The following is a 57671-nucleotide window of genomic DNA, read 5'->3' on the forward strand; positions in this document are numbered from 1 at the left end:
TAAGCGAAAGCGCCGATTTATTATTTCATTATTTGATTCTATTGCAGGCAAAAGGATATCAGTTAAATGATGTCGTTGACGTTTTAAAGAAACGTCAGAAATAATTTAAAATTGTGAAAAAATATTTACTAAATTATGTTAAAATAAAATTTATTTTTTGATATTTACGTAAATATTTTAAGCCATGGATATAGAGACATTCAGAAAGCGTTTTGTAAATCATTCTGATGAGGATTTAATTTTAATGCTTACAAAAAACGCCAGCAAATACAATCCTGATGCGCTAACTGTTGCAAAGGAAATTTTAATTGCCAGAAATATTGATATTGAAACCATTCTTAAAAATGAGAATGAAAACAATGAGAATTTAGGGGAGGAAGAGTTAGAAAGAAGATATATTGAAGAGCTTTCTCCTTTAGAACAAATTGAATATCTATCTTCAAAAAGGCTTGAATTTGAAGAAAATATCGAGGATTTAATTGAAGACAAAAATAAGGATTTGACAGACGCGGAACTTCTTTTAAGCTTTGAAGAAATTCTGGATCAAATTCTTAAAAATGGGAATTTCGGTGATTTGACTGATAATTATTCTAAAGAGAATTATTTTATCATCAGCAATATAATTGAGCAGCGAAGTGTTGAAATTCCAATGTCAATTCTGAAAAAAATTGACCGCATAAACGACATCTCAAGAAAAGATTTTTCTAAAAAGTTTACTCGAAATATCATTATTGGTCTAATACTTTTAACTGCTGGTTTGGTGTGTTCAATTGGAACCGGTGGCGGAATTATTTTTTACGGAGCAGTTTTGTCTGGCTTAGGATTAGTAATAAACGGATTTGCTGGCAAAAGAAATTTGAGACGAGGAGCACAAATTGGGCTTGAGTCTTATGGGTAATAATAACTAATTTTTTTCGTAATTAAACCGTTGAAAAACCAATAAATAACGCAACATCCGATTAAACGCATTAACAATTAAACGATTCAACAGTTAAACTAATTTACAAACTCAAAAACCGCAAATTCCTGTGGTTGATGAAACCCAAATTTCAGACTCTTATAGGGTTGTAAAGCAAGATACTCAGTAGTATTTCCATAATCGATTCTAAAAAGATTTCCTTTCCATTTTGTGCCAATTTTTGGTTTTATGAAATTGCCGTTTTCAATTTTTTCCAAGCTTGAAAACGGAATTTTAATCTCTGTACAAAATCCATTTTCGCTGATTTTGCTGGCAGTTTCAAGTCCGGCAATATCAAAAAGCATTGAAGTTTTCCAGCCTCCACATTCTGCAGAAATACATTTTAAAAGCATATCGTAATAGGCGGAATAAGCATTTACGCCAACTTCAATGTAATTTTTTCCATCACCGTCGGCATCGATGAAAATTTCTACTAAATCATCAGTATTAAAAATTTGAGAATCTTGTTTTTGAGGTTTTCCAATAATTTTAGAATCGGCAGAACGATAAGCGATATAGAGATTTTCGTCATTCCAAGAAAGTGAAACAAAAGTATCTTGAGTTGCTTTTTCGCCTGAATTATGAATTACAAAAGGACCCAAAAAAGGAGTTTTCCAATCAGACAAATCTCCGTCAATCGCCACTTTATCAGCTGTTTTATGTATTGCTATATTTTGGGAACGTATTGTACTTGAATAAGCGAATAAAAAAAATGAAAACACAGCAACAAATCTCATATTAAAAGTCTAAAAATTAGAAAGCACTAAAATAGAGAACAATAATCAATTTGTGGTCATTTTTTTTCTAACAGAAATCATAAAATTTTAAAATAATTAATCTGAATGTTTACATTTGTTACAGATTAAACAGGTTTAATTACCTTATTTATTACAAATTTATAAATAATGAGAAAATACTTAGGTGGCGCTTTTATCGCCTTTTTAGTTGGTTTCAGCACAAATGCTCAAGGACTTTTAAACAAGTCAGAAACTGTTTTTACGCATCAGGACACTTTGCGAGGCAGCATTACAAATGAAAGAGCTTGGTGGGATTTAAAATACTATCATTTAGATGTAAAGGTAAATCCGTCAGAAAAAACAATTACGGGTTCAAATACGGTTCGTTACACTGTTTTGACAGAAAACAACAGAATGCAAATTGATTTGCAGGAACCTATGCAGATTTATAAAGTAACTCAAAATGGGTTACCATTAAAGTTTGAAAGAGATGGAAATGCCTTCTTTATTACGTTAGCAGAAAAACAAAAAGTTGGAGATTCAAAAGAAATTATAATCTCATTTGGAGGAAAGCCTAAAGAAGCCGTAAGACCACCATGGGACGGCGGAATTACGTGGAAAAAAGATAAAAACGGAAAAGATTTCATTGCTTCATCTTGTCAAGGTCTTGGTGCGAGCGTTTGGTGGCCGTGCAAAGATCATATGTATGATGAAGTTGAAAACATGATGATTAGCGTAAATGTTCCTGGAGATTTAACTGATGTTTCGAACGGAAGACTGAAAAGCGTTAAAAAGGAAAAAGACGGGACAAAAACTTTTAATTGGTATGTTTCAAACCCAATCAACAATTATGGTGTGAACATCAATATTGGTGATTATGTGAATTTTTCTGAGAAATACAAAGGAGAAAAAGGCGATTTAGATTGTAATTATTATGTTTTGAGAGATAATTTGGCTTTAGCCAAAGAACAATTTAAAGATGCTCCAAGAATGTTGAAAGCATTTGAAAACTGGTTTGGACCTTATCCTTGGTACGAAGACAGTTATAAATTAGTCGAAGCGCCTTATTTAGGAATGGAACACCAAAGTTCTGTAACTTATGGAAACGGCTATAAAAATGGCTATTTAGGTCGTGATTTGAGTGGAACTGGCTGGGGGTTAAAATTTGATTTTATCATTATTCACGAATCTGGACATGAGTGGTTTGCGAACAATATCACATACAAAGATATTGCTGATATGTGGGTTCACGAAAGTTTTACAAACTATTCTGAAAGCCTTTTTCTCGAATATTATTACGGAAAAGATGCAGCTGCTGAATATATCATTGGATGCAGAAAAAACATTAAAAATGACACGCCAATTATTGGTCATTATGATGTAAATAACGAAGGATCAGGAGATATGTATCCAAAAGGTGCAAATATGCTTCATATGATTCGTCAAGTGATTAATGATGATGCAAAATGGAAATCGATTTTGAGAGGTTTAAATAAAACTTTTTATCACCAAACGGTTACAGGAAAACAGATTCAGGATTATATCAACGAACAATCTGGAATTAATTTCAACAGGGTTTTTGCACAATATTTGACCACAAATCAAATTCCGGTTTTTGAATATATGTTTAAAAATGGTACTTTTGGATACCACTGGACAAACTGTGTTGCCAAATTTGATATGCCAGTTAGAGTAAAATTAAATGGCGTTGAAATGTGGTTGAAGCCTACAACTGAATGGCAATCTGTAAAAACTGAAAACGAAGACAGAAAATTAGAAGTAGATAAAGATTTTTATGTAACGTCTTCGAATATAGTTGAATAAGTTTTTTTAAAGATTTTAATCATATGCTTAAAGTAAACCCGACAGGTTTTTAAAACCTGTCGGGCTTGTTGTTTGTGTATAGTATGTCATTTCGACCGGAGGGAGAAATCACACTAGTATTTCCGCAAGGATATCGCCAATCTTTGTGGAGTTTCGAGTGTGATTTCTCCCTTCGGTCGAAATGACAAAAAAAGCGTAAAAGATTAAATCTTTTACGCTTTTTTTTATTGGAATTTAAAACCTTTACCTGCTATTCAACTTAGCTTTTTCCTTAATAATATCAGCAATTTTGCGATTCTCGATTTTGCTTTCAAGCCAAGAAATAATATCTAAATAAAGGAAAGCTCTTTTTTCGTAAGTGTTTTTTTCAAGTTCTACAAAACGAGCATGCATTTTTTTGAATTCCTTTTTGATATCCGTTGGATAGAAGTTGTTTAAGTTTCTTAGGAATTTTATAATTTCTTTCTGAACTTCATGCAAATCGTTCATTTTCAGCAAGAACTTGTACGTGTTTTTCAGATGATTTTCTAAATAGTAATCTTTTCCTAATTCATAATGAGCAATTAAAGATAAAAGTCGGGCGAAACACATTAAATCTTCGCGCATGCTTAAGTTTTTGTTATTGATGATTTTATCCAAATAAAAAATACATTCGTTGTACTTTTCATTTCCAAAATAAATCGAAGCAATTTTATAGAAAAACAACATTTCGTGATGTTCGTCAAGATGTTCGCTATGTAATTTCAGTCTTTCTAAAATTTCCGGAATCAAATATTCGCTTTCTTCAAAAGTGCCTTCCAGAATATGAAGATTCAGCTTATTATTGTAAACATATAAAAATGATAGCGATGCAATGTTATCGTTAACCGGAAATTTATCATCTGCAATAGTCTCTTCTAAAAGCGTTAAATATTTTTTGAAATTAGACGTATATTTCAGCATATAAAGCGATTCTAGAAAATAATGATTTCCTTTTAAGAAAAACACCGGATTCAAATAAATCATATTCGGATTATCATAAAAGAGCGTAACCCATTTATACGCATATTTATAACTTGCCAAGAAGTCTTGAACCAAGAAACTGCGCCATAAATTAGCATTGTAAAACCAATATTTCTCTCTAAAACCAAACTTGCTTTCGTCTAGTTTTGCAATATGTCGGTTGAAATAATCGTCAATATATTTATATTCTTCATCGCTTTTTACGTAACCCGTTTTCAACATGATTCCGTATAATTGAAGCGATAAATTAGATAATTTGCTTGAAATTGTATTTCGATAATTCAATTCCTTTGCCTGAATAACTAATTCGTCAGCGCGACCTTGAATACTTCGGGTAATATATTGCGATTCGATCAGTTTTTCGAATTCTACAATCTCATACGCCATATATTTTTCGTCATTTTCTAAAGCTTGCTGTTTTGTCTTGTCCAGAATTTTTAAACTCTGTTTGTACAAGCCTTTATTATAAAGAATAACAGCAAAATCAATTTGTTCACGCAATTGATAGCGAATATTCTGGCTCGGAATATTTAGGCGAATGCTTACCAAAATTTGCTTGTACAAGTATGATTTTAAGTTAGATAGCTGTACTTTTTTGATGCTTCCGCTTTTCAGAATCAGCTTTTCATCATACGTTTCAGATTTGTCTAGAATATTAAACAATTCGATAAATTTTGTATTCGAACTGGTTTCTAAACGACTCGCAAAAATTTTAAATTGTCTTTTTTCAGATTTGGAAAGCGATTTTATCAGAACAAATAAGAAATCTTTTTGATGGTTAGCCATTGTAAAAAATAATAATATAACTTATTGATTATTAAGAGTTTAACTGAGTATAAATTGTTTTATGAACAGTATAATTTCATTAAAATGAATTTGGTACTGCATAAGTACAATATATATTTGTTATCACAATGTGAAATTACATTAAATAAATGAATATGAATAGAGAGAAAGTTCAAATTTTTGACACCACTTTGCGCGATGGTGAACAAGTTCCAGGATGTAAGTTAGATACTAACCAAAAATTAGTTATCGCAGAACGACTAGACAAAATGGGAGTTGATATTATCGAAGCAGGATTTCCTGTGTCAAGTCCGGGCGATTTTTTATCGGTCTCTGAGATTTGTAAAATTGTAGAAAATGCAACCGTCTGCGGATTAACGAGAGCCGTAAAAAATGACATTGATGTTGCTGCAGCTGCCTTAAAGCATGCGAAGAAACCTAGAATCCATACCGGAATCGGAACTTCAGAATCTCATATCCTCCATAAATTACAAACTACTCCAGAAGATATCATCGCTAGAGCGAAATTTGCTGTAGCTCATGCAAAATCATATGTAGAAGATGTTGAATTCTATGCTGAAGATGCAGGAAGAACTGATAATGCTTTCTTAGCAAAAGTTTGTGAAGAAGTTATCAAATCTGGTGCAACGGTATTAAATATTCCGGATACAACTGGATATTGCCTTCCTGAAGAATACGGAGCAAAAATTAAATACTTAAAAGAAAACGTAAAAGGAATCGAAAACGTAATCCTTTCATGTCACTGTCATAACGATTTAGGAATGGCAACTGCAAATTCAATTGCAGGTGCTATAAATGGAGCAAGACAAATCGAATGTACTATTAATGGTATTGGAGAAAGAGCTGGAAATACGGCACTTGAAGAAGTGGTGATGATTTTCAAACAACATCCATATTTAAATTTAGATACAAATATCAATACTAGAGAATTAAACGAAATGAGCCGTTTAGTTTCTGAAAGTATGGGAATGATTGTACAGCCAAATAAAGCTATCGTAGGAGCAAATGCTTTTGCACACAGTTCTGGAATTCACCAAGATGGTGTAATCAAAAACAGAGCAACTTACGAAATTATGGATCCATTAGATGTTGGAGTTAATGAATCTTCAATCATTTTAACTGCGAGAAGTGGTAGAGCAGCTTTAGCATACAGAGCTAAAAAAGTAGGTTACGAGCTTACAAAAGTACAATTAGATATTGTATACATTGAGTTTTTGAAATTCGCTGATATTAAAAAAGAAGTTGTTGATGCTGATATTCATCAAATTATCGAAGCTTCAAAAATTCAGGGAGAATTGATTAGAAGCTAATAAATAGAATAGACCCAAGAAGAAAGAGAAAAAAAAATAAAGATTTAAATACATAAAGAACGAGACGTTATGAATTTGAAAATAGCAGTTTTACCAGGAGACGGAATTGGACCAGAAGTAATTTTACAAGCCAAAAAAGCATTATATGCAATTGGCGAGGTGTACAATCATGAATTTGTTTTTGAAGAAGCGCTTATGGGTGCTGTTGCAATTGACAAAACAGGAAATCCACTCCCAGAACAAACGCTTAATCTTTGTTTGAATACTGATGCAGTTTTGCTTGGTGCTATTGGTGATCCAAAATATGATAACAACCCAAATGCAAAAGTTCGTCCGGAGCAAGGTTTGTTGAGACTTCGTAAAGAGCTTGGTTTGTTTGCTAATATTCGTCCTATTAAACCATATAAAGCCTTAATCGAATCTTCTCCTTTAAAAAGAGAAATTATTGAAGGAGCTGATTTCACCATTTTTAGAGAATTAACAGGTGGTGCTTATTTTGGTACAAAAACACTTAACGATGAAGGAACACACGCTTCGGATTTATGTGAATATTCAGAAGAAGAAATTACTAGAATTGCACATTTAGCTTTTAAATCGGCACAAAAACGACGCAAAAAGCTAACCATGGTTGATAAAGCAAATGTTTTGGAAACTTCAAGATTATGGAGAAAAGTAGTTCAGAAAGTGAGCGAAGATTATTCAGATGTAGCTTTAGATTTTTTATTTGTAGATAATGCAGCAATGCAACTGATTTTAAATCCAAAACAATTTGATGTGATTTTGACTGAGAACTTGTTTGGAGATATTTTATCTGATGAAGCAAGTGTAATAACAGGATCAATTGGTTTGTTGCCGTCAATATCTTTAGGAGAAAAAAATGCTTTGTTTGAGCCAATTCACGGATCATATCCACAGGCAAAAGGAAAAAACATTGCTAATCCAATTGCATCGATTTTGGCAGCAGCACTTTTGTTAGAACATTTTGGATTAACTAAAGAAGCTAATGTAATTTATAAAGCGGTAGAAAAAGCAATAGAATTTAAAGTAGTAACTGTTGATTTAAAACCAGATTCAAAATTCGGTACAAATGAAGTAGGGGAGTTTGTTTCAAATTTTATTTTCAGCAAAGATGACTTGTTGTATTTTAATAATGACAATGTTAGTATTGGACAATCAACAATTGTTTAAAGTTTTTATTAAAATACTGAAATAAATAACAAGAAGTATTATAAATGTTGAGATTTTATTTTTTTAGTTCTTAAAGTTTTTATACTTTTGTAACACTAAAAAATAGAAAAGATGCAAATCTCAATTATTATTACTTCTGTCGTTGTTGTCAATGTGTTTAGCACATCTGCAGCGGGAATGGTATAAATATAATTGAAAAACTATATTACAAACCTTCCAAATACTGGAAGGTTTTTTTTTGAATAAAATTTAAATAAAATAACACAATAATGGAATTAAATAAGTACAGCAAAACCATCACTCAAGATCAGACACAGCCTGCGGCGCAAGCAATGTTATATGGGATTGGTTTAACTGAAGAAGATTTGAAAAAAGCACAAGTTGGAATTGTGAGCATGGGTTACGATGGAAATACATGCAACATGCACTTGAATGATTTAGCAAAAGATGTTAAAAAAGGTGTTTGGGATGCAGATCTTGTCGGACTTATTTTTAATACTATTGGTGTTAGTGACGGAATTTCAAACGGAACCGAAGGAATGCGTTATTCATTAGTTTCTCGCGATGTAATTGCTGATTCTATTGAAACAGTAGTTGGTGCACAGTGGTACGATGGCGTAATTGCGATTCCAGGTTGTGATAAAAATATGCCAGGAGCCTTGATCGCAATGGGAAGATTAAACCGCCCGTCGATGATGGTTTACGGAGGATCAATCCATTCAGGAAAATGGAAAGGTGAATCTTTAAATATCGTTTCTGCTTTTGAAGCTTTAGGAAAAAAAGTAAAAGGAGAAATTACTCCAGAAGATTTTAAAGGTGTGATTCAAAATGCTTGTCCGGGTGCTGGTGCTTGTGGTGGAATGTACACTGCAAACACGATGTCATCTGCAATTGAAGCATTAGGAATGAGTTTGCCATACAGCTCTTCAAACCCTGCTTTAAGCCAAGAGAAAAGAGACGAATGTGTTGCGGCAGGTGAAGCAATTAAAATTTTATTAGAAAAAGATATCAAGCCAAGAGACATCATGACTCGTAAAGCTTTTGAAAATGCTATTACAATTGTAGCAGTTTTAGGAGGTTCTACAAATGCAGTTATGCACTTGATCGCGATGGCGCACTCAGTTGGAATTACAATCACTTTGGATGATTTTCAAGCAATAAACGACAGAACTCCTGTTCTTGCTGACATGAAACCAAGTGGAAAATATATGATGGAAGATATCCATGAAGTTGGAGGGATTCCTTCAGTTATGAAATATTTATTAAAAGTTGGATTGATTCACGGAGATTGTTTGACAGTAACAGGAAAAACAGTTGCTGAAAATTTGGCTTCGACTCCAGATTTACAAGATGGACAAGAAGTAATTCATGAAATTCAAAAAGCGTTAAAACCAACAGGAAATATTCAGGTTTTATACGGAAATCTTGCATCTGAAGGAGCTGTAGCAAAAATCAGCGGAAAAGAAGGAGAGTATTTTGAAGGACCTGCTGTTGTTTTTGAAGGTGAATTTGAAGTAATTCCGGGTCTTCAAGCCGGAAAGATCAAACCAGGCAATGTAGTCGTCATTAGAGGTTGTGGACCAAAAGGTGGTCCGGGAATGCCTGAAATGCTAAAACCTACATCTGCGATTATTGGAGCCGGATTAGGAAGCACCTGTGCACTAATCACAGACGGTAGATTTTCCGGAGGTTCACACGGTTTTGTGGTAGGCCACGTTACACCAGAAGCATATGATGGTGGAGGTATTGCGCTAGTAAAAGATGGAGATATAATCGCTATCGACGCTAAGAAAAATACAATCGACCTGAAGATATCTGACGAAGAATTCGCTGCTCGAAAAGCGGCTTGGGTTCAACCTCCTTTAAAAGTTGACAGAGGAGTTTTATTTAAATATGCAAAATCGGTTTCTAGTGCTTCAACAGGCTGTGTTACCGACAACTAATTAAAAAACAATTTCAAAAATCAATATCAATACCAATTACAAAAATCAATAGCAACGAAAAGAAATAAATAAAAGATCAATTAAAATTTATTATTGAAATTGATTTTTGCCATTGAATTTTGATATTGAAATTGACATTGAAAAAACAATATACTATGAAAATATCAGGGGCAGAAGCCGTTATAAGATGTTTGTTAGAAGAAGGTGTAGACTTGGTTTATGGTTATCCAGGAGGAGCAATCATGCCGGTTTATGATGAATTATATAAATTTCAGGATCAGTTGCACCACGTTTTAGTTCGTCATGAACAAGGTGCAACGCATGCTGCTCAAGGTTATGCGAGAGCGACTGGAAAAGTGGGTGTTGCAATTGCAACTTCGGGGCCAGGTGCTACAAATTTAGTCACTGGAATCGCAGATGCACAGATCGATTCAACGCCTATGGTTTGCATTACAGGACAAGTAGGAAGACATTTACTAGGTTCTGATGCATTTCAGGAAACGGATATTATCGGAATTTCAACTCCGGTTACCAAATGGAATTTTCAGATTACTGAAGCTTCTCAAATTCCGGAAATAATTGCAAAAGCGTTTTATATTGCTCGTTCTGGCCGTCCAGGTCCAGTTTTGATCGATATCACTAAAAATGCGCAATTTGATGAATTTGATTATAGCTACGAAAAATGTACTGGAATCAGAAGTTATGTTCCAGTTCCGAAATTAAACTTAGATAAAGTTGCCGAAGCTGCGGCTTTGATCAATAGCGCCAAAAAACCTCTAATTGTTTTTGGACAAGGAATTATTTTGGGAAGAGCAGAGGAAGAATTCAAAGCAGTTGTTGAAAAATCTGGAATTCCAGCGGCTTGGACTATTTTAGGATTATCGGCTTTGCCAACAGATCATCCTTTAAATGTTGGTATGCTAGGAATGCACGGAAATTATGCGCCAAATTTATTGACAAACGAGTGTGATGTTTTAATTGCTTTCGGAATGCGTTTTGATGATCGTGTTACTGGAAAATTAGCTACTTACGCAAAACAAGCAAAAGTAGTTCACTTTGAAATTGATCCAGCAGAAATTGATAAAAACGTTAAAACAGAAATCGCTGTTTTAGGTGATGTAAAAGAATCGCTAGCTGCTTTATTACCATTATTAGATGCAAAGTCTCATGATTTATGGCACAATGAATTTAAAGCGTTAAGTGAAGTTGAATATAATTCGGTAATAAAAGAAGAATTAAATCCGACAAACGGTAAAGGAATTTCGATGGGAGAAACTATTGAAATGATCAACAAACACTCAAAAGGTGATGCAATTATCGTTTCAGATGTTGGTCAACACCAAATGTTTGCTTGCCGTTATGCAAAATTCAATTCAACAAAAAGCAATATTACTTCTGGCGGATTAGGAACAATGGGATTTGCGCTACCAGCTGCAATTGGAGCTAAAATGGGAAAACCAGAACGTGAAGTTGTAGCGATTATTGGTGATGGAGGTTTCCAGATGACAATTCAGGAATTGGGAACTATTTTCCAAACTCAGGTTCCAGTAAAGATCGTTATTTTAAATAATGAATTCTTAGGAATGGTGCGTCAATGGCAGGAATTGTTCTTTGACAACCGATATGCATCAACAAAAATGATCAATCCAAATTTTGTTGCCATTGCCGAAGGTTACCATATTAAATCTAAAAAAGTCACACAGCGCGAAGATTTAGATGAAGCGGTTGCAGAAATGCTTGCTTCAAAAGAGTCTTACTTCTTGGAAGTTATGGTCGAAAAAGAAAACAACGTTTTCCCGATGATTCCAACAGGAGCATGTGTTTCAGAAATTAGATTAAGCTAGGAAAAGAGTTTCAAGTTTCAAGTTTTCTTTGTTTCAAGTTCAAAAACCTGAAACCTGAAACTTGAAACAAAAATAAACTAAAACAAAATGGAAGATAAAACATTTACCATATCGGTATACTCAGAAAATAACGTGGGTTTGTTGAATAGAATATCAGGAATATTCTTAAAGCGTCACATTAATATATTAAGTCTAAATGTTTCTGAATCAGAAATAGAGAATGTTTCAAGATTCATAATTGTAGTGAATACTACAGAAAAATGGGTTCAGAATATTGTTGGGCAGATTGAAAAACAAATTGAGGTTATAAAAGCATTTTATCATACAGATGAAGAAACAATTTATCTTGAAAATGCCTTGTTTAAAATTGCTTCAAATTTATTGTTTGACGAAAAACAAATTCAAAACATAATCAAAGAAAGCCAGTCTACAATTGTAACGGTTTCTCGCGATTTTTTTGTGATTTCAAAATCAGGACGCCGTTCTGAAATTGAAGAATTGTACGCAAAATTTAAACCTTACGGAATCATGCAATTTGTACGTTCGGGGAGAATTTCAGTTTCTAAAGAAAAAATGGAGATTTCGACATTATTAGAGACTTTCAAATAATATCATTCTCAAGTTATATATTAAATCAATTATTAAATTACACATTCATTAAATAAAAAAAAATGGCAAATTATTTCAACACATTACCACTTAGATTACAATTAGAGCAACTTGGAGTTTGCGAATTTATGGAGCAGTCAGAATTTGCAGACGGAATCGCAGCATTAGCAGGAAAAAAAGTTGTGATCGTAGGTTGTGGTGCACAAGGTTTGAATCAAGGTTTAAACATGAGAGATTCAGGTTTAGATATTTCTTATGCATTGCGTGCAGATGCGATTGCTGAAAAAAGAGCTTCATATAAAAATGCAACTGAAAATGGATTTAAAGTAGGAACGTATGAAGAATTGATTCCAACTGCTGATTTAGTTTGTAATTTGACTCCAGATAAACAACATACTGCTGTAGTTACTGCTATTATGCCATTAATGAAAAACGGATCAACTTTAGCATATTCTCACGGTTTCAACATTGTTGAAGAAGGAATGCAGATTCGTAAAGATATCACAGTAATTATGTGTGCTCCAAAATGTCCAGGATCTGAGGTTCGTGAAGAATACAAAAGAGGATTTGGTGTACCAACACTTATCGCAGTTCACCCAGAAAACGATCCAAACGGATTTGGTTTAGATCAAGCAAAAGCTTACGCTGTAGCAACTGGAGGTCACAGAGCAGGAGTTTTAAGGTCATCTTTCGTAGCTGAAGTGAAGTCAGATTTAATGGGTGAGCAGACAATTCTTTGTGGATTATTGCAAACTGGATCTATTTTATGTTTCGATAAAATGGTTGAAAAAGGAATTGATGCGGCATATGCTTCAAAATTAATTCAATACGGATGGGAAACTATCACTGAAGCTTTGAAACATGGTGGTATTACAAATATGATGGATCGTTTAAACAATCCTTCAAAAATTGAAGCTTACGAATTAGCTGAAGAATTGAAAGACATCATGCGTCCGTTGTTCCAAAAACACCAAGACGATATTATTTCTGGGGAATTCTCTAGAACTATGATGATTGACTGGGCTAATGACGATGTTAATTTATTGAAATGGAGAGCTGCAACAGGAGAAACTAACTTCGAAAAAACAGCACCGCAAGAAGCTCCAATCTCTGAGCAAGAATATTTTGATAATGGAGTATTAATGATTGCAATGGTAAAAGCTGGTGTTGAATTAGCTTTTGAAACAATGACTGAAGCTGGTATCATTGAAGAATCTGCTTATTATGAATCATTACACGAATTACCATTAATTGCAAACACAATTGCTAGAAAGAAATTGTTCGAAATGAACCGTGTAATTTCTGATACTGCAGAGTACGGATGTTACTTATTTGATCATGCATGCAAGCCATTATTGACTGAATTCATGAAAAAAGTTGAAACTAATATTATTGGTAAACCATTCTCAACTTCAAACGGAGTAGATAATGCTGTTTTAATTGCTGTAAACAAAGAAATTCGCCAACATCCTATCGAAGAAGTAGGAGCGTGGCTGAGAGAGTCTATGACTGCAATGAAAAAAATTGGATAATTAAAAAATTGGGAATTCCCGCAAAATCGGATTTTGCGGGATTTGCACTGTATCAATGATTTGTAATATTTTGAATTAGTAAGCACTTATTAAGATAATAGATATAGATGCATATTGCATTCACTTAACTTCTTTGAGAGTAAGTTAAGTGAAGCTAATCCCTTATAATGGGGTATATTTTTTAAATATACTTGTTGAAGTTTCTGTTTTGATTAATAAAGATGCTTCTATTTTCAAAATAGAAAAATCATTGTAATTGTAAGAATTACAAAATTAATTGTTATTGAAATTGTTAAAATAAAAAAGCGCAGTATTTATTTTCTGCGCTTTTTTTGTAATATGCTTTTTGTTGTTAAAAAGTGTTTTTTTATATAAAACGCAATAAAAAGAAATATTTTTTTTAATATGTGTTTTTATTTGCCAAAATTTATGAATTAAATAATTTTAAGAATACACCGAGATTTAATACATTTATAAAAAAAATTCCAAGAAACATATGAGTTATTATAAAATTGAAAATTTAGAACAATATTTTAAACATTACAATAAGTCAATAAGGGAACCAAGAAAATTTTGGGGTAAAATTGCGGAGGAGAATTTTACTTGGTACCAACAATGGGAAAAAGTAGTTGATTTTAATATGGCTGATGCTGAAGTAAAATGGTTTACAGATGCAAAAGTTAATATTACTAAAAACTGTATCGATAGACATTTAAGCAAAAGAGGCGAGAAAACGGCGATTATTTTTGAACCGAATGATCCGTCTGAAGAAGCTTTACATATTACATATAACGAATTATACGAACGCGTTTCAAAAATGGCAAATGTTTTGCGTGAGCAAGGCGTTCGCAAAGGAGACAGAGTATGTATTTATTTACCAATGATTCCAGAATTGGCAGTTGCTGTTTTAGCTTGTGCGAGAATTGGCGCAATCCACTCAGTTGTGTTTGCTGGATTTTCTGCTTCGGCAGTTTCTGCGAGAATTAATGACTGCGAATGTAAAATGGTTATTACTTCTGATGGTGGCTATAGAGGAAACAAAACAATTGACCTTAAAGGAATTGTTGATGAGGCTCTTGAAACTTGCCCATCTGTAACAAAAGTTTTGGTTGCAAAAAGAACTAAAACGGATGTAAAAATGAAAGAAGGCCGTGATATTTGGTTACAACCATTATTAGATGCAGCTCTTGATAACAGTGTTGCTGAAATTATGGATGCCGAAGATCCTTTGTTTATCTTGTACACTTCAGGATCAACAGGAAAACCAAAAGGTATGGTTCATACTACTGCCGGCTACATGGTTTATACAGCTTATACATTCAAAAATGTTTTCAGCTATGAAGAAAATGATATTTTCTGGTGTACTGCCGATATTGGTTGGATTACTGGACATTCATACATTTTATACGGACCGTTATTAAACGGAGGAACAACTGTGATTTTTGAAGGAGTTCCGTCTTATCCGGATTTTAGCCGTTTCTGGGAAATTATCGAAAAACATAAAATTACTCAATTTTATACAGCTCCAACCGCAATACGTTCATTAGCAAAAGAAAGTTTAGATTATATTCAAAAATATCCTCTAAAATCATTAAAAGTTATTGGATCTGTTGGGGAACCAATCAACGAGGAAGCTTGGCACTGGTTCAATGACCACGTTGGAGATAAAAGATGTCCGGTTGTGGATACTTGGTGGCAAACAGAAACTGGTGGAATCATGATTTCTCCAATTGCTTTTGTAACACCAACAAAACCAACATATGCAACTTTGCCATTGCCAGGAATTCAGCCCGTTTTAATGGATGAAAAACGCAATGAAATTGAAGGAAATCAAGTTGTTGGAAGTTTGTGCATCAAATTCCCTTGGCCTGGAATCGCTAGAACAATCTGGAACAATCACGAACGTTACAAAGAAACATATTTCTCTGCTTTCCCTGGAAAATATTTCACAGGAGACGGCGCCTTGAGGGATGAAGTTGGTTATTACAGAATCACGGGTAGAGTAGATGATGTTGTAATCGTTTCTGGTCATAATTTAGGAACTGCTCCAATCGAAGATGCTATCAATGAACATCCTGCGGTTGCAGAATCTGCAATTGTTGGATTCCCGCATGATATTAAAGGAAATGCTTTGTATGGTTATGTAATCTTGAAAGAAACTGGAGAAGTTAGAAATAAAGAAAATTTGACAAAAGAGATCAATCAATATATTGCCGACCATATTGGGCCAATTGCGAAATTGGATAAAATTCAGTTTGTGTCAGGTTTGCCAAAAACTCGTTCTGGAAAAATTATGCGTAGAATATTGCGTAAAATAGCAGAAGGTGATTTTACTAATTTTGGTGATACATCAACGTTGTTGAATCCTGAAATTGTAGATGAAATTACAAAAGGGAAAATCTAATAGTTTCCTGATGAGAATATACAAAAAATGCCTCTTAAGATTTTAAGAGGCATTTTTTATTTTTATTATTTTGATTGTTTCAGGTTTTAGGTCTTTCCGAACTGTTTGTCATTTCGAGGAACGAGAAATCTCCACAAGTAACTCCGTATGCAAAATCGCTAATCTTTGTCTAGCTTCTTACGGAGATTTCTCCTTCGGTCGAAATGACAAGATTATCCATTTTTATATTTACTTAATCCCCAATCTTGACTTTAGCTTCAAAAACAAAAGTGCAATTCTATAAGCATCTTCAGCAGAAGAATTTCGATCACTTTTTGGGATTTTATAAATTTCGCACAAATCATCAAGAGAAAACTGTTTGTCGTTAATGTCCATTAATTTTCTGTACATCACGTCAACATCCAAAGCTTCATTTTTTAATCTTCCGCAATCAAGACGCTCTAAAGATGAATTGAGCATTTCAATATCAAAATTAATATGGTGACCAACCAAAATTGCATTTCCCAAAAAATTAATAAAGCCTTCCATTGCTTCTGGTTCCTGCATTTTGCTCATTTTGCTTTCAATAATAAACTCATTTGAAAGTCCGTTGTCCTGATAAAATTTATACTGCAATAAAACAGATTCAAAATTATCTTTGATCACAATACTGTCATCAACTACAGAAAAAGCGCCTAAAGATAAAATAACATCTTTATTCGGGTTCAAACCAGAAGTTTCAGTTGATAAGACAACGAATCTGTTAGGTTTTGTTTCGAATTTATTTAGGTAATCTTTCCAAAAATCTGGATATTCTTTATTAATATTTTTTAGCCAGTCTAGCATATTTTACGAGAATTGTGTAAGTTGAAATTTACTCTTAATTAATTCCTCAAGATCTTTCATTGGGGTCAAGGCATTTTTTAACTTTTCTTTGTCCGTTTTAGACATTTCTCTTAAATTAATATATTGTCCAGAATCGTCATTTTTTAATCCTTCAATGGTTCTAAATTTTGAGAGTATCAGAAAAGCCTCGGCACAGCTTAAGTAAATCTCAGCATTTTTAGAATCTGTTATTGCCAACTGTTTGAATCTTAAATACGTATTCTTGATTCCTTTTATGTTAGCATTTAAAATCAGTAAACGTGCAGCGTCAATTAAAGGCATTAAAGCACGTGTTTTGATGTCAAATTTCGTTTTATGCGGACCCTCTTCTTCAACAATGAATTTTTTGAAAAAGCTCAAAGGAGAATTCTTTTTCAAGGCATCATTTCCTAAAAAGTCGAAGAATAAAGTATTGTTGACAGCATTTTTAAAAATTACGTTTTCAATTACTTCTTCAATTTTTGGTTCACCAAAAACAATTTCATAATCAAAGAAAATACTGCTCAAATCGTTGCTGTTTTCACCTGGAGTATTCATCCAGCTGTTGTATTGTTTTGTCCAGTCTGTCAATGACTTACACCACAACATATTGCTACCCATATGGCCATTTGGGCAAAATTCATAACCCACTTTTTCTAAGATGGTCGTGGTTCTTTTTGCCAATCTTAAAAAGTAATCTTTAACTTCTCTGTATTTTTCTGGCGCAACATCTTCAAAAATCAAAATACTGTCCTGATCAGTGAGTAATAATTGTTCTTTACGTCCTTGGCTGCCAATGCTTAACCAAGCAAAACGTGCAGGAGGAGAGCCCAAATCTAAAATAGACAATTCCACCGAACGTTTGATGATAGCGAGATTTATTTCGCTCGCAATATTGCTCACATGTGAAATTGGAATATTTTTTTGGATAGAATTCTGAATAAGATCAGAAAGACGATCGCGAATTTGTTTTAAATCTTTTGGAAGCTGAGAACGCTTGATTTCTTTAATTAAGACACCTGGGTTACTAGCTTGAGCCACAATAAGATCGTGCTCAGAAATAATTCCTTTTACAGCAGATTTGCTTGTGCCGTCTTTAGTCACACACAAGTGCGTAACATTATGTTTGAGCATAAGTAATTGCGCTTCGGCAAGCGAAACATTCTCAATTACCGTAACCACAGGCGACGACATAATTTTATCAATCGTTTCTGTGATAGGATAGCGCCCTGTAGCAATCTTTGAAGCCAAATCTGTTGCAGTGACAATACCAATTGGACGGTTTTTCTCTCCACAAACAATAATATTATCAACCATTGCTTCGGTCATTAAAATAGCGACATCTTTAACAATATGAGTTGCTTCAGTAGTTAAAGGTGAATTATTGTAGTTAAGTGACTGAATATATTGCATTTCTGATTGCTGATCAACATAAAAAGAGGTGTCAGAAATCATTTTTCCGTTAGAATTTACGTTGTCTTTTGTATGTCTTGAATTGGTTGCAAAACTTTCCAATAAAAAGTTCAAAACATCAGAATTATTAGCTACAAAAGGTCTGAAAACCGCAATAGGAATAGCGTAAATAATACTTTCTTCGCGTGCTTTTGCCGTCATCATATAATTATTCTTAGCAAAAAAAGGTCTTAAGCCAAAAATATCGCCTTCGTGGCATTTATTGATAATCGTTTCCTCAGCATCAGCAATTGTTGTCAAATTGATTACGCCAGAAGCAACAACATAAAAACTATCATGAAGTGTATCGTTATTTTGAAACAGTACCGTATGTTTTTCTAAATTAAGAACACGGATATTGGTTGCAATATCAGATAATTCCTGAAAAGTCAAATTATTAAATGGCGGGTATTCTTTTAAAAAATCTGCAATATGCTCAGCAATTGTATTCATACGTTTGATAATTTTTTTAAAGTATCGAATGTAAAAATAATAAAATAAAGTCTTACAATGAAAGCATCTTGGTCAGAATCTGAATATTTTAAAGAAATGTTAAGATTTAGTAGATTCAAGGCTTCAAAATACTTTTTTAAGCTTTTAAATTATGCAATTATTTGGTTTTTAATTCTATAGAATTTTTTCTAAGGGATATTTTAGTGAGAGGAGAATTACATTTTAAAAAATAAAAACGATTAAAGATCTTTAGCTTTTAATTTATGGTAAATGAAAAGAATATTCATGAACAAATTGAGATAGAGGATTTCAATAAATTCTATTTTACATAATATAAATTATAGTTCAAAATGGCTTATTATGAAAACACGCGATATATGATACTATTTGGTTTATTTTTCAATTTATTCAGATCTTCTCTGGAATTTGCAGTCTTCCATATTTCTCGTATTTGGAAATTTATTTAATTTTTTTTGAAATACGAGATTTATCTTAATGTATTAAATGAGCAAAAGACTCAAATTTTAAAATTTGCTCTACAATGTCTGGTTAATCAAATTTCTCATATTTGAAAAAAAATAATTTTATTTTTTTTCAAATACGCGATTTATTTCGTGTAATTATTCAGCATAAAAAAAAAAGCATCGCAAACTAAATTGCGATGCTTCATGAAATTTTAAACTTTTTTCAGATAAACAGATTTGCCATTTATTGAAACTTCGATTTCATTATTTCTTTCTGTAAAAGTCGTTCGTACGACATTTCCTTTAAAAAGCTGCACATCGCCAAAAACTTTTCCAGTTTCATCTGAAACGTATTCAAATAATAATTTTTTGTTGCCTGGCTCAATTCCGATTTTGTAACTTGAAAATTTAGTTCCTTTTATATCAAATTGTTGTTGTGAATCGATAATTTTTCCGTCAGCATAAAAATTGGTGATAGATTTTGTCAAAGTAATATCTGGATAATATTGATTCACTTTTTTCAGCAATTCATATTGCTCAACATTTGCATCTTCAAGTTTTGATGTAATAGTTTGCGCAAATGAAATTGACGAAAACAGAATCGCTAATAATAATAAAGACTTTCTCATAATTTTTTAAAAATTTAGATTAATAAATCTGTTTTGCAAATTTTAAACGTAGATACGATTAAAATTCACCATTAATATTCTTTAATAACTCTACAAGTTATGAAAACTCTACCTTTGTTGAAAATTTATTAGATTTTTTTAAGAAAAATGACTACAAAAAAATATATAAAACTGATTCTGATTTTAGGTTCTTTAACTGCATTAGGGCCTTTTTCAATCGATATGTATCTGCCCGGATTCTCTGATATTGCAAAGGATTTAAATACAACTGTTGCAAAAGTTTCAATGAGTTTATCGAGTTATTTTATCGGAATTTCTGCCGGACAATTGCTTTACGGACCTTTATTAGATCGTTTTGGACGAAAAAAGCCTCTATTTGTAGGTTTGATGGTTTATATATTAGCAGCTTTAGGCTGCGCTTATGTGACTGATGTTGACACGTTTATTCTGTTACGATTTATTCAGGCAGTTGGAAGTTGCGCTGCAACAGTTGCTTCTGTAGCTATGGTTCGTGATTTATTTCCTGTAAAAGATATTCCTAAAGTATTCTCGCTTTTGATGCTTGTTCTTGGGCTTTCGCCAATGCTAGCACCAACGATTGGTGGTTATGTGACTGAAGATTATGGCTGGCATACGGTATTCATTATCTTAATGTTTATGGGAATTTCTATTTTAATTGCTTCTCAAATTGGTTTGCCAAATAGCTATAAACCGGATGTTTCTATATCATTAAAACCAAAACCTATTATTTCGAATTTTTTAAAGGTCCTCAAAGAACCTCAATTTTATACTTACGCCTTTACCGGAGCAATTGCTTTTTCTGGATTATTTACCTATGTGGCGGCCTCACCTATCATTTTTATGGATATTTACCATGTTGATGCTAAAACTTATGGTTGGATTTTCGCTTTTATGTCGGTTAGTTTTATTGGTTCCAGCCAGTTAAATTCTGTTTTATTAAAGAAATTTTCAAGTGAGCAGATGATTTTTGCAGCACTAATTTTGCAATCTATTGTTAGTATTGTTTTCCTTGTACTTTCTTTAAATAATCTATTAGGATTGTACGAAACTATAACAATGTTATTTATATTTTTAGGATGTTTGGGAATTTCGAACCCAAATACGGCGGGACTTACAATGGCTCCATTTGCTAAAAATGCGGGAAGTGCGTCGGCTTTAATGGGAGCAATTCAATTAGGATTGGGCTCTATTGCGTCCTTTGCTGTTGGAATTTTTGTTAAGGATTCTGTAGCGCCGATGGTTCTTATTATGACAGTCACTACTATTATTGCTTTTGTTGTTTTAAATATTGGAAAACGATTTATTAAAAATAAAGTAGAATTAAGTGCTGAAAATGATACTGTAGCTGCTCATTGATACTTTGTTTATCTGTCTAAAAATCAGTAAATAATATGTTTTGGTGTGTTTTATTTCATTAATTTTATAGTGCTTAAAATTTAATGGAATCCAGATACCATTTGAAAAACGGGGCGAAACCGAAAAGCCACACGAGTAGGAATAAATTTGGAATTATTATGCCGAAATATGTTATTGAAAGAGAAATCCCAAATGCTGGCAAACTTACATCAGATGAACTACAAAGTATTTCTCAGGCTTCCTGCGGAGTACTAAATCAACTAGGAACACAAATTCAATGGGTAAATAGTTATATAACAAACGATAAGCTTTATTGTATTTATATTGCACCAAATGAAGAAATGGTTTACGAACATGCTAAACTGGGCGGTTTTCCAGCAAATTCGGTAAATCAAATTTTAGGAATAATTGATCCAACTACAGCGGAGCAAGCTTAAATTCCAAATCTAAAAAATTCAAATTCCAGCTTATTGAGAATAAAGAAAGCCAAAATCTTTGATTTTGGCTTTTTAATTTTAAAATTCCCACAACTTTTGTGTTTCCAAGTTAAACTCACATTCTTGGAATTTGGAATTTAATTTTTGGAATTTATTTATTCGCTTTGTTGTTTTTTATCTGGTCGAATAATCATCCTAAGAGACTGATCACTTGCAAAATAAGCAACCATCCAATTCCAGAAAGTTTGCAATCTATTTCTGTAAGTTATCAGAGAAATCAAATGGACAAACAGCCAGACTATCCAAGCAAAAAATCCATTAAAATGCCATTTCGGACTTGGCAAGTCAACCACGGCTTTGTTTTTTCCAATGATTGCCATCGAACCTTTGTCCTTGTATGCAAATGGCTTTAAAGCTTTGTTTTTGACCATTGCTTTAAAGTTTTCGGCCAAATTTAATCCTTGCTGTATGGCAACTTGCGCCACTTGCGGGTGTCCGTCAGGGAAATTTTTATCTCCGGCCAAAATTGCTGTATCACCAATCGCAAAAATATTTTCAAATCCGTTTACTCTATTGTATTGATCTGTCGCCATTCGTTTACCGCGTCCGTAACTTTCTTTCGGAATTCCGTCAAACAATTTAGCCGAAACTCCTGCCGCCCAAATTAAGTTTTTTGTTTTAATGGTTTCGCCATTTTCAAAAAACACAGTGTCGTCAACATAATCAGTCACGCGAGTATGGAGTTTTACTACGACTCCAAGTTTTGTCAACGCATCGAGAGTATCTTTTTGAGATTCTTTACTCATTGGTGAAAGCAATGCATCTCCTCCATCAACTAAATAAACATTACTTGCCGATGTCTCTAATTCAGGATATTCTTTAAGCAGAATATTTTTTCGCATTTCAGCAAACATTCCAGAAACTTCCACACCTGTTGGCCCTCCTCCAGCAACTACAATAGTTAAAAGTTTACGACGTTTGCGTATATCTTTTGTGATTGCGGCTTTTTCAAGATTTTTAAGAAGTGCATTACGCATTTCGATGGCATCATTTAAGGTTTTCATCGGAATGGCGTTTTTCATAACGTTTTCCATGCCAAAATAGCTCGTTTCAGCACCTGTTGCAAAAACCAGATAATCGTATGTCAATTCACCATTATTTAAAACAATTTTGTTTTCAGAAGGAACCACAGAAAGCAATTCGCCCAAACGAAACTGCAGGTTCTTTTTACCTGCAAAAAATTTTCTGAAAGGATAACTAATGCTTGATGGCTCTAGAAAAGCGGTTGCTACTTGATAGATAAGCGGCGGAAAAAAGTTGTAATTATTCTTGTCAACGAGGATTACTTCTATTTGAGGCTGGTTTACAAGTTCCTTCGCAAGATTGATTCCTGCAAAACCGCCTCCTATAATTATTATCTTCATATATGTTATTTATTATGTAGGATTATAAAATAATTCCTTATAAATATACAACTTTAATATGCAATGACAATTGTCAGATTTATTACTTTTTGAATTTTTTAACAGGTTTTTCAACTACATCGATTTTGTTTTGAAGGACATAGTTGGCCATCAATTTCTCTATCAATTCGTCTTTTGTCAAATGATGAAAAACAGTTTTTACCTTAGTTTTTAACTCTGCCGAAATATCGTGATTTGGCTTTGTTTTAAAGATTTGTTTTGCCCATAAAAGCGTATTATTTTCTTCTATGCTCAAAGCCGACGGTTTTTCAAACTTTGTGAATTTAAGACCGAGTTCTCTCTCAAAATCAGGAATTTCAACCACTTCTTCTTCCTGCAAAACAGTTAATGAAAGTCCGTTTGCTCCTGCCCTTGCGGTTCTTCCGCTTCGGTGAACATAGTTTTCATACGTATCTGGCAAGTGGTAATTTACAACATATGCAATTTCTTTGACGTCGATTCCTCTTGCTGCAAGATCAGTTGCAATCAAAATATTAATATGTCCTTCGCGGAATTGCTCCATAATACGGTCACGAATTCCCTGTGTCAAGCTTCCGTGGATTGCTCCAGAAGAAAATCGATTTATAGCAAGATTTTTAGCTAATTTGTTTACAGCAGCTTTTGTTTTACAGAAAATAATGCCGCGTTCACCTTCTCTTGAATTTAAAAAATGCATTAAAACGTCCAGTTTTTCAATAGGATCAACTACAATATATTGATGGTCGATACCTTGATTTCCAGATGTTTCCATACTAGCGCTTATCTGAACTACATTTTTATTCAAATAATTCTGAATCAGTTGTTTGATTGTTCCTGGCAAAGTTGCAGAAAACAAAAGCGTACGATGTTTTTTTGGAAGTTCTGCAACAATTTCGTCTAAACTTTCTTTAAGAATTGAAACCATTTCATCGGCTTCATCCAAAACTAAAAATTGTGTTTCTTTTAAATCAACCGCTTTTCGCTGAATCAAATCGATTAAACGTCCCGGAGTTGCTACAATGATATGTGTTGGCGCTGTAAGACGTTCTATTTGCGGTTTAATTGGAATTCCACCACAAGTTGCCGTAATTGATATATTTGGAATATGCTTTGAAAAATCTTCTAAATTTCTAAAAATCTGATGTCCAAGTTCTCTTGTCGGAACTAAAATCACAGCCTGAACGACAGGTAATTCTGTGTTGATTAATTGCAGCAATGGCAACCCGAAAGCGGCAGTTTTTCCTGTTCCAGTTTTGGCTAAACCAACAACATCATGCTTTTCAGATAAAAGCAATGGAATTGTTTTTTGCTGAATTTCTGTTGGTTCAACAATGCTTAATTCGCCTAAAGCTTTTAAAATTGGCGCTGAAACTCCTAATGCTGAGAATTGTTTAGACATGGTTTTTTGTTTTTTTGTTTTTTTGTTTCAGGTTTCATGTTTCAAGTTATACCGAAACCTAATAATAAGCTAGAAAGGAGAAATCACAATAGAATGTATTACTCTGAAATGCGATTTCTCCTTTAAAATTATAAATAATGTTCTAGATTCCAATAACTTGAAACATGAAACCTGAAACAAATAAAACTTTTCAATTATCAATCCGGTTCGTTCATGATTTTTTCGCGGTACTTTTTACCAATCAATAACGTCAAATTCTTTTTATAATCGTCAACTAGCCATTCACGGTAGTTTTTACTGCATTGGCTCAAACATTTTGCATAACGTTTGATACGGCATTCAATATCATCATCAAGTTCTTTTCCTAATGATTTTGCTTCCTGCAGCGTTTCTGTATTATCTACACACATTGAAGCGTGTTGTTCTAGCGATTTATCCAAAACAATTTTCGAACGTAAATTTTGCTTTATTGCCATTTTGTGTTCTTCATCAACATCAAAAGTAACGTCGGCAGTTTTGCTGAATTTTGCTCGCAATTCTGGTGGCATGCTGTATTTAAAGAACATTTCGATTTCAGTGTCATCTCTTAAATTCTCAAGATAAAACTCAGGAGATTTAAAAATATGCTGCCAGTTTACCGGTTCGCTCCACAACCCGAAACGAGCGGCGTTGTTTCCTAAATCGATAACTGTAAATTCATCTTTGCCAGGCAATTTACGAGATCCACGACCAATCATCTGGAAGTATAATGTCAATGATTTAGTTGCTCTGTTCAAAATAATTGTTTCAACAGTAGGCTCATCAAATCCAGTTGTCAAAATTCCAACCGAAGTCAAAATCGCATCTGGAGTTTTCTTGAACCAAGATAAAATATCTTTACGCTCTTCAGAACTGCTTGTATTGTCAAGGTGTCTAATATCGTAACCAGCTTCTCTAAAAGTATCATATACATATAATGAAGTATGAATACCGTTATTAAAAATCAAAGTCTTTTTACCCAAAGAACGCTCTGTATATGCATGAAGCAATTTTTCCTGCATCATCGTATTTGTATACAAATCATCAGAAGATTTTACAGTATAATCACCGTTGATACCCACTTTTAACGAAGTCAAACCAACATCATAACTATAAGTTGTTGCTCTTGCCAAAAATCCTTTATCAATCAATGAACCAATTGTATCACCAACGATCAACTCGTCATAACTCTGGTGCATTGGCAATTTTATATTAGAACTCAAAGGTGTTGCTGTTACTCCTAAAATAAAAGCGTTTTTAAATGAGTTTAATAATTTTCTGAATGAATTATAGTGCGCCTCGTCAATAATAACCAAACCAATATTATCAAGATGAAGTTTTTCATCATTAATACGGTTTTTTAACGTCTCGACCATTGCCACAAAGCAAGAATAATCATTTTGATCAGGAAGTTCTTTTACCTTGCTGTTGATTATTTTATTGCTTACGCCAAAGCCTTTCAGCATTTTAGACGTTTGTTTGCAAAGCTCGATACGGTGAGTTAAAACAACCACTTTTTTGTCATTATTTGATAAATAACGACGTACAATTTCTGAGAATATCACGGTTTTTCCTCCACCAGTAGGCAACTGATACAATAAATGATGTTTTGGAGGAGCATTGTCTAGGCGGTCAAAAATGGCGTCAATATCGCCTTTTTGGTATGCATAAAGTTCTTTTTTCTCTTCTCTTTCTATTTCTAAAGTGTTTTGAGACATTGTTTATTTTTGGATTTTTGCAAAAATACACCGAAAAAACAGTTATTCATCTTAATTTAACCTAAAATAAATGTTTTTTTTAAATAAAGATTTTTTATGAGAAGTACATTTTTTAGTCAATTTTGTCCAAAATAGCACTAAAATCGTATCTGTTTTTCCATTTTTGTTCAACAGTCTGTTCCTGAATTGCAATAATTCTTGCTTTATATTCATTTAAAATTCCGTTAGAAATTAAAAAATTTACTGCTTGTTCAAATGAATTAAACATGCTTTTGTAGAATAATTCCTGCTTTACAAAATTTTGATCCGAATAAGTTTGTGCAATTTCGATGTTATAAAGCATCAAATCAGCAATTACGAAAGAATCAACGCCAAGAGAAATAAAATGTTTAATGATTTTTTGAGCAACCGAACGACGCATTTTTGCTTTTGGACGCCATTTTGCTCCTGGTTTTTTTATCGGGAAATATTCATGCGAAATTTTAACCTTTGATTCCTGCAAAAGTTTGTCCTCTTTTGGATTAAAAACAAAATCATAATAAACCTTTACGGGACTAAATTTTTCGTACAGTTCGATCAGCTGTTCTTCCAGTTGTTCTTTGCTTAATTCTGCTAAATATTTTTTTAAATCGCGTTTGCTCATTATCAAAGTTTAAGACTGTAAAAATAAATTACTTTTCTGACACATAACTTAAAAACCAATCCTAATACTTAATTTTGCTGTCATAAATTTAAAAAATACATCTACATGCTCAAGATTTTTAAAGTTACAGCCATTTTAGAAGGGATTTCGTACTTAGTATTATTTGCTAATATGCTTATTATAAAAACCAACAATCCAGAACTTTATCATACATTGCTTCGTCCGCTTGGAATGACGCATGGTGTTTTGTTTATTGGCTACATTATTCTTGCTTTTTTATTGAGAAAATCAATGAACTGGGATTTAAAAACTTTCGGAATCATTTTAATTGCTTCTCTTATTCCGTTTGGAACTTTTTACATCGAGAAAAAATATTTAGAAAATAAAGCAAATGCTTAAGCTTTTGGACAAAATATTTAATTTTCTATATCCGATTTTTAGAGATTGGGGAATGAGCCGCAACGTAGCGTCTTATACCAGTCTTATTTTTAATATTGCCATTTTGGTGGCATTGGCTTATGTTATTTATTATGCAGCCAAATTTGTTTTAGTGACTTTGACTGCGATTTTTGCGCAACGCACCAAAACTAAATTCGACGATTATTTAATTCAAAACAAAACCACCAGATACACCGCTTATTTAATTCCGTTTTTCTTTATTTATAAAGCCGTTCCGGTAATTTTAGATAAATATGAATACTGGGAATCCATTTTTGGAAAAATTGTTGGTGTTTACATCGTTTTGCTTGGATTGTGGATAGTTCGTACGATTTTTAATTCGCTTCGTGATTATTTAAAGCAAAAACCGGAATACAGCGACAAACCAATCGACAGTTTTGTTCAGGTTATCATGATTGTGCTCTGGATTTTTGGAGTTGCCTTAATTATTTCGACTTTATTCGGAATAAAAAAAGGCGAATTGCTGACGATTTTAGGAACACTTTCGGCCATTATTATCTTGATTTTTAGAGATACTATTCTTGGATTTGTTTCGAGTGTTCAGGTTGCGATAAACGACATGGTTCGAATTGGCGATTGGATTACAATGGACAAATTTGGTGCCGATGGTGACGTAATCGAAATCAATTTAACAACTGTAAAAGTTCGAAATTTTGACAATACGATTACAACAATTCCAACTTACGCTTTAAGTTCAGATTCGTTCCAAAACTGGCGAGGGATGCAAAAATCAGCCGGACGCCGAATCAAAAGACATGTTTTGATAAAAAGCAGTACAATCCGATTTTTAACTGATGAAGATTTGGCTCAGATGAAAAAAGTCCAACTGATTTCGTCATATATAGATTCAAGACAAGCCGAAATTGAAAAATATAACGATCTTAGAGGAGTTGATAAAACACTTGCTCTCAACGGCCGCAATATGACCAATTTAGGATTGTTCCGAAAATATATTATCCAATATCTAGTAACGCATCCAGGACTGAATAAAGATATGCACATTATGTGTCGCCAGCTGCAGTCAACAGCGCATGGAGTTCCGTTAGAAATTTATGCTTTTTCAAGCGACAAACGCTGGGCAAACTACGAATACATCATGGCTGATATTTTTGATCACGTTATGGCTTCTGTAGAATATTTTGATTTAGAAATATTTGAACTTCCTTCTAAGATTGGAAGCTTAGAATAGATTTTTTTGTTTCAGGTTTCAAGTTTCAAGTTCCTGCAGTTTGTCTTTGAGGAACGAGAAATCTTCGCGAGTAGCTAGACAAAGTATTGTAATTTCGACTGAAAGGAGAAATCACAATAGTTTATAAGCAAAGATTGGCGACCTTCTTTGCGGAGTTCCTTGTGTGATTTCTCCTTTCAGTCGAAATGACAAACTGCAGGAACTTGAAACTTGAAACTTGAAACAAGAAGAACTATTTCTTAATCTCCTCAAAAACAAACTTCGGATCCTTATAGTTTAATGTTCCTTGAATAAAACACGGAAGATTCATGTAAGTTCCCACTACCCCATTTCCTAAAACTAGTTTCTTATCTTTTTTAAGCAAAGCTAATGGTACTCTTTTCCAGCTTCCTCCATTAGAAATAAAATGAAAATCGCCTCTTAAGGTATCTCCTTTAATATCGCCGCGAACATCGCCAGAATCTTTCCCGAGCTGATGATAAAGAATTTCGTAACGACCATAAAAGCGTTTGTCATTTATTTTAATCGTCAAAACAGCAGTATCTTTTTGATTGCTGGCACGATAAACAAATTCTTTATAATCTGTTTTATTTTCTTTTGAGTTGCAAGAAATAACCAAAATCATAATTAGAAGAAGAAAGAGCAAAGAGTTTTTGTTCATAACAAAGTTTTAAAACCATATAAGTGCTAAAAGTACATTTAAAAATTAAAACTTGAAATTTGTTAACTAACTTATCTCTTTATTTAATTTTTGTATTGTAATTTTTTCTAAATTTAAAGAAAAAACATGGCAGACAGAGATAATTTTTTAAGAGAATTTAGAGGAGAAACTTTAGGAACTGTCAGTGCTCAGTCTTCGGCAGACGAATTGTTTCAAAATCAAACCATCAGACCCATTTTAAAACTGCAAAATGATTTATTCATTGCTGTTTTTATAAATTACGTCAATAAAAACAAAGCCGATTTCTATTCTTATTCCGTCGAAAAGAAACTTCAGACAATCGAAAATTCCATTCAAAAAGATATTAAGTTCCGAAATTCCTTAAAAGGAATTGTCATGGCACTTTTTACAATTGAAGAATATGAAACGTATATTCAGAATTCTTCAAGTTTGAATAAACGAATGATGAATTTGTTGATCGATCGATTGAAAAATCAAGTGCAGTTGTTTGAATTAGAAACTAAATAATTAACTCTTTTAAATGTCAATAAGAACATTTTGGACAATCCTAATAAAAATACTAGGATTATGGATGATATATAGAACTTTAACAGTCTTACCGGAATTAATTTCCAATCTTTACTTTCTCTATGAAAATGGTGATTCTAAAGAATTAGTTGGTTTATTTTCTAGTATTCTGATTGCGGTTTTATTTTTTTGTGTAATAATTAGACTCTTTCTATTTAAAACGCTGTGGATAATTGAAAAACTGAAACTTGATAAAGGTTTTGAAACTGAAACTATTGAAATACAATCAAATGAAAACAGAATAATTACAATTGCTCTCATTGTAATTGGAGGATTTATATTTATTGATAATCTTCCAATTTTATTAAAAGAAATTGCTGTTTTCTTTCGTGATAAAGCCCAGTTCAAAGATTATCCAAAATCAGGATGGATCGTCTTTTTTTTCTGTAAATCTATTTTAGGATATTTGTTGATGACCAATAGTTTTAGAATAGCAAAATTTATAAAAAAATAATTGAAACTGAATGTTCGATCAATTCCGAAATAAATTCCTTTTAACCGATGAAAAATGGCTTGAATACATAAACTATTTTAATCGAATTGAGGTTCCATCCAAAACCACCCTTTTAGAAGAGGGGGAAGTTTCTAAAAAGCTTTTTATAATCGAAAGAGGTTGCATCAGGGTTTGGTTCAATAATAACGGAAAAGATTTAACAACTCAATTTTTTTTCGAAAATCAAAGTGTGGCTTCCATTGAAAGTTTCATAAAAAAAACGCCAAGTCCGGTTGTAGTCGAAACTATTGAAGTCTCTGTTTTATGGTGGATTCATAAAAATGATTTGGATAAAATTTTGGAAGAAATAAAAGAGATCCCAGAACTTCGTGATGTGTTAATCAATATGCTTTTTCAAAGAACATTTGATTATATGAAATATTTTGTTTCTTTTATAAAAGACTCTCCTACTCAACGTTATCTTAATTTAATTGAAGAAAGACCTCAGATAATTCAGCGTGTTCCACAGCACTATATTGCTTCTTATCTTGGCGTGACTACGGTTCATTTAAGCCGAATAAAAAGCAAGTTGGTACATAAAAAAGATTAATATTTTAACCGTTAAGTGTGCTTTTTTTTTAAACACATAGAAACATAGATTTATATTGTCGAAAAGAGCTTTGAAAAGAAACTAGTTTCTAAAACATAGCAACTATGTTTTTTTAAAAACAAGTGAAACGCCTTTTAAGCAGTCTATATCTATGTTTCTATGTGTTTGAATTAATTGCACGCCCAACAAGTTAAAATTGTATTTGATAACAAATGTTATCGTCTGCCAAAATTCGAGTTCCGAACTTTGCCTCATAAAATTTAATAATTATGAAAGCAGCAGTAGTTTATAAAAAAGGCGAATTGCCAAAATATGTAGAATTTGCAACTCCCATTCCACAAAATGAAAATGAACTTTTAGTTTCTGTAAAAGCAGTAGCTATCACAAATTTAGACAAAGGAAAAGCCAGTGGCAAACATTATTCATCTGAAAAAATAAGTAAAAACGGATTTGTCGTAAGTAGTGATTGTGTGGGTATATTAGAAAATGGAACGAGAGTTTATGCTCGTGGCATTACCGGTACAATGGCAGAGAAAACAATTATAGATAAAAACATTTTTGTACCGTTGCCTGAACAAATTAGTGATTCAGTGGCCGTTGCAATGCCAAATGCAGTTGCGGGTTCGGCAATGGCGCTCAAATTTAGAGCGCAAATAAAAGCCGGAGAAACTGTTTTAATAAACGGCGGAGCTGGTTTTACAGGTCAAATGGCTATTCAGATTGCAAAACATTACGGAGCAAAAAAAATAATTGTGACTGCAAGAAATGAAAAAACATTTCCAAAATTACTAGAATTGGGCGCAGATGAAATTATTTCCCTAAAGCAAGATGATGAAAAAATTATCAAACAGATTAAAGAAATTCATTCCAATACACCAATAGATATTATTCTGGATTATTTGTGGGGGCATTCAGCCGAAATGATTCTGATGTCACTAAAAGGGAATGGCTCATTTTCGAATAAAGTTCGTTACGTAAATATTGGCGGAATGTCGGGCGATACTATTCAATTATCAGCAGGTATTTTAAGAAGCGTCGATCTACAATTATCAGGTTCTGGTTTAGGAAGTTGGACAAAAGATGAAGTAAAATTATTGTTTTCGGAAATTCTTCCCGAAATGTTTCTTTTGGCAGCTCAGAATAAGTTGAAAGTTAATATTGAAACAGGAAATCTTATTGATATTGAAGAAATGTGGGCAAAAGAAGTTTCTGACGGAAAACGATTGGTAGTTGTTATTTAAAAAATAATTCAGACGCGGATATAGCGGATTGCTAAAGCAAAACGCGGATAAAACGGATTTTTTACAAATATCAATTATCCACGCTGTTTGTCATTTCGAGAAATGGGAAATGACAAGCTTGTGGTTAATTATTCTATTTATCTTTTAAATTCACTCAAAATGTAAAAATGAAAAAAGGCTTGACAGGAAATAAATCCTATCAAGCCTTTTTTCTATTAAATATAGTTGCAAATTTTACTCTTCAGAAAGCATTAATTCTATAATATATTTTACTGGAGCACTTCCAAAACTTAAGAATTTTTCGTGAAATTTTTTCAGGTTGAATTTATCGCCTTCCTTCTTTTTAAGTTCTTCTCTTAGGTTGTAAATTTCAGTATATCCTGTAAAATAAGAACATAATTGCACTTGCGATAAAGTTACGCGCTTCCACTTCCCTTCTGCTTCGGCTTGTTGCTGAAACGCTTCTCTGGTAAGTAAAATCATGGCGTCTTCTTTAGCCATATCTTTTGTATGAACGCTGTAGTCTAAAATCGTGTTGCAGGTTGTTCTCAAATTCCATTTGTAATACATCAACCACATTTCATCAGAGTTTTTATAACCGCTTTCCAACATCATTTTTTCTGCATAAACTGCCCAGCCTTCAACCATTGCGCCATTTCCTAAAATAGATTTGATGATGCTTGGCGACTGATTGCTGTAAACCAATTGCGTGTAATGCCCAGGAATCGCTTCGTGGATATTCAAAATTTGAAGAATATAATCGTTGTATTCACGCAGATAACTTTCTGCATTTTCAGCATTCCAGCCAGACATACTTCCTACATTATAATAGGTGTTTGCATTTTTGTCATAAGGACCCGGAGCAGAAATTGAGGCACCTGCAACTCCCGCCATATAAGCCGGTTCTTTGCGAACAACTAAAGGTTTTGAGGGATCAATGTATAATAAATCTTTTGCTTTCACATAAGCAGTAAGCTCCGGAATTTGTTTCTCGATTTCCGATTGGAATTTCTCTGGCGTTGTATGCTGCAACGAAATCTTATCAATAACTTGTTTGATCAAATCTAGTTTATCTGCTGGTTTTGGCTTGTTTTCGTTGTATTTCTTCCAAAGTTTATCAGCCAAAACAAACATTTTATCATGAAGATCATTTTTATGATCAACGGCAATTTTATAGATTTCATCGGCAGAATAACTTGACTGAATGTCATAATTGAATTTTTTCGCAAACAAGTCGGCTCCTAATCTGAAAGAACGAGGCGTTTTATTCGGCATATTTTTCAGCCATTCAGCATAATCTTTAATTGCTTTTACAGAAACCTTAGCTTTATCCTGAATTTCTTTTTTCTCAGCTTGACTCAGTTTGCTTTTGCTCAAAGCATCATTTAATTCTCCTTCAAAAACAGCCGAACCGCCAATATTTTGGTCAATTGCGAGGTCCGTATGTTCGATTGTTGGGTTTTTGATATTCTTTTTTGCAGCTTCATAATAAGCCGGAATATTGTTCATTTTAATGTTAAAAGCATGAAGACGAATATCTAAAGAATCATACTTTCCGTTTAAAATTTCTGCGAAAACGCCACAAACATTGTATTCAGCGGGATTCCATTCAGAAGATTTTAATTCGTTGATGCTGAAAATAGTTCCTTCTAGTTGATTTTTGATCATCTGAAAATCGGTCTTATTATTATCTGACAAACTTTCAAAATTATAGTTTTTCAAAGAATCCAATTGTGTATTTGCAAAGTCAAGCTCTTTTTTTCTCTGGTCTGCATTTGGAACAACTAAAAGACTGTCATATTTATGAAAACCAACTCCAGACGCCCAGCCCGGATACAACTTCCATAAATTGTCAACAAAATTATTTTTATAGTGGTCAAACTTCTCATTTAAAGCTTTATCAACCGCCGTTTTACTGCTTTTATTACAGGAAAAAAGTAATGAAACAGCAAAAACAGAAACAAACAGTTTTTTCATAATTGGGGTTTTTATTCGATTTAAAGATAGAAAAAATGTTCTTTCTTCAAAACACTAAGTCTTTGTGTGGTTATCCAAATAAGTTTAATTATTTAATACATAGAACCATAGATTTTGTAGACTTGCAAAAGGCGCTTCAATTTTATTAACAAACATAGCTATGCGTTAGAAACTAGGCTTCTTTTTTATTTTCTTAGTCACATCTAAATCCTATGTTTCTATGTGTTTAATAGTATACACAAAGGATTAATATTTCAATAAATCTAAAAGAGTTTCTTCAAAACGGTCTTTTGCCAAAAACTGATCTTCTAATGCTTTTGTAAACGGAATTGGCGAATCTAAACTAGCTACTCTTTTTACCGGAGCATCCAGATATTCAAAACAGTTTTCCATAATTAGAGCCGAAATATCACTTGCAATTCCACCAAACATGGTATCTTCCTGATAAATAATTGCTTTCCCAGTTTTTTTAACCGATGCAAAAATAGTTTCGATATCTAAAGGTTGCAATGTTCTTAAGTCAATTAAATCAGCATCAATTTCTGGATTTTTTGCGAGTGTGTTTAAAGCCCAATGAACTGGCGCTCCAAAAGCAATAATGGTAACTGCATTTCCTTTCTTTAAAACTGCCGCTTTCCCTAACGGAATGGTGTAGTAATCCGTTGGAACGTCTTGATAAATACTGCGATACAATTGTTTATGTTCAAAAAATAAAACCGGATTCGGGTCATTAATAGAAGAATTTAATAAACCTTTTGCATCATAGGGAAACGCCGGATAAACCACTTTTAACCCAGGAGTTTTGGTAAACCAAGCTTCATTTGTCTGCGAATGAAAAGGTCCCGCCTGAGTTCCACCGCCACAAGGCATTCGAACCACAACATCGGCCTTTTCACCCCAACGGTAATGTGATTTTGCCAACAAATTCACTATCGGATTGAAGCCAGTTGAAACAAAATCAGCAAATTGCATTTCGACAATGGCTTTATAACCGTTAATTGATAATCCCATTCCGGTTGAAACGACCGCACTTTCGCAAATTGGCGTGTTGCGGACTCTTTCTTTCCCAAAAGCATCCACAAAGCCATCCGTAATTTTAAATGCACCACCATATTCAGCAATATCTTGCCCCATGATCACCAAGTTTTTATTGCGCCACATAGACTGCTCTAAACTATTTCGGACAGCATCTATAAAACGAATATTTTTTACTTCGTCACCATGCGTATATTCTTTATATTCAAAATCTTTATAAACATCATCTAATTCTCCACTGTAAGTTGGGACAATCTCAGGTTCAGCATTTGCAATGGCTAAATTTTCATCAATTTCTTGCTTTATTTCAGCATGAAGTTGTTCGTCATATTCGGCTGTTAAAATTTCTTTTTCAGTCAAATATTGACGATAATTTGTTACAGGATCTTTCGCAGCCCATTCGTCCATTAATTCCTGCGGTACGTATTTAGTGCCACTCGCCTCTTCGTGACCGCGCATTCTGAAAGTCTTAAATTCCAATAATACTGGGTGCGGATCATTTTGCATTTGCTCTTTTAACTCTGAAAGCTTATTGAAAACTTCAAGTATATTATTACCATCAATAATATGACTTTCAATTCCGTAACCTATGCCTTTATCTGCAAGATTTTCACATAAATATTGTTCGTTTGTTGGCGTCGAAAGTCCGTAGCCATTATTTTCGATGACAAACATTACAGGCAATTTCCAAACTGCTGCAATATTCAGCGCTTCGTGAAAATCTCCTTCACTGGTTGCTCCTTCTCCAGTAAAAACAGCAGTTACTTTTTTATTGTTCTGAAGTTTATCCGCTAATGCGATTCCGTCTGCAATACCTAATTGCGGACCCAAATGTGAAATCATTCCGATTATTTTATATTCTTGCGTTCCAAAGTGAAAACTGCGATCTCTTCCTTTAGTGAAACCATTTGCTTTTCCCTGCCATTGCGAAAATAATCGGTGAAGCGGAATGTTTCTTGTTGTAAAAACACCAAGATTTCGGTGCATTGGTAATACATATTCAGATTCATCTAATACAGCTGTAACACCAACCGCAATAGCTTCTTGGCCAATTCCAGAGAACCATTTTGATACTTTTCCTTGACGAATCAGAATCAGCATTTTTTCTTCGATTAATCGAGGTTTGAGAATTTTTTTATATAAATCAAGTAATTGAGAATCGGTTAAGTTTTGTCTGTAAAAGATCATTGAGTTTAGGTTTTTTAGTGTTTCAAATATAGAAAATTATAACAATTTTATTTGTTTTTGTTATGAAATTTCAATTTTAATATAACTTTTAAAATTCAATTCTAAAATATTCTCTACCTTTGTTTCTGAAAGGTTTTTCGACACCTTTCATCTTTAAATAAAAAATGTAAAGTATGCAAAACATTCCTAGTGTAGACTTACGTGATTTCCTTTCGGACGACCCGAAACGTAAACAAAAATTTGTAAATGAAATCGGCAGTGCATTTGAAAACATTGGCTTCGTAGCCCTAAAAGGTCACTTTCTTGACGACCAATTAGTAGACGAGCTTTATAGCGAAATTAGAAAATTTTTCGCTTTGCCAATAGAAACTAAGCATAATTATGAAATTCCTGGTATTGGCGGACAAAGAGGTTATGTATCTTTTGGAAAAGAACATGCTAAAGGACGAAAAGAAGGAGATTTGAAAGAGTTTTGGCATTTTGGCCAGTATGTTGACAAAGATTCAAAATACGCGTCAGAATATCCAGAAAACGTTGAAGTAAAAGAGTTGCCACGTTTTAACGTAGTTGGTAAAGAAGCGTACCAAATGCTTGAAAAAACAGGTGTTTATGTACTAAGAGCTCTAGCTTTACATTTAGGTTTAGATGAATTTTATTTTGACGAGTACGCAAAAGACGGAAATTCAATTTTAAGACCAATTCACTACCCTCCTATTACTGTTGAGCCAGAAAACGCGATTAGAGCAGCAGCTCACGGTGACATCAACTTGATCACACTTTTAATGGGAGCTCAAGGAAAAGGATTACAGGTTCAAAATCATGACGGTGAATGGATTGATGCTATCGCGGCAGATGATGAATTAGTAATTAATGTTGGTGATATGTTGTCAAGACATACCAACAACAAATTGAAATCGACAATTCACCAAGTGGTAAATCCACCGAGAGAATTATGGGGAACTTCACGTTATTCTATTCCGTTTTTCATGCACCCAGTAAGCGATATGCGTTTGGATTGTCTTGAAAACTGTATTGATGCTGAAAATCCTAAGAAATTTGAAGACATTACAGCGGGCGATTACCTATACGAACGTTTAGTAGATTTAGGTTTGATTAAAAAATAAAAAAACTTAAATAAATTTCAATAAAAATTCCAAATTCCAATTCAACTTGGAGTTTGGAATTTGATTTTTATGCACTATATTTATTGGGATTTATTTTTTAGAATAAAAAAAATTATGGATTTTAAAGATCAATTAAAAAACTTATTTCCAGATCACGTAGAATCAAACGAACCTGAGGAAATTCAGGCCGAAGAGCATGTTTTGTATGTTCAAAAAGAACCTATGATCTGTAAATTTGAAAAACGAAAAGGAAAAGCAACTACGATTATTGAAGGCTACGAAGGATCTGATGAAGATTTTAAAGTATTAGCGAAAGAAATCAAAACAAAATTGAGTGTTGGCGGTACTTTTAAAGATGCTTCAATTATTATTCAAGGCGATTACCGCGACAAAATCATGGCGATTTTAAAAGAAAAAGGATTTAAAACCAAAAGAGTTGGAGGTTAAAAAGTTTCAGGTTTAACGTTTCAGGTTTCAAGGTATTGAAGTCTGAAAAAAAAACTTAGAATCTCAGCATCTCAGAACCTTAGCATCTTAAAGAAATGATACAAAACTCAGAATTAATACTTAACCCAGACGGAAGTGTTTATCACTTAAACCTTCGTCCTGAACATATTGCACACGATATTATTTTTGTTGGCGATCAAAATAGAGTTGAAAAAATTACTCAGTTTTTTGAAAAAATTGAATTTTCAACACAAAAAAGAGAATTCAAAACCCAAACCGGAATTTACAAAGGAAAACGTATTTCGGTTATTTCTACAGGAATTGGACCTGATAATATTGATATTGTGTTGAACGAACTTGATGCTTTGGTAAATATCGATTTAGAAACTCGCAAACCAAAAGAGAATTTAGTTTCGTTGAATATCATCAGAATTGGAACATCTGGTTCTTTACAAGCAGATATTCCTGTTGATAGTTTTGTAATGTCAAAATTCGGACTTGGTTTAGATAATATGCTTCGTTCCTATTTAATTGATGACGTTTCGAATACTACGATTGAAGATGCTTTTATTACACATACCAATTGGGATGCAAAAAAAGGAAGACCTTATGCAATTGCTTGTTCAGAAACTTTAGAAAAAATTATCGAATCAGATAAGATTTTCAAAGGAATTACAGCAACAGCTGGCGGTTTTTATGGACCACAAGGACGTGTTTTGCGTTTGAATATTCAAGATGAAGAATTAAACAATAAAATGGATAATTTTGATTTTGAAGGAAATAAAATCACTAATTTAGAGATGGAAACGGCAGCAATATACGGGCTTTCGGCACTTTTAGGGCATAATGCATTATCTTTAAATGCGATAATAGCGAATCGTGCTTCGGGGACTTTTAGTGAAGATCCTTATAAGGCTGTTGATGAGTTGATTGCGTATACATTGAACAAATTAGCTGAAAAATAATTAGAGAATTAAGTCTATTCAAAAATGAGATAATTTATGAAAAATGCGATTCTTAAATTTGAGAAATTATTAAACGAAAATATTGATTTTTTCCCCACAATTAAAGATGAAATTTTAGAAGCAAAAATCCCTGGGAAATGGTCTAAAAAAGAAATTTTAGGACACTTGGTTGATTCTGCTATTCATAATTTAGTTCGTTTTACTGAGATTAATTATTTGGAAAAACCTTATCACCACAGGCCTTACAGCCAAATGGAATTGGTTAATTTGAATCAGTATCAAATAATTCCTATTGCAGAATTAACGCAATTGTGGTTTGCGTTAAACAAACAAATTGTTAGAATTATGAAAAGCGTTGATCACAAAGCATTGGATTACAAAATTATATTGGCAGATGAATCTGAAATTGATTTAAGGTTTCTAATGACCGATTATGTTGAACATTTAGAACATCATATCAATCAAATAAAATCATAAGTTATGTTTTTAAGAGTTGCCCGACACACGAATGATTTAAAAAGAATTGAAGATTTTTATGTAAATGTGCTTGGTTTTGAGCAATTAGGAGAATTTCAAAACCATAATAATTACAGTGGCATTTTTATTGGAAAATCGGGTTTAGACTGGCACTTTGAATTTACGCAATCAGAGTCTGTAGCCAAACATATTTTTGATGAAGATGATGTTATTGTGCTCTATCCAAAAGCAATTGCTGATTATAACGAATTAATACATAGGCTTGAACAGCTGAATATCTCAACAATAACTGCAGCTAATCCATTTTGGAATGAAAACGGAAAAATGATTCAGGATCCAGATGGTTATCGCATTGTCATATCACCCTTAAAAGCTGTAATCAGCGAAATTGAATAATAAATTAGATAATTAGCCAATTTGAAAATGAGATAATTATTTAATATCTACTAAAAAACATTACAAAACATAAAATGCAGGAAACCGAAACACATAAAAAAATACTATTTAGGTATTATAGTGATTTGCTAGAAGATATGGTTGTAGAAACTATGTGGGCAGAAATAATAGATTTAGAAAAAGGATATTTTAAATTAGATAATATTCCTTTTTTTGGACCTTTAATTGCAACAGACGATATTTTCTTTGCAGAATTTGATAAAGATGAAGAGAAACTTGTTTATAGAGAAACTATTGAAACTTCAGGAAACTCAATTGTTCAGGTTGTTATTTTAGAAAAAGGTTTTGACAAAGAAATTATTAGAGAAAAACTTAAAGAAATCAATTGCGAATCTGAAGGTATGAATGAAACTCTATTTGCTGTTGAAGTAATTTTTGATATTGATTATTCTATAGTAAAAAATATCTTAAATGAATATGCAGATCTTTCAATTATAGATTTTGGAGAGCCTTGTCTTTCTGAGAAACACCGAGCTGATTTATTAAAGAACTAAACAAACAAACTTAAAATACGCATACCAAACTTAACTTAAACTCAAACTGTAATGAAAACTGTAAACATTGTAGGTGTTCCCGAACACTTCAATTTACCATGGCATTTATGCATTGAAAATGGCGAATTTGAAGCAGAAAATATTGATTTGCAATGGAAAGATATTCCAGAAGGTACAGGCAAAATGTGCCAGATGCTTCGCGACGGTGAAGCTGATATTGCGGTTATTTTGACTGAAGGAATTGTTAAAGATATTTTGAATGGAAATCCGAGCAAAATTGTCCAGATTTATGTTCAGTCTCCTTTGATTTGGGGAATTCACGTTGCCTCAAAATCAGATTATCAATCTGTAAAGGACCTCGAAAATAAAAAGGTTGCGATTTCTAGAATAGGTTCTGGCTCGCAGCTTATGGCGTATGTAAACGCAGCAGAACAAGGTTGGGAATCTGATGATCTTAAATTTGAAATCATCAACACGATTGACGGTGCTGTTGAAGCCTTGACAAACGGAACCGCAGATTATTTTATGTGGGAGCGTTTTATGACAAAACCGCTTGTTGATAAAGGTATTTTTAGACGCGTGGGCGACTGCCCTACTCCGTGGCCGTCGTTTGTGATTACAGTACGCGATGAATTTTTGAAAAAGAATGCAAAAACGGTTGAGAAAATTCTTGAAATCATCAATAAAACAACTCAAGATTTTGCCGAAATTCCAAATATTGACAAGACTTTAGCAGAACTTTTTAATCAAAAAAGAGAAGATATTCAAGAATGGTTGAAATTGACACAGTGGTCTCAAAAACATTTAAATGAAAAAGCATTTATCAAAATTCAAAATCAATTATTTGATCTCGGAATTATTGATAAAAAAAGTACTTTTGTTGAAACGGTAAAAGCGCTGTAAAAACTGCTTTGATTTTTTATGATGAATTTTCCCAAAATTGACTTTCCGCGATTAAAATCCAAATTACAGGTGAAATCACCTTGGGATAGGATTATTATTATGCTGTTGAGTCTTTTAATTACGATCCCAATATTCATCATACTCCATCAAAATCTACGCGATTTAAACTGGACGTTCAATTTAGATCGCGTATTTATTTTTTTATTTGTTTTCGCTGCCATCTTTTTCCTGCTGATGTTGCTCAGAACCATAATTATTCTATGTGTTGCCGTTTATCTTTTGGTACTTTTTTACGGAACAGTGATTGGAAATTATGGCTTTAGCGAAATTTCTGAAGATTATAATTCGATGATTTATACGATGTCAGATAATCCTTTTCCACAGGATATTATTGTGGCAAAACTGCTTCCTTTTCCAAATAAAACTAAAATTATAAATGCTATTGAATATCAAAATCCGAAAGTTCGAAATTTTGCTATAATGGCTACTACAAAGCATTTTAAAGGAATTAGAGGCTATTCCGATTATCGAAACACTATTCAATGCTTTGCTGTTTTTAAAGAAATAAACAGCCGTTGGAATTACGTAAATGACCCAAAAGAAGGTGATTATATTGCAACTGCAAGCGAATCTTTAGAATATTTTTCTGGTGATTGCGACGATCATTCTATTTTAATGGCAGCGGCAATTCGTGCTATTGGCGGAACTCCAAGGCTTATTCATACCAAAGGACATATTTATCCTGAAATATTGATTGGTTCATTAATTGATTTGGAAAAAGTCAATTTCTTGATTAAAAATGTGCTTTTTGTCAAAGAAAGTTATGGCAAAAAAATACATTATCATATCGATGAACGCGGTCAAGTCTGGATGAATCTTGATTATACGGCAACATATCCAGGTGGGCCATTTTTGTATGATGAAATTTTGGGTGAATTGACTTTAAATTAATTTCGTTTATCTTGTTGCGTGTTTAAACACATAGAAACATAGATTTTATCTACATAAAGAGATTTTAAAAGAAACTAGTTTCTAACACATAGCTATTATGTTTGTTTAAAGATGTGAAGAGCCTTTTTTAAATGCCTTTGATATATCTTTCCATGTATTGTAAAATATTTGAACCTATTTCTTAATCAAAAATTATTTTGATTTTGCGTATAATTCTCTTCCAAGCGCTGCAAAAAATGGAAGCGAAACCGAATCATATTCGTAAACATTATCATTAAAAATTCCGTCCTTATTAACCAACATTGTTGCTGAAACCATGAATTCTATTTTATTTTCAGTGTCAACAATATAAGCGGTTTCGGTCATCGTGCCGTAGGCTTCACCAATTTTATTGTAAATTTTTATGTTATTCGGAATTGGATCTTTGGAATCGCCAAACATGAAAAATTTACAATAACTGTCATAATATTCCTTTGGATCATAACCTGCATTTCTAGGTAAATTCTGCATAGAAAACAAAATGAATTCACGGTCTTTTTCGGATATTTTAAAACGTTCATTTTCTTTAAAAGCCTCAGGAAAAACAATTCTTTTTAAAGTATTATGAAGTGTTTCCAGCGGATAATAATTTTTCTTAGAAAAATCAAAAGGTTCGCTCACAAGTACATCACCTTTCATAAATCCGGTTCCTTTTACGAGATTATTAAGAACCAATGGTGCGCTTTTTTCGTTAAGTTTTGCTGGAAAAACTTCCACCGAACCATCATCTTTATACAGCGTAACCGCTTTTACGAGCTGATTTGCGGGTTCGGCGCCAGAAAGTCTGTGACTAATTTTGAAAGGCTCTAAACCTTTCTCCTTCATTTTTTGATTAATATAATCAAAGCCTGTAAACTCAAATAAATTGCTGCTTGCAACATTGTCGCTTACAGCAAAAACTTTTTTGATTTCATCAGCAAATTTTAATTTATCAGGATTTCCATCGATAGTAAATGTGCTGTTGACAGAAGTATTAGCAATTGTGTTTAATTTTTCAACCGCCAAAATTGCAATAGGAAGTTTTATTGTACTTGCAGGATAATAATAATTTGATGCGTCTAAATGATACGTGTAATCTTTAAAAGCAACAGTTCCTTTGTTCCGAATGATTTGAGTGTAAATGATTTGAAGTTCATATTGCTTAGAATTTTTCACGACTTCTTTTATTTTCTCATTATCAGAAGCTAAAACTTTATCCAAAACATTTTTTTTTGAACTGCAACTAAAGAGCATAAAAGCGATAAAAAAGAAAATATATTTTTTAAATAATGACATAATTTGAGTTGAAAATAGAATCTCAAATATAAAGATTGCAGATTAGTTTTTACTTTATAAATGATTTTTTTATAGTCTGCTTATCTTCAATTTGTTATGAAATACGGCGATTCAAGCTGTTTTTTTGGTCTTTAAATTCTGGTATTTTAAATATTTGATTATAAATATTTTAACTATTGATTTTTTTTGTAACTTTTCATGTCTAATTTTTAATCACAGCATTATGAAAAAATCTAAATTATTTATCTTCGGAATTTTATTATCAGCAGTTTTAGTTCTTTCATGCACCATGGCAAAAAGAAATGAGTTAGTAAGTTCTTGGAAAGTGACTTCGGTTGAAGGCAACCAAACACCACTTTCAGATTCATTAAAAAGTGTAATACTTGCTAACGGTCAATTGACGTTTACTGAAGATGGTCATGTAACAGGATTTTTACAAAGAGAAATAACAGATGGTACTTATGCCTTAACAAAACAGGGAAAAAGTTTGGTAATTAAAGATGAAACAGGCACACCATGGCCTTGTGTAAGCACAATTACAAAAGATGAACTGATTTTAGAGGCTAAAGAAATGAAATTAAAACTTAAAAAGATTTAAGTTTGTTTCAATACAAATAAGCACATAACCACATAAAAAATATCAACTCCTAATTTCTCTCGAATTTTAGGAGTTTTTTATTTAATGGAAACACGAATTAGAAAAGCTTTTTTAATTAAAAATTCTAAGAGTTATGAAAGTTTTCAGGCAATGGCGTCTTTCAAATTCGCAGGATTAGATTAAAGCAACACTTTAACTAAAAACACAAAACCCGCCAGTATTGATGGGTTTTGTGTTTTATATATTAAGATAATCCGCGTGTCAACCAGCCTTTTTTATTGGCAGTTGCAATTGCGTAAGGTGTTATCCAAAACAAACTGAAAGTATAAAATATACTGTATGAATATGCCCAAAAAGCATCAGTAAAACTGTATCTTTTAGCATAAAATAATACTGAAAAGGTGGAGACAATCAAAATGCTTAAAAGCGTCGAACTGAAAAACAAAACCGGATGAACAGCAATAAAAAACAGCATAAAAAGCAAGAACGGATACGCCATTACTATTTTAAAAGACTGATTTAAAAACAATAGTCTTGCGCCAAATTTTGACTCATTTCTAAAATCTTTAAAAACATATTGCGCCATCATAATGTTCTCGCGGACATTGCTTCTGCCCCATCTAATAAACATTTTATATAAGCCTTTGTATTCTTCTGGAACGTTTGTAAGAACGTAAGCATTTCTTTGGAACAAAACATGAAATCCTTGTTTTAAAATCATGTTTGTCATTGCTCGATCTTCGCCAATGTCTGATGGCTGGCCCATAAATGTTTGATTTATCCATTCTGGAAGACATTCAAGAACGGCGTCTCTTTTATAAGCTGCAGCAGCACCAGGCGTGCACAAAACAGAACCCAACATGCTTTCTGCAGAACGCATAAATTCAAAACTCATTACGAAACTAACATTCAGCATTTTTGGCAATAAAGCTTTTTTATTGTTTAAGACATGAACATTTCCCGCAACTGCACCGCATTTTTCGTCAACAACAAACGGACTTACAAGATTTCTTAAAGTATCTTTTTTAACAATAGAATCACTGTCAACCGTTACAAAAATTTCGCCTGTTCCAAGTTCAAAACCACGATGTAAAGCATGGCGTTTTCCTTTATTTTCAGGCTGTTGATAAATTGACAAACGGTCTCCAAGTTTAATTTTTGCCTGTTGCATCCAGTACCAAGTATCGTCTTTACTTCCATCGTCAATGGCAAGAATTTGCATTTTTTGTTCGGGAAAATCACTGTCAGCAAGACTTATTAAAGTTTCCCAAACTAATTTTCCCTCATTATAGGCAGGAACAATTACGGTGCATGTTGGCAGTAATTCATCTGAAACGGATTCAATTGGTTTGTAATTAAAATAGAGATACAAATTGTACAAAAATGTTCCTGTTTGAAAAAAGAATAAAGCCGTCGCTAAAATCAGGAACGGAAATCCCCAGCTTGAATTTATTCTTTCAATTTGAAATTGATCAAAGTCGGATTGAAGGTTATAAACCACAAAGGCGCCACCAAACATTAATAAAAATGTCCCACCAAGTACTAAAGAACCTAATGGCGTCGCGGTTTTTTGCGCGTTTTGTTTGAATAATTGGATTTTAGAAAGAAAATTTGATCCTTTTGTTGCTTGTTCTTTTCTATTTAAAGTTTTATCTGAAGAATAAAATTGTTCTGAAATAATGGTTTCGCTTTTCATCGAGGCTATTGCTTTAATTGTAAAATGGCTTTTAAATTTGAATACAAGCATTTTTACAAGCGCCGTGCCACAAGTATAGTAAAATTGATAATGAGGAGTTTAGCGGTTTTTACACAAAATAGGAATGTATAAACTTTACACAGTTGTAAAAAGTTTATACTCGGAATCCACTGTAAAAGCTAGGAAAATAAAGAAGTTCAGAGCTATTAAAAACGAAAATCAATTGACATTATTGTTTTTATTCTTCAAAATTTTTCCGCCTTTTGAAAATTCGATATCAGTTATATGACGGTAAAAATATATAGTATTTTCATGATTTTTATTTTTATAATTCATTTGCATCTAATTAATTTACAGAGATCAACGCATTGATCACATCAATTTAAGATTGCTTTGAGTTATAATCTTCAGCGATATTTTTAGTATATTTAAATTTTAAAAACCAAAAAATATGGAAGATTCAAATAAACAGCAAGACAATATAGTGCCAAAAGTTACTGGTATTGGCGGTATTTTCTTTTTTACCGAAAATCCGAAGGAAACAAGAGATTGGTACGCGAAAAATTTAGGAATTGAAGTCAATGAATGGGGTTCAACATTTGAATCAAGAAATATTGATAATTCCGATTTGAAAGAAGCGCTTCAATGGAGTCCTTTCAAAAAAAATGATGCTTATTTTTCGCCTTCAAAAAAAGAATTCATGATTAATTACAGGGTTCAAAATATAGAAGGTTTAATCAACCAGCTTAAAGAAAATGGTGTAACAGTTTTAGATGATATTGCAACATACGATTATGGCAAATTTGTGCATATTATGGATGCTGATGGCAATAAAATCGAGCTTTGGGAGCCTGCATAAATCAACAAAATGTATCCAAACAAAAACTCCAGAATCTATTAAAATTCTGGAGTTTTTTTATGATTAATTCAACAAAATATAATTTCAAATTTTGATATTAAAAAGCAATCCCAAACTGAAAACCTATCGTAAAAGTACATGGATGATCATTGCCAAAACGAACCGGCAAAGGCACTGCAGCATAGTAACTGCAACTATTTGTCTTATAAAAACGTTTATTGAAAACTGGGGTAAAACCGTATCTTCCGCCAGACTCAAAAGCCGCTCGTCCTGCAAATGTGTAGCCATTTCCTAATGCAACCAAAACACCCGGATGAAATAATAAATTAGTTACTTTGCTTGTTCCGTTATCGTCTTTTATATTTGGAACCATTTCAAAAGAAAATCCAATTTTTTCATTCTTCCAAATGTTGATTCCAGTTGGAAAACCTACTGCATAATAATCCCTGAAATTTACCGAAGTTTCGTCACTGCTGAAAGTAACAATGGGATGCATAATACCAAAATAGCCCGTTATTTTTGGATATGTTGTTTGAGATGAAACTTTAATACTCAAAAGTAATAGGGCAAATAAAAAGCTTGATTTGAAAAACATTTTTTTAGTTTTAGTTATTTCTGCAAAACTAAAACGTGTTAAATGCTAAAAATAGAACCTTATTTACCTTTTGTATCTGGATTACTTTTTTGGCTCCTTTTTCTGTAAGATGAAGGGTTTTTCCCTGTATGTGCTTTAAAAATTCTGGTAAAATGACTTTGATCTGAAAATCCTGTCATGTACGCAATTTCGGTTAAGGAATGTGACGAATTCGAAATAAGGTTAATTGCCTTTTCGATTCGCAGTTTCCTTACGTATTCTCCAAAATTCAAATCTTCAAAATGTTTCGAAAATTCTCGCGACAAATATGACGGATTCAAATCTAATTCGCTTGAAATTTTCTTCAGATCAAAAGCAAATTGAGCATCAATCTGGTCTTGAATTATTTCTTTTAAATCCTTTACCCAAGCAGGCGTTTTAGTTCCAGATTTTTTATCTTTTAAAAACTTAGTGTAAACTTCATGCAGGAGATTTTCAAAAGGACTGTTTTGCAAATGTTTTTGTTTGTAAAGATGCGCTGCCCAGCTGTACAAGGCATCATACAAAATCATTCCTGTTTCAAGGAGTTTATAATCGTCTGTTATATTATACGAAAGTCCGGCTGAAATCGCCCAAAGCCCCGCCGATTCTTTGGCAATATCATGTCGATCCGTATCTGCGCCGCGCACAATTCCGGCAATAATTGAAATTGCAGGATCTGTGATTTCATATTTTTTTACAATGTAATCAAATGTGCTTTGGTCATCATAATGCGTAAATTCCACATCTGGAATATCAAACGGAATGGCGCTCAATTCTTTAGCTTTCTCTATAACTTCATCAAATGGAACGTAAATGAATTCAGCTTGGCTATCGACAAACTTTTTTATGAGCCACGGACATGCAATTCGGTCAATTTTTGGGCGTTCTCTGGTGATCCATTTCATTTTGTTTGGTTTAAGCTTTTGATTTTCAAAGCTAATAAAATCATTTGGTTTCAGGGATTTATAGCTCAAAAGCTTTGTTTTTAATTATTGAGTAGCGAATTAATAAATTGAAAATCAAATATTTATGTTTTAAAATTTCTTATATTCGTATGTTAAAAAAGCATCACTTTTACCAATAAAAAACTTCTTTTAAATTGGTTAAATAAACCGGTACGCCCCTCTTCTAACTTTAGCAGAAAAAGTAAGTATAACTATTAAAATAGAAGGAAATGGAACCACATCTTGAGCAAATTCGCGAGCAGCAAAAGCAGTCTTGGAACAAATTTTCTGGAGGCTGGAAAAAATGGGATGACCTTGTAATGGATTTTTTAAAACCAATGGGCGATGAAATAATTCGGCTAATTAACCCGAAAAACAATGATTTTATTCTTGATATTGCATCTGGAACGGGAGAACCAGCCTTGACAATTGCTACGAAATTAACTGGTGGAAAAGTGATGCTCACCGATCTTGCTGATGACATGCTGAAAATAGCACGAGAAAACGCAATGACGAGAGGTATTGAAAATATCGATACGTTGACTTGCGATGTGAGCGAACTTCCTTTTAAAGACAATACATTTGACGCCATTAGTTGCCGCTTCGGATTTATGTTTTTTCCGGATATGAAATTAGCAGCCAAAGAAATGGTTCGGGTTCTTAAACCAGGCGGAAAAATTGCAACCGCAGTATGGAACGTGCCAGAAAAGAACTTTTGGGTTACCGCAACAATGGGAACGATTAATAAAAACTTGCAACTTTCTCCGCCACCAGCAGGTTCGCCAGGAATGTTTCGTTGCGCAAAAGATGGTTTTATTTCAGAATTATTTTCTGAGGTCGGATTGAAAAATATTACACAAACTGAAATCTCAGGAAAATTGAACTGCAAAACCGTCGATGCTTATTGGGGAATGCAGACAGAAGTTGCAGCTCCTATAGTAGCAGCGCTTAACACAGCAAGCGAAGAAATGAAAGAAAAAATCAAGGCAGAAACTTATGCCGCTGTTAATCAAAAATTTCCAGATGGAAACGTCATAATTGATTCTAGCGCTTGGATTATTTATGGAGAGAAATAGTTATTTAGTCATTCTAAATGAATCAAAGGATAATTAGTTCAAAATAATTTGATTTCGATCTATAATTTTTCTCAAATTATTGATTGCGTAACGCATTCTTCCCAGAGCTGTATTTATACTGATTTCTTTTTCTTCGGCTATTTCCTTGAAACTCATATTTCGATATATTCTCATGATTACGATCTCTTTTTGATCATCAACAAGTTCTTCAACTAATTTTTTGAAATCGACTTCAATCTGATCTAAAATTATCTGACTTTCAACAGTGAGAGCGTTGTCTGACATAATAGAAAAAATGGGGAAATTTTCAGTCTCTCTTTGCAAAGGCATGCGCTTTTTTCTGCGAAAATGATCAACTGTCAAATTATGAGAAATCCTCAAAACCCACGAAATAAACTTTTCTTCTTCTTTGTATGAATTGCTTTTAAGTGTTTTGATAACTTTTACAAAAGTGTCTTGAAAAATATCATTTGTAATGTCTTTGTCTTTGATCTTCGAATAAATAAAACCATATATTCTGGATTCGTGTCTTTTAATCAATTTAGAAAGGGCAGCTTCGTTGCCATCAATATATTTCTTTACTAATAAAGAATCGGGAGTATTTATATCTATCATAGTATCAGTGTTTTAATTTTGAATTGCAAAACTAATACTGGCTCAAATGCTTTTTTTACTTATTAAGACTTTAAAATTTCAAAATAAGCTTTTTAACAATGTAGATTTTCAAATACTGCAATAAAAAAACTCCAAAATCAAATGACTTTGGAGTTTTCGGAAATTTATGATTCTTGCAAACCATTTTATATATTATTTCAATTGAGTCGCATTTACTCTTGTTGGCGTATCTTTTCCGCTAATTATCGAAGACGAACTTATTGCGATTGATTTTATTATTTGAGTCATATTCTCAATATCCAATGTCTCAAATTCATCATCAGCTGTATGATAGGTTAACTCATTATCCATTTTTGAAGTAGAAATAGTATGAGCAGGAACTCCAAGCCTAGCTAACGTAGCATTGTCTGAGCGGTAAAATAATTGTTGATCTGGATACGGATCTGCGTAAAACGCAAAATTTGTTCCTTTTAAATTAGTTTGTAAAATCTGCCCCATATTCGATTTCTCGAAACCTGTAATGTAAGCAGAGTTTTTGCCCCATTTAGATTCTGTTCCAATCATTTCAATATTAAACATCGCAATCACTTTTTCTGGGTCAAGCTGCTTAGAAAAATATTTAGCTCCATAACCACCTAACTCTTCAGCTACAAATGTGGTAAAAATAATAGTGCGCTCGTTGTTATTTTGTTTTTTAAAATATTTAGCAAGCATAATTACCGCTGTTGATCCAGCGGCATCATCATTAGCACCGTTATAAATCGAATCTGTTGCAGGATGCGGAGCACCTTCTTCGGGAGAGCCTACACCTAAATGATCATAATGTCCTGAAAAAATTACGTACTCATTTGGTTTCGTTTTTCCAGGTAATATTCCAACCATATTATTTAATGCTTTTTTAGAGATTGTATTCGTTAATTCAACCGAAAAAGTAGTCGCTTCTGTAGTGCCAAAAACAAACATAATTGTATTGTTTCCAGGATTTGCGTTTACTCGATCAATATGCTGAATATTTGGTAAAACAGTATTGAATGAAGGGTCAACTAGTACCAAAAGATTTTTTGAACTTTTGTAATACTCATTAAATTTCTGGCCAATGTTATCTCCCTTATTGATTTTTACAATAGAAATATCGCTTTTCTCAGTCAAAGAAACTTGAGGAAGGTATGAGAATGTTACAACTTGATTATTATTTATTTCTTTACCATCAATAATGATTTTTGAAGAAACAGCTTTTGAGGCCGTCATAGAAAACTCTTGTCTGTAATTTGATGCTCCACTGAAAGTTTTCAAACCAATTGCTTTAAACTCTGATTCAATAAATGCTGATGCTTTCTCAATACCAGGAGTAAAAGTTCTCCTACCTTGCATATCGTCAGCCGAAAGTATTTTCTCTATACGAGACACTTCCTTGTTGGTAATAATTTTATCAATCGATTGTCCATGTACATTAAAACATTGACTTACAACAAACATACTTACAATAATTTTTTTCATATTTTACTTTTAGGATTTTGGTTAAACCAAAAGTACATTAATTCTTTGCAAAACTTAATGCTAGTAAAAGTTTTTAATTGAAAAAACTGGGGTTGTGTAACTTTTAATGTTAAACTACTTTCCAATTATTTGCGTTTCCAATGAATCTTTGGTTTTTATAATAAAGTAGTCTTTCTTCTAAATTAGAAGTAAATCCAATATGGAATTTATCTTTGCTTTCGCTAAATAAAATATAACTAAAAAATTCATAAAAGTGTATAAAGCAAAAAACTCCAAAATCATAAGACTTTGGAGTTTTTGGAATTTTGTGGGCGATGAGAGCTTGTTCCGATTTTTCATCGGAAGGTTCGAACCCCCGAACACTTCCGATGAAAAATCGGAATGTTCTGAACCAGCTGATCTAATCTTTACTTTGAATTAATTTTTGGATCTTAATTCTGCTTTTCCAAGACTTAATTTGTAATTCTCTTTTATAAGCTAATTCTTTAGTTTCATATTTTTCAGTATAAACTATTTTCCAATCATCAGTATTTCCCGTAAAACCTTTACTTTTTTGATTGTGACGAACCAGTCTTTCTTCTAAATTAGAAGTAAATCCAATATAGAATTTATTCTTGCTTTCGCTAAATAAAATATAAACTATAAAATTCATAAAAGTGTATAAAGCAAAAAACTCCAAAATCATAAGACTTTGGAGTTTTTGGAATTTTGTGGGCGATGAGGGGTTCGAACCCCCGACCCCCTCGGTGTAAACGAGGTGCTCTGAACCAGCTGAGCTAATCGCCCTATTTTACTAGGTTGCTATCATTTCGTGATTGCGAGTGCAAATATACAGCTAGATTTTGTATTTGCAAGCATTTTTCGAAAAAAAGTGAAATAAAATTTCAATATAATATTTAGAAAGCTATTTTTCAATGAATTAAAAAACTAAAAAAAATCCCAGTTTTCTTAAAATTAGTTAAAAATAAAAAACTGAAAGGCGAATTCACAATATTCTTTTGTATTCACTTGCTATAATCATACCTTTGCGCTACCTTAATTGTATATTCAAATGGCTAGATTTCAAGAAAACGATTTACCGAAAGCTAAATTAGACTCTAACTCACTTCAAAAAGCACTCCGAATTTTTAAATATGCCAAGAACCACAAATGGAAATTTTTCCTTGGCTTGATTTTTCTTTTATTAACCAGCGCCACTGCCCTTGCCTTTCCTAAGTTAATGGGAATGCTGGTAGATTGCGTAACGAATAAAGATCTTGGCAAAGCCAATGAAATTGCTCTTGCCTTAATGGGAATTTTGACTTTACAGGCAATTTTCTCTTTTTTCAGAATTTCACTTTTCGTGAATTTTACCGAAAACTCATTGTCCAATATTCGTTTTGCTTTATATGAAAACTTGGTAAAACTGCCAATGTCTTTCTATTCTCAAAAACGTGTAGGTGAATTAAATAGTCGAATTTCTGCTGATATTTCGCAATTACAAGACACTTTCACCACAACAATCGCCGAATTTCTTCGTCAATTCATCTTAATTATTGGCGGATTTGTGATTTTAGGAAGTATCAGTCCAAAATTGACTTTAATGATGTTGGCTATTGTTCCCGTCGTTGCAGTTGCTGCAGTAATATTTGGAAGATTTATTCGTAAATACGGTAAGAAAACACAGGATAAAGTTGCCGAAAGCCAGGTAATCGTTGAAGAAACATTGCAAGGAATCAGTAATGTTAAGGCTTTCGCCAATGAATGGTACGAAATCCAGCGCTATAAAAACAAAATCAGAGAAATTGTAAAAATCGCCATAAAAGGTGGACAATATAGAGGTTATTTTGCTTCGTTTATCATTTTATGTCTTTTTGGATGTGTCGTAGCGGTTGTTTGGTACGGAATCACTTTGACGATTAGAGGCGAAGTTGAAGGCGTTGGTGATTTGATTTCGTTTGTACTTTACACTACTTTTATTGGTGCTTCTTTTGGTGGTATTGCCGAGATGTATGCTCAAATCCAGAAAGCAGTTGGAGCAACAGAACGCGTTTTTGAACTTTTAGAAGAAACTCCAGAAGCGATCAATGCAAATGCAAAAACACATTCAATTGAGAAAATAAAAGGAAATGTTACGTTCAAAAATGTTGCGTTCCATTATCCTTCAAGGAAAGAAGTTCAGGTTTTAAAGGATGTGAATTTCTCAGCTGAATTCGGTCAAAAAATTGCTATTGTTGGACCTAGTGGTGCTGGGAAATCGACAATTTCATCTTTATTATTGCGTTTTTATGACATTACATCAGGAGAAATTTTAGTGGACGGAAAAAATATTCATGATTACGATTTAGAAAACTTACGTGGCAATATGAGTATTGTACCTCAGGATGTAATTTTATTTGGCGGAACTATCAGAGAAAATATCGCTTACGGAAAACCAGATGCTTCTGACGAAGAAATCATGGCAGCTGCAAAACAAGCAAATGCTTTTAATTTCATTGAAGGTTTCCCAGAAAAATTTGAAACATTAGTTGGAGAACGTGGTGTTAAATTATCTGGCGGACAACGTCAGCGTATTGCGATTGCGAGAGCGTTGCTTAAAAATCCAAGTATTTTGATTTTAGATGAAGCTACATCGTCTTTAGACAGCGAAAGCGAAAAACTAGTTCAGGAAGCTTTAGAGGTTTTAATGGAAGGAAGAACAAGCATTATCATTGCTCACCGTCTTTCAACGATTAGAAACGCCGACAAAATTTTAGTTTTAGACAACGGAAAAATCTCTGAAGAAGGAACGCATCAAGAATTAATAAACCTTGAAAACGGAATTTATAAAAACTTAAGCAATCTTCAGTTTAGCAATTCTTAATTAAATTTCAATTTAGAAATTCCAAATTCTAATTATAAAGTAAACCCGACAGGTTTTAAAAACCTGTCGGGTTTATAATTTATTGTATAAACACAACAAACCGAGCCAAAGGCTCTCTAAAAGTTCCGAAGGAACGAACGATATTGTAGAGCTGGACTTCAGTCCAGTTTAGACAAAGATTTTCAAATCCAATAAAAAAAGCTCCAATGAAAATTGGAGCTTTTTTTGGGTAAACAATTATCAATTATCAATTAATAATTAACAATTAATAATTAATAATTAACAATTAATAATTAACAATTAATAATTAACAATTAATAATTAACAATTAATAATTATTCTATTTTCCTTTTCTACGTTTGCGTTCTGCTTTAATCATAGATAATTCACGGCTGGTTTGTCCAGCAACCGAAGTATTTTCTTCAGCGCGGCGAATCAAATACGGCATAACATCTTTAACAGGCCCAAAAGGCAGGTATTTAGCGTCATTATAACCGTTTTCAGCTAAATTATAACTGATATTGTCACTCATTCCGTATAATTGACCAAACCAGATTCTGCTATCATTTTTAGCGATTCCTTTTTGAGCCATCATTTCCATTAATTTATAAGAGCTCAATTCATTATGCGTTCCAGCAAAAATTGCCATAGTTTCTAAATGCTCTAACATGTATTGAACGGCAGCATCATAATTTACATCTGTAGCTTCTTTAGAAACACAAATTGGCGAAACATAGCCTTTTTCTTCAGCACGCTTGTTTTCTTTTTCCATGTATGCACCACGAACAAGCTTCATTCCAATAAAGAAACCTTCATTTTTAGCAATTTCGTGCAATTTTTTCAAGTAATCCAAACGATCCCAACGGTACATCTGTAAAGTATTAAATACAATCGCTTTTTCTTTATTGTATTTACGCATCATATCCGTTACTAAATCATCGGCAGCATCCTGCATCCAGCTCTCTTCACCATCAATTAATAAAGCCACATCTTTTTTGTGCGCTTCACCACAAACTTGGTCAAAACGAGCCACTACTCGATCCCATTCTGCTTGTTCTGCAGGAGTTAAAGTTTGTTTTTCTCCTAATTTCTCATACAATTCAAAACGTCCTAAACCAGTTGGCTTGAAAACCGCAAACGGAATCGCAAGACGTTCTTTTGCAAAATCAATAGTTCTCAAAGTCATTTCAAGAGCGGCATCAAATTGCTCCTCTTCCTCTTTTCCTTCAACTGAATAATCTAATACAGATGAAACACCTTTAGTAAACATTTTGTCTACAACCGAAAGACAATCATTCTCATTTACACCACCACAAAAATGATCAAAAACAGTAGCACGAATCAAGCCTTCTACCGGAAGGTGCGCTTTTAGAGCAAAATTAGTTACAGCAGTTCCAATTCTTACAAGAGGCTCACTGTCAATCATTTTAAAAAGAAAGTAAGCTCTATCTAGTTCTGTATCACTTTTTAGCGAAAATGCTACTTGAGTGTTATCGAATATTTTTTCCATTAAGTTTAGTTTTTATGCAAAGATATAGAGTGTTTTGAATATTATTTACGAAATCGTATGATATTTTTTCAAATTATCAATACAAGCAATCAAAATTCTAAATTATGAAGTAATTTTTTACCGATGCTTTTTAAAATTATTCAAAATCTGGAAATTAAGAAAGTCGCTTCAGCAAAAACCAATTTAGAATCATTCGTTTTTAAACAAATTAGGACTAAAGTTTGAATATTATTTAGCTTAAAAAGCCTTATTTTTGCGGTCAATTAACCCAAGAAGTATGAAATCTATTCAAGCAAATAATTATTTAGTTCATTTTAACCAAAATGCATACGAAGCTTTAAATAAACATTTAAAAGAGAATAAGTATTCAAGTCTATTTATTATTGTAGATGATAAAACAAATGAATATTGTCTTTCAAAACTTTTGCCTCAAATTGAAACCGATTTAAACATTGAAATCATTGAATTTGAATCGGGTGAAGAAAACAAAAACATCGAAACTTGTATTCAAATCTGGAATGTACTTACAGAACTTGGAGCCGACAGAAAATCGCTTGTAATTAATCTAGGCGGTGGTGTTGTAACCGATTTAGGCGGATTCGTAGCTTCTACCTTTAAAAGAGGTATGGATTTCATCAATATCCCAACCACTTTATTATCTATGGTCGATGCTTCTGTTGGAGGAAAAACAGGAGTTGATTTAGGAAATCTAAAAAACCAAATTGGTGTAATCAACGTGCCTCAAATGGTTTTGATTGATACAGAATATCTTCAAACTTTATCGCAAGCTGAAATGCGCTCAGGTTTGGCAGAAATGCTAAAACACGGCCTTATATATGATGCTGCGTATTGGAAACAATTTTTAGACATTCAATCAATAGATTATAACGGACTTGACGAACTTATTTACCGTTCGGTTGAGATTAAAAATGATATCGTAATTCAAGATCCTACTGAAAAAAATATTCGTAAAGCCTTGAATTTTGGACATACTTTAGGACATGCTATTGAAGGGCATTTTTTAGAAAGCGAAACAAAAACAACATTACTGCATGGCGAGGCAATTGCCATTGGAATGATTCTCGAAAGCTATATTTCATTACAAAAAGGTCTTATTACTGCTACTGAATATTCCGAAATCAAATCGGCTATAAAAAGCATTTACGACGATGTAATTATTGAAGAAGACGACATCGATCCGATATTGGAATTGCTGATTCACGACAAAAAAAATGAATACGGCTTGATTCAGTTTGCACTGATTGAAGGCATCGGAAAAATAAAAATTAACCAATCGGTTGAAAATAAATTAATTCTAGAAGCGTTTCAAGATTATAAATCTTAAATATTTTTTAATCAAAAGGATTGCTTTAGGTATATATTATTTTTTACATTTGCCTCGATGAAAACAAACAGAAAACAAAGACATTTCAGCTCTTATAGAAACAGACTCAACAGTTCTTTATTAAGAATGCTGGATCGTTTTTATAATAGTAAAAGTCCGTTTTGTTTTGATGTTTTCTTATGTTCAAAAGCCGAGCACGAAAAACTGCCGATTATTTTTGCCAATATTAGAGTTTGAATTTCAGATTTAGCACCGTTTTTACTAAATTTAAATACAAATTAAAATATTGAAAATTAAATGAATACAAAATATTCTGATCTAATAAACCAAACATACTATTTTCCACAGGAGGAATTTAAGCTAAACAAAGACAATCTTCAGTTTCATAACATCGATTTGATGAAGCTTGTTGAGCAATACGGAACACCGTTGAAGTTTACTTATTTGCCTCAAATTTCTGAAAACATCAACAAGGCAAAATCTTGGTTCAGAAAAGCGATGGAAAAAAACAAGTACGAAGCAAAGTAT

Annotated in this window: 53 protein-coding genes and 1 tRNA gene (2 of these 54 cut by a window edge); 33 read left to right on the forward strand and 21 right to left on the reverse strand. The window is 32.9% G+C overall.

Features of this window, described 5'->3' with window-relative positions; genetic code table 11:
- Both hisIE and FND99_RS01390 read left to right on the forward strand, forming a co-directional pair.
- On the forward strand, positions 1-104 hold the end of the coding sequence (gene hisIE / locus FND99_RS01385) for a bifunctional phosphoribosyl-AMP cyclohydrolase/phosphoribosyl-ATP diphosphatase HisIE (protein ID WP_144336210.1). The gene continues 493 nt to the left of window position 1, outside the view; 104 of the gene's 597 nt are visible here — the last part of the coding sequence; the start codon falls outside the window, past its left edge; the stop codon is at positions 102-104.
- An 80-nt stretch (positions 105-184) separates the two neighbouring features.
- Positions 185-898: a hypothetical protein gene (locus FND99_RS01390; protein WP_144336211.1), complete on the forward strand. Its 714-nt coding sequence runs from the start codon at positions 185-187 to the stop codon at positions 896-898.
- Between the two features lie 98 nt (positions 899-996).
- On the opposite strand, the gene FND99_RS01395 is transcribed toward FND99_RS01390, so the two are convergent.
- Complete coding sequence (locus FND99_RS01395; RefSeq protein WP_144336212.1) at positions 997-1695, reverse strand: carbohydrate-binding family 9-like protein; 699 nt, start codon at positions 1693-1695, stop codon at positions 997-999.
- Between the two features lie 168 nt (positions 1696-1863).
- Here FND99_RS01395 and FND99_RS01400 point away from each other — a divergent pair, with 168 nt between their 5' ends.
- Positions 1864-3519 carry a M1 family metallopeptidase gene (locus FND99_RS01400; protein ID WP_144336213.1) on the forward strand — a complete coding sequence of 552 codons (1656 nt, stop codon included), beginning with the start codon at positions 1864-1866 and terminating at the stop codon, positions 3517-3519.
- Between the two features lie 243 nt (positions 3520-3762).
- Here FND99_RS01400 and FND99_RS01405 read toward each other — a convergent pair whose 3' ends face one another.
- The gene (locus FND99_RS01405) at positions 3763-5307 is read right to left on the reverse strand and encodes a hypothetical protein (protein ID WP_144336214.1); all 1545 of its coding nucleotides are present in this window, start codon (positions 5305-5307) and stop codon (positions 3763-3765) included.
- Positions 5308-5462: 155 nt separating this feature from the next.
- Here FND99_RS01405 and FND99_RS01410 point away from each other — a divergent pair, with 155 nt between their 5' ends.
- The 7 genes from FND99_RS01410 to acs all read left to right on the forward strand — a co-directional run bounded on the left by FND99_RS01410 (position 5463) and on the right by acs (position 16158).
- On the forward strand, positions 5463-6638 hold the full coding sequence (locus tag FND99_RS01410; RefSeq protein WP_081909306.1) for a 2-isopropylmalate synthase: 1176 nt from the start codon (positions 5463-5465) through the stop codon (positions 6636-6638).
- A 69-nt stretch (positions 6639-6707) separates the two neighbouring features.
- Positions 6708-7826 carry a 3-isopropylmalate dehydrogenase gene (gene leuB, locus FND99_RS01415; protein ID WP_144336215.1) on the forward strand — a complete coding sequence of 373 codons (1119 nt, stop codon included), beginning with the start codon at positions 6708-6710 and terminating at the stop codon, positions 7824-7826.
- A gap of 269 nt (positions 7827-8095) precedes the next feature.
- Positions 8096-9769: a dihydroxy-acid dehydratase gene (ilvD, locus tag FND99_RS01420; RefSeq protein WP_144336216.1), complete on the forward strand. Its 1674-nt coding sequence runs from the start codon at positions 8096-8098 to the stop codon at positions 9767-9769.
- A 155-nt stretch (positions 9770-9924) separates the two neighbouring features.
- Complete coding sequence (gene ilvB, locus FND99_RS01425; protein ID WP_144336217.1) at positions 9925-11613, forward strand: biosynthetic-type acetolactate synthase large subunit; 1689 nt, start codon at positions 9925-9927, stop codon at positions 11611-11613.
- 87 nt (positions 11614-11700) lie between these two features.
- A complete protein-coding gene (ilvN, locus tag FND99_RS01430) occupies positions 11701-12222 on the forward strand; it encodes an acetolactate synthase small subunit (RefSeq protein ID WP_035643804.1) in 522 nt (173 codons plus the stop codon).
- 62 nt (positions 12223-12284) lie between these two features.
- The gene (gene ilvC / locus FND99_RS01435) at positions 12285-13754 is read left to right on the forward strand and encodes a ketol-acid reductoisomerase (RefSeq protein WP_144336218.1); all 1470 of its coding nucleotides are present in this window, start codon (positions 12285-12287) and stop codon (positions 13752-13754) included.
- A gap of 496 nt (positions 13755-14250) precedes the next feature.
- Positions 14251-16158 carry an acetate--CoA ligase gene (gene acs / locus FND99_RS01440; protein WP_144336219.1) on the forward strand — a complete coding sequence of 636 codons (1908 nt, stop codon included), beginning with the start codon at positions 14251-14253 and terminating at the stop codon, positions 16156-16158.
- Between the two features lie 228 nt (positions 16159-16386).
- Here the strand turns inward: acs and FND99_RS01445 are convergent, their stop codons facing one another.
- The 3 genes from FND99_RS01445 to FND99_RS01455 form a co-directional block, all read right to left on the reverse strand.
- Complete coding sequence (locus FND99_RS01445; RefSeq protein WP_144336220.1) at positions 16387-16983, reverse strand: 3'-5' exonuclease; 597 nt, start codon at positions 16981-16983, stop codon at positions 16387-16389.
- Between the two features lie 3 nt (positions 16984-16986).
- Positions 16987-18906 carry a DUF294 nucleotidyltransferase-like domain-containing protein gene (locus FND99_RS01450; protein ID WP_144336221.1) on the reverse strand — a complete coding sequence of 640 codons (1920 nt, stop codon included), beginning with the start codon at positions 18904-18906 and terminating at the stop codon, positions 16987-16989.
- Positions 18907-19582: 676 nt separating this feature from the next.
- Positions 19583-19999, reverse strand: coding sequence for a hypothetical protein (locus FND99_RS01455; protein WP_144336222.1), 417 nt, complete (start codon positions 19997-19999; stop codon positions 19583-19585).
- A gap of 147 nt (positions 20000-20146) precedes the next feature.
- Between FND99_RS01455 and FND99_RS01460 the strand changes: the two genes are divergently transcribed.
- Together FND99_RS01460 and FND99_RS01465 are read left to right on the forward strand one after the other, a co-directional pair.
- A complete protein-coding gene (locus FND99_RS01460; protein ID WP_144336223.1) occupies positions 20147-21376 on the forward strand; it encodes a multidrug effflux MFS transporter in 1230 nt (409 codons plus the stop codon).
- Positions 21377-21459: 83 nt separating this feature from the next.
- Positions 21460-21813, forward strand: coding sequence for a DUF4242 domain-containing protein (locus FND99_RS01465; protein WP_246074149.1), 354 nt, complete (start codon positions 21460-21462; stop codon positions 21811-21813).
- Positions 21814-21968: 155 nt separating this feature from the next.
- On the opposite strand, the gene FND99_RS01470 is transcribed toward FND99_RS01465, so the two are convergent.
- The 4 genes from FND99_RS01470 to FND99_RS01485 all read right to left on the reverse strand — a co-directional run bounded on the left by FND99_RS01470 (position 21969) and on the right by FND99_RS01485 (position 27033).
- Complete coding sequence (locus FND99_RS01470) at positions 21969-23237, reverse strand: NAD(P)/FAD-dependent oxidoreductase (RefSeq protein WP_144336224.1); 1269 nt, start codon at positions 23235-23237, stop codon at positions 21969-21971.
- Positions 23238-23319: 82 nt separating this feature from the next.
- Positions 23320-24654: a DEAD/DEAH box helicase gene (locus FND99_RS01475; RefSeq protein ID WP_144336225.1), complete on the reverse strand. Its 1335-nt coding sequence runs from the start codon at positions 24652-24654 to the stop codon at positions 23320-23322.
- A gap of 197 nt (positions 24655-24851) precedes the next feature.
- Positions 24852-26390: a DEAD/DEAH box helicase gene (locus FND99_RS01480; RefSeq protein WP_144336226.1), complete on the reverse strand. Its 1539-nt coding sequence runs from the start codon at positions 26388-26390 to the stop codon at positions 24852-24854.
- Positions 26391-26502: 112 nt separating this feature from the next.
- Positions 26503-27033 (reverse strand): DUF6155 family protein, encoded by a 531-nt coding sequence (locus FND99_RS01485; RefSeq protein WP_144336227.1) that lies wholly within the window; start codon positions 27031-27033, stop codon positions 26503-26505.
- Positions 27034-27138: 105 nt separating this feature from the next.
- Between FND99_RS01485 and FND99_RS01490 the strand changes: the two genes are divergently transcribed.
- A complete protein-coding gene (locus tag FND99_RS01490) occupies positions 27139-27432 on the forward strand; it encodes a DUF3817 domain-containing protein (protein WP_144336228.1) in 294 nt (97 codons plus the stop codon).
- Complete coding sequence (locus FND99_RS01495) at positions 27425-28681, forward strand: mechanosensitive ion channel family protein (RefSeq protein WP_144336229.1); 1257 nt, start codon at positions 27425-27427, stop codon at positions 28679-28681. The genes FND99_RS01490 and FND99_RS01495 overlap by 8 nt, the downstream gene beginning before the upstream one ends.
- 232 nt (positions 28682-28913) lie before the next feature.
- Here FND99_RS01495 and FND99_RS01500 read toward each other — a convergent pair whose 3' ends face one another.
- Positions 28914-29342: a hypothetical protein gene (locus FND99_RS01500; protein ID WP_144336230.1), complete on the reverse strand. Its 429-nt coding sequence runs from the start codon at positions 29340-29342 to the stop codon at positions 28914-28916.
- Positions 29343-29468: 126 nt separating this feature from the next.
- Between FND99_RS01500 and FND99_RS01505 the strand changes: the two genes are divergently transcribed.
- From FND99_RS01505 to FND99_RS01520, 4 genes are all read left to right on the forward strand, one after another.
- The gene (locus FND99_RS01505; RefSeq protein ID WP_144336231.1) at positions 29469-29870 is read left to right on the forward strand and encodes a glyoxalase; all 402 of its coding nucleotides are present in this window, start codon (positions 29469-29471) and stop codon (positions 29868-29870) included.
- Positions 29871-29934: 64 nt separating this feature from the next.
- A complete protein-coding gene (locus FND99_RS01510) occupies positions 29935-30384 on the forward strand; it encodes a hypothetical protein (protein WP_162615523.1) in 450 nt (149 codons plus the stop codon).
- A gap of 10 nt (positions 30385-30394) precedes the next feature.
- Positions 30395-30973 (forward strand): Crp/Fnr family transcriptional regulator, encoded by a 579-nt coding sequence (locus FND99_RS01515; RefSeq protein ID WP_144336233.1) that lies wholly within the window; start codon positions 30395-30397, stop codon positions 30971-30973.
- A gap of 269 nt (positions 30974-31242) precedes the next feature.
- The gene (locus tag FND99_RS01520) at positions 31243-32214 is read left to right on the forward strand and encodes a quinone oxidoreductase family protein (protein WP_144336234.1); all 972 of its coding nucleotides are present in this window, start codon (positions 31243-31245) and stop codon (positions 32212-32214) included.
- Between the two features lie 234 nt (positions 32215-32448).
- Here FND99_RS01520 and FND99_RS01525 read toward each other — a convergent pair whose 3' ends face one another.
- Positions 32449-34191 (reverse strand): DUF885 domain-containing protein, encoded by a 1743-nt coding sequence (locus tag FND99_RS01525; protein WP_144336235.1) that lies wholly within the window; start codon positions 34189-34191, stop codon positions 32449-32451.
- A gap of 246 nt (positions 34192-34437) precedes the next feature.
- On the reverse strand, positions 34438-36414 hold the full coding sequence (locus FND99_RS01530; RefSeq protein ID WP_144336236.1) for an alpha-ketoacid dehydrogenase subunit alpha/beta: 1977 nt from the start codon (positions 36412-36414) through the stop codon (positions 34438-34440).
- 173 nt (positions 36415-36587) lie between these two features.
- On the opposite strand from FND99_RS01530, the gene FND99_RS01535 reads away from it, so the two are divergent.
- From FND99_RS01535 to FND99_RS01570, 8 genes are all read left to right on the forward strand, one after another.
- Positions 36588-37538: an isopenicillin N synthase family dioxygenase gene (locus FND99_RS01535; RefSeq protein WP_144336237.1), complete on the forward strand. Its 951-nt coding sequence runs from the start codon at positions 36588-36590 to the stop codon at positions 37536-37538.
- Positions 37539-37652: 114 nt separating this feature from the next.
- Positions 37653-37985 (forward strand): translation initiation factor, encoded by a 333-nt coding sequence (locus FND99_RS01540; RefSeq protein ID WP_133523916.1) that lies wholly within the window; start codon positions 37653-37655, stop codon positions 37983-37985.
- 95 nt (positions 37986-38080) lie between these two features.
- Entirely contained in the window at positions 38081-38950 is an 870-nt protein-coding gene (locus FND99_RS01545; protein WP_144336238.1) for a nucleoside phosphorylase, read from the forward strand.
- A gap of 36 nt (positions 38951-38986) precedes the next feature.
- Positions 38987-39427, forward strand: coding sequence for a DinB family protein (locus FND99_RS01550; RefSeq protein ID WP_144336239.1), 441 nt, complete (start codon positions 38987-38989; stop codon positions 39425-39427).
- A gap of 3 nt (positions 39428-39430) precedes the next feature.
- The gene (locus FND99_RS01555) at positions 39431-39823 is read left to right on the forward strand and encodes a VOC family protein (protein WP_144336240.1); all 393 of its coding nucleotides are present in this window, start codon (positions 39431-39433) and stop codon (positions 39821-39823) included.
- A gap of 74 nt (positions 39824-39897) precedes the next feature.
- Positions 39898-40377: a DUF4265 domain-containing protein gene (locus tag FND99_RS01560; protein WP_144336241.1), complete on the forward strand. Its 480-nt coding sequence runs from the start codon at positions 39898-39900 to the stop codon at positions 40375-40377.
- A gap of 51 nt (positions 40378-40428) precedes the next feature.
- The gene (locus FND99_RS01565) at positions 40429-41280 is read left to right on the forward strand and encodes a substrate-binding domain-containing protein (protein ID WP_144336242.1); all 852 of its coding nucleotides are present in this window, start codon (positions 40429-40431) and stop codon (positions 41278-41280) included.
- Between the two features lie 18 nt (positions 41281-41298).
- Positions 41299-42231: a transglutaminase gene (locus tag FND99_RS01570; RefSeq protein WP_144336243.1), complete on the forward strand. Its 933-nt coding sequence runs from the start codon at positions 41299-41301 to the stop codon at positions 42229-42231.
- A 192-nt stretch (positions 42232-42423) separates the two neighbouring features.
- On the opposite strand, the gene FND99_RS01575 is transcribed toward FND99_RS01570, so the two are convergent.
- A complete protein-coding gene (locus FND99_RS01575) occupies positions 42424-43470 on the reverse strand; it encodes a serine hydrolase (RefSeq protein ID WP_246074150.1) in 1047 nt (348 codons plus the stop codon).
- A gap of 298 nt (positions 43471-43768) precedes the next feature.
- Between FND99_RS01575 and FND99_RS01580 the strand changes: the two genes are divergently transcribed.
- On the forward strand, positions 43769-44143 hold the full coding sequence (locus FND99_RS01580) for a hypothetical protein (RefSeq protein ID WP_144336245.1): 375 nt from the start codon (positions 43769-43771) through the stop codon (positions 44141-44143).
- Between the two features lie 244 nt (positions 44144-44387).
- On the opposite strand, the gene FND99_RS01585 is transcribed toward FND99_RS01580, so the two are convergent.
- On the reverse strand, positions 44388-45839 hold the full coding sequence (locus FND99_RS01585) for a glycosyltransferase (protein WP_144336246.1): 1452 nt from the start codon (positions 45837-45839) through the stop codon (positions 44388-44390).
- Between the two features lie 451 nt (positions 45840-46290).
- On the opposite strand from FND99_RS01585, the gene FND99_RS01590 reads away from it, so the two are divergent.
- Positions 46291-46698 carry a VOC family protein gene (locus FND99_RS01590; RefSeq protein ID WP_144336247.1) on the forward strand — a complete coding sequence of 136 codons (408 nt, stop codon included), beginning with the start codon at positions 46291-46293 and terminating at the stop codon, positions 46696-46698.
- Between the two features lie 97 nt (positions 46699-46795).
- Here FND99_RS01590 and FND99_RS01595 read toward each other — a convergent pair whose 3' ends face one another.
- Both FND99_RS01595 and FND99_RS01600 read right to left on the reverse strand, forming a co-directional pair.
- Entirely contained in the window at positions 46796-47293 is a 498-nt protein-coding gene (locus tag FND99_RS01595) for a hypothetical protein (protein ID WP_144336248.1), read from the reverse strand.
- A gap of 59 nt (positions 47294-47352) precedes the next feature.
- The gene (locus tag FND99_RS01600; RefSeq protein WP_144336249.1) at positions 47353-48219 is read right to left on the reverse strand and encodes a chromate resistance protein ChrB domain-containing protein; all 867 of its coding nucleotides are present in this window, start codon (positions 48217-48219) and stop codon (positions 47353-47355) included.
- A 269-nt stretch (positions 48220-48488) separates the two neighbouring features.
- On the opposite strand from FND99_RS01600, the gene FND99_RS01605 reads away from it, so the two are divergent.
- Positions 48489-49334, forward strand: a complete 846-nt coding sequence (locus tag FND99_RS01605) for a class I SAM-dependent methyltransferase (protein ID WP_144336250.1) — start codon at positions 48489-48491, stop codon at positions 49332-49334.
- A gap of 33 nt (positions 49335-49367) precedes the next feature.
- Here the strand turns inward: FND99_RS01605 and FND99_RS01610 are convergent, their stop codons facing one another.
- From FND99_RS01610 to FND99_RS01625, 4 genes are all read right to left on the reverse strand, one after another.
- On the reverse strand, positions 49368-49949 hold the full coding sequence (locus tag FND99_RS01610) for an RNA polymerase sigma factor (protein WP_144336251.1): 582 nt from the start codon (positions 49947-49949) through the stop codon (positions 49368-49370).
- A 192-nt stretch (positions 49950-50141) separates the two neighbouring features.
- The gene (locus FND99_RS01615) at positions 50142-51446 is read right to left on the reverse strand and encodes a M20/M25/M40 family metallo-hydrolase (protein WP_144336252.1); all 1305 of its coding nucleotides are present in this window, start codon (positions 51444-51446) and stop codon (positions 50142-50144) included.
- A 400-nt stretch (positions 51447-51846) separates the two neighbouring features.
- Positions 51847-52131 (reverse strand): GIY-YIG nuclease family protein, encoded by a 285-nt coding sequence (locus FND99_RS01620; RefSeq protein WP_246074151.1) that lies wholly within the window; start codon positions 52129-52131, stop codon positions 51847-51849.
- A 26-nt stretch (positions 52132-52157) separates the two neighbouring features.
- Positions 52158-52232: transfer RNA gene (locus FND99_RS01625), tRNA-Val, on the reverse strand.
- A gap of 265 nt (positions 52233-52497) precedes the next feature.
- On the opposite strand from FND99_RS01625, the gene FND99_RS01630 reads away from it, so the two are divergent.
- Positions 52498-54288, forward strand: a complete 1791-nt coding sequence (locus tag FND99_RS01630) for an ABC transporter ATP-binding protein (protein WP_144336253.1) — start codon at positions 52498-52500, stop codon at positions 54286-54288.
- Positions 54289-54628: 340 nt separating this feature from the next.
- Here FND99_RS01630 and FND99_RS01635 read toward each other — a convergent pair whose 3' ends face one another.
- Entirely contained in the window at positions 54629-55798 is a 1170-nt protein-coding gene (locus tag FND99_RS01635; protein ID WP_144336254.1) for a proline dehydrogenase family protein, read from the reverse strand.
- Positions 55799-56075: 277 nt separating this feature from the next.
- On the opposite strand from FND99_RS01635, the gene aroB reads away from it, so the two are divergent.
- The 3 genes in view from aroB to FND99_RS01650 are tightly spaced (at most 60 nt apart) and all read left to right on the forward strand, a layout consistent with a single transcriptional unit that may run on beyond the window.
- A complete protein-coding gene (gene aroB / locus FND99_RS01640; RefSeq protein ID WP_144336255.1) occupies positions 56076-57143 on the forward strand; it encodes a 3-dehydroquinate synthase in 1068 nt (355 codons plus the stop codon).
- Positions 57144-57200: 57 nt separating this feature from the next.
- Positions 57201-57380, forward strand: a complete 180-nt coding sequence (locus FND99_RS01645) for a hypothetical protein (protein WP_144336256.1) — start codon at positions 57201-57203, stop codon at positions 57378-57380.
- A gap of 60 nt (positions 57381-57440) precedes the next feature.
- On the forward strand, positions 57441-57671 hold the beginning of the coding sequence (locus tag FND99_RS01650; protein WP_144336257.1) for a type III PLP-dependent enzyme domain-containing protein. Its footprint extends 1173 nt past the window's final position; only the first 231 of its 1404 coding nucleotides appear in the window; the start codon lies at positions 57441-57443; the stop codon falls past the right edge of the window.

The sequence above is a fragment of the Flavobacterium daemonense genome, from assembly GCF_007341385.1.
Classification (GTDB): domain Bacteria; phylum Bacteroidota; class Bacteroidia; order Flavobacteriales; family Flavobacteriaceae; genus Flavobacterium; species Flavobacterium daemonense.

Bases quoted from the DNA above. Each gene is read 5' to 3' on its own strand.
- FND99_RS01460 (WP_144336223.1), top strand. From the start codon at position 20,147: ATGACTACAAAAAAATATATAAAACTGATTCTGATTTTAGGTTCTTTA.
- leuB (WP_144336215.1), top strand. From the start codon at position 6,708: ATGAATTTGAAAATAGCAGTTTTACCAGGAGACGGAATTGGACCAGAA.
- FND99_RS01635 (WP_144336254.1), bottom strand. From the start codon at position 55,798: ATGGAAAAAATATTCGATAACACTCAAGTAGCATTTTCGCTAAAAAGT.
- FND99_RS01525 (WP_144336235.1), bottom strand. From the start codon at position 34,191: ATGAAAAAACTGTTTGTTTCTGTTTTTGCTGTTTCATTACTTTTTTCC.
- FND99_RS01465 (WP_246074149.1), top strand. From the start codon at position 21,460: ATGGAATCCAGATACCATTTGAAAAACGGGGCGAAACCGAAAAGCCAC.
- FND99_RS01475 (WP_144336225.1), bottom strand. From the start codon at position 24,654: ATGTCTAAACAATTCTCAGCATTAGGAGTTTCAGCGCCAATTTTAAAA.
- FND99_RS01485 (WP_144336227.1), bottom strand. From the start codon at position 27,033: ATGAGCAAACGCGATTTAAAAAAATATTTAGCAGAATTAAGCAAAGAA.
- FND99_RS01490 (WP_144336228.1), top strand. From the start codon at position 27,139: ATGCTCAAGATTTTTAAAGTTACAGCCATTTTAGAAGGGATTTCGTAC.
- FND99_RS01620 (WP_246074151.1), bottom strand. From the start codon at position 52,131: ATGATTTTGGAGTTTTTTGCTTTATACACTTTTATGAATTTTATAGTT.
- ilvD (WP_144336216.1), top strand. From the start codon at position 8,096: ATGGAATTAAATAAGTACAGCAAAACCATCACTCAAGATCAGACACAG.
- FND99_RS01585 (WP_144336246.1), bottom strand. From the start codon at position 45,839: ATGAAAAGCGAAACCATTATTTCAGAACAATTTTATTCTTCAGATAAA.
- FND99_RS01515 (WP_144336233.1), top strand. From the start codon at position 30,395: ATGTTCGATCAATTCCGAAATAAATTCCTTTTAACCGATGAAAAATGG.
- FND99_RS01570 (WP_144336243.1), top strand. From the start codon at position 41,299: ATGATGAATTTTCCCAAAATTGACTTTCCGCGATTAAAATCCAAATTA.
- FND99_RS01445 (WP_144336220.1), bottom strand. From the start codon at position 16,983: ATGCTAGACTGGCTAAAAAATATTAATAAAGAATATCCAGATTTTTGG.
- FND99_RS01510 (WP_162615523.1), top strand. From the start codon at position 29,935: ATGATATATAGAACTTTAACAGTCTTACCGGAATTAATTTCCAATCTT.
- FND99_RS01555 (WP_144336240.1), top strand. From the start codon at position 39,431: ATGTTTTTAAGAGTTGCCCGACACACGAATGATTTAAAAAGAATTGAA.
- ilvC (WP_144336218.1), top strand. From the start codon at position 12,285: ATGGCAAATTATTTCAACACATTACCACTTAGATTACAATTAGAGCAA.
- FND99_RS01565 (WP_144336242.1), top strand. From the start codon at position 40,429: ATGAAAACTGTAAACATTGTAGGTGTTCCCGAACACTTCAATTTACCA.
- ilvB (WP_144336217.1), top strand. From the start codon at position 9,925: ATGAAAATATCAGGGGCAGAAGCCGTTATAAGATGTTTGTTAGAAGAA.
- FND99_RS01455 (WP_144336222.1), bottom strand. From the start codon at position 19,999: ATGAGAAAGTCTTTATTATTATTAGCGATTCTGTTTTCGTCAATTTCA.
- FND99_RS01530 (WP_144336236.1), bottom strand. From the start codon at position 36,414: ATGATCTTTTACAGACAAAACTTAACCGATTCTCAATTACTTGATTTA.
- FND99_RS01615 (WP_144336252.1), bottom strand. From the start codon at position 51,446: ATGAAAAAAATTATTGTAAGTATGTTTGTTGTAAGTCAATGTTTTAAT.
- aroB (WP_144336255.1), top strand. From the start codon at position 56,076: ATGAAATCTATTCAAGCAAATAATTATTTAGTTCATTTTAACCAAAAT.
- FND99_RS01540 (WP_133523916.1), top strand. From the start codon at position 37,653: ATGGATTTTAAAGATCAATTAAAAAACTTATTTCCAGATCACGTAGAA.
- FND99_RS01645 (WP_144336256.1), top strand. From the start codon at position 57,201: ATGAAAACAAACAGAAAACAAAGACATTTCAGCTCTTATAGAAACAGA.
- FND99_RS01470 (WP_144336224.1), bottom strand. From the start codon at position 23,237: ATGAAGATAATAATTATAGGAGGCGGTTTTGCAGGAATCAATCTTGCG.
- FND99_RS01400 (WP_144336213.1), top strand. From the start codon at position 1,864: ATGAGAAAATACTTAGGTGGCGCTTTTATCGCCTTTTTAGTTGGTTTC.
- FND99_RS01630 (WP_144336253.1), top strand. From the start codon at position 52,498: ATGGCTAGATTTCAAGAAAACGATTTACCGAAAGCTAAATTAGACTCT.
- FND99_RS01500 (WP_144336230.1), bottom strand. From the start codon at position 29,342: ATGAACAAAAACTCTTTGCTCTTTCTTCTTCTAATTATGATTTTGGTT.
- FND99_RS01395 (WP_144336212.1), bottom strand. From the start codon at position 1,695: ATGAGATTTGTTGCTGTGTTTTCATTTTTTTTATTCGCTTATTCAAGT.
- FND99_RS01550 (WP_144336239.1), top strand. From the start codon at position 38,987: ATGAAAAATGCGATTCTTAAATTTGAGAAATTATTAAACGAAAATATT.
- FND99_RS01390 (WP_144336211.1), top strand. From the start codon at position 185: ATGGATATAGAGACATTCAGAAAGCGTTTTGTAAATCATTCTGATGAG.
- FND99_RS01610 (WP_144336251.1), bottom strand. From the start codon at position 49,949: ATGATAGATATAAATACTCCCGATTCTTTATTAGTAAAGAAATATATT.
- FND99_RS01580 (WP_144336245.1), top strand. From the start codon at position 43,769: ATGAAAAAATCTAAATTATTTATCTTCGGAATTTTATTATCAGCAGTT.
- FND99_RS01410 (WP_081909306.1), top strand. From the start codon at position 5,463: ATGAATAGAGAGAAAGTTCAAATTTTTGACACCACTTTGCGCGATGGT.
- FND99_RS01605 (WP_144336250.1), top strand. From the start codon at position 48,489: ATGGAACCACATCTTGAGCAAATTCGCGAGCAGCAAAAGCAGTCTTGG.
- FND99_RS01520 (WP_144336234.1), top strand. From the start codon at position 31,243: ATGAAAGCAGCAGTAGTTTATAAAAAAGGCGAATTGCCAAAATATGTA.
- FND99_RS01545 (WP_144336238.1), top strand. From the start codon at position 38,081: ATGATACAAAACTCAGAATTAATACTTAACCCAGACGGAAGTGTTTAT.
- FND99_RS01535 (WP_144336237.1), top strand. From the start codon at position 36,588: ATGCAAAACATTCCTAGTGTAGACTTACGTGATTTCCTTTCGGACGAC.
- acs (WP_144336219.1), top strand. From the start codon at position 14,251: ATGAGTTATTATAAAATTGAAAATTTAGAACAATATTTTAAACATTAC.
- FND99_RS01450 (WP_144336221.1), bottom strand. From the start codon at position 18,906: ATGAATACAATTGCTGAGCATATTGCAGATTTTTTAAAAGAATACCCG.
- FND99_RS01600 (WP_144336249.1), bottom strand. From the start codon at position 48,219: ATGAAATGGATCACCAGAGAACGCCCAAAAATTGACCGAATTGCATGT.
- FND99_RS01495 (WP_144336229.1), top strand. From the start codon at position 27,425: ATGCTTAAGCTTTTGGACAAAATATTTAATTTTCTATATCCGATTTTT.
- FND99_RS01590 (WP_144336247.1), top strand. From the start codon at position 46,291: ATGGAAGATTCAAATAAACAGCAAGACAATATAGTGCCAAAAGTTACT.
- FND99_RS01595 (WP_144336248.1), bottom strand. From the start codon at position 47,293: ATGTTTTTCAAATCAAGCTTTTTATTTGCCCTATTACTTTTGAGTATT.
- FND99_RS01480 (WP_144336226.1), bottom strand. From the start codon at position 26,390: ATGTCTCAAAACACTTTAGAAATAGAAAGAGAAGAGAAAAAAGAACTT.
- ilvN (WP_035643804.1), top strand. From the start codon at position 11,701: ATGGAAGATAAAACATTTACCATATCGGTATACTCAGAAAATAACGTG.
- FND99_RS01505 (WP_144336231.1), top strand. From the start codon at position 29,469: ATGGCAGACAGAGATAATTTTTTAAGAGAATTTAGAGGAGAAACTTTA.
- FND99_RS01405 (WP_144336214.1), bottom strand. From the start codon at position 5,307: ATGGCTAACCATCAAAAAGATTTCTTATTTGTTCTGATAAAATCGCTT.
- FND99_RS01560 (WP_144336241.1), top strand. From the start codon at position 39,898: ATGCAGGAAACCGAAACACATAAAAAAATACTATTTAGGTATTATAGT.